Raw genomic sequence first — 57278 nt, 5'->3', positions numbered from 1 at the left:
GACATCGCGATCAAATCGCCGCGCTCCTATTTTCTGGTCTCCGAACACGCAAAGGCCTCGCACCCGGTCCTGGAAGCGTTCGCGGGATGGCTGAGGTCGACTCTCTCCGAGAATCGCATTCAGCCTTATTGAGGGGCAGCGTGGCGTCAGCCCGCCATAGATGAATGAAATTTGCCGATCAGGCGAAAACTATTCGGTTGCGGTGAGCTTCCGCCCTGCCTACGATTTGGCTCAACGGTAAGGATAGAGGCAGGATGCAGCAACCCGGCCGGGCCGCAGAGATCAAGGCAATCGGGATCGGCAAGAGCTTCGGCTCGTTCCGTGCGCTGGACAATCTGACGCTCGACATAGGCCGCGGCGAATTCCTGACGCTGCTTGGGCCCTCCGGCTCCGGCAAGACCACCTTCCTGATGATCCTGGCCGGCTTCGTGCAGCCGAGCGAGGGCAGGCTTTTCAGCGACGGCGCCGATATCACCGACCGCCCGGCCGAGCAGCGTGCCGCCGGCATGGTGTTCCAGGGCTATGCGCTCTTTCCGCATATGAGCGTCGAGGCCAACATCGCCTTCCCGCTCAAGGTCCGCAAGAAATCGGCCGCCGAGATCAAGAAGCGTGTCGGCGATATGATCGAGCGCGTCGGTCTGGTCGGCCACGAGAAGAAATTGCCCTCGCAGCTTTCCGGTGGCCAGCAGCAGCGCGTCGCGCTGGCCCGGGCGCTGGTGTTCGAGCCGGGCGTGCTCCTGCTCGACGAGCCGTTTTCGGCGCTGGACAAGAGCCTGCGCGGCCAGATGCAGGCAGAGATGAAGCGCCTGCACCAGGAGACCGGCACCACCTTCGTCTTCGTTACCCACGACCAGAGCGAGGCGCTGGCGCTGTCTTCGCGCGTCGCCATCTTCAATCATGGCAAACTGCTGCAGGTCGGCGCGCCGGACGAGGTCTACGACCGGCCGGACAATCGCTTCGTCGCCGAGTTCCTCGGTGAGATCAACATGCTGCCGCTGAAGGGGGTTAGGCCTGTCGACAACGGCTCGACCGGCCTCTGTGAGGACCGCGCGGTAAGTATCCACTGCAAGGCTGAGAAGGTGCGTGGCGACGCCATCCTGGCGATCCGGCCCGAACACATGTCGATAGCGCGCGAGGCCGCCGCCGGAGAGAACGGCATTGCCGCGACGGCAATCGCCTCGACCTATCTGGGGGCGGCGACCAAACTCGACCTCACCACGCGTCAAGGTGCCAAAGTCACCGTCTCGGTGCCCAACGAGGTCGCGGCGGCGGCGCTCAGCAAAGGCAATTCCGTGTGGCTGACATGGCCGGCGGAAAAGGGTTTCCTCCTTCCGGACGGAGGACAATGAGCGCCGGCGCGGCCTGATCAGCCGCACCGGCTTCCGGAATCAAAATCAACGAAAACAAAGGGGAACTGACATGAACGACACCAAGAAACAGGCCATCGAAACGCTGTCCGAAAGGACGAGACGCGGCGAGATCTCGCGTCGGCAGTTCGCGCAACTCGCTGCCCTCGTGCTCGCCGGCACGCCGATGCTGCTGCGCTCGACCGGTGCCTTTGCCGCAGCGAAGGAACTTGTGCTGGTCAACTGGGGCGGCGATGCCATCACGGCCTACGACGCGGCCTATGGCCAGGCCTTCACCAAGGATACCGGCATTACGGTCAAGATGGACGGGTCGGGCCCGACCGAAGGCGCGATCGCCGCGCAGTCCAAGAGCGGCGCCCCGACTTGGGACCTGGTCGACGTCGACCCGTTCTCGGCCATTACGCTCGGCGCCCAAGGCATGCTCGAGCCGATCGACTACAACATCGTCGACAAGAAGAAGATGCGGCCGGGCTTCGGCTGGGACTATGCCGCCTCGACCTATTTCTTCTCCTATGTCATCGCCTACGATTCCGAGAAATACGGCAAGGATGCACCGACCGGCATGGCCGACTTCTTCGATGTGAAGAAATTTCCGGGCAAGCGTTCGCTCTACAAATGGGGCGTGTCGAGCTGGGAAGCGGCCCTTTTGGCCGACGGCATCGCGCCGGCTTCGCTCTACCCGCTCGACCTAAAACGTGCGCATGACAAGATATCAGCCTTCAAGGAAAACGTCGTCGCCTATTGGGGCGGCGGCGCCGAGAGCCAGAGCGTGCTGCTCAATGGCGAAGCCTCCATGGCGATCGTCTGGTCGACGCGCGCCTCGCTGATCGAGCAGGATTCCGGCGGCAAGATCAAGTTCATCTGGGACCAGGGCCTGATCTCGCCCGGCGCACTGGCCGTGCTCAAGAACAACCCCGGCGGCAAGGATGCGGCGATGAAGTTCATCGCCAGCGCCCAGGATCCGGAAAAGCAGCTCGTCATGTTCGACAAGCTCGGCCAGGGTCCGGCCAATCCGGCGGCCGACGCGCTGATCCCCGCCGACAAGAAGCGCATCAACCCCGTCGATCCCGAGAACATGAAGAAGCAGATCCCGCTCGACATGGACTGGTACGCCAAGAACTATGGGCCGGCGCTCGACGAATACACCAAGATCATCTCCGCCTGACCGGCGGCGATGCTGATCTAACATGAGAGGCGTTCTCTCCGACAGGATGGGCGCGGCGCTGTTGATGGCGCCGCTGCTCCTTTTTCTCGGCCTTGCCTATGCCTGGCCATTTCTCGGCGTGGTGAAATGGAGTTTCACCTTGCCGACGCCCGGGCTTGGCCAGTACGAGGCGTTGCTCACCGACGATCTGGTCCAGTCGGTGTTCATCCGCACGCTGCGCATCGCCGCGATCGTCACTATAGTGTCGGTCGCCGCCGCCTATGCTATTACGGTCGTCTGGGTTCGCGGCAGCCCGGCGCAGCGCCTCATCGCCGAATTCTGCATCCTGGTGCCGTTCTGGATCTCGGTGCTGACACGCGCCTTCGGCTGGGTGGCACTGCTGTCCAATCGCGGCCTGATCAACACCTGGCTGCAGTCGATCGGTTTTATCTCCGAACCGCTGACTTTGGTACGCAACGAATTCGGCGTCATTGTCGGCATGACGCATTTCCTCATTCCTTTCGCCGTCTTTCCGCTGGCTTCGGCCATGCGCAGCCTTGACGAGCGTGTTCTGCTCGCCGCGCGCGGCCTCGGCTCCAGCCGCATGCGCACCTTCTGGACGGTGTTCGTGCCGATGACGCGCTCCGGCATTATCGGCTCCGCGATGATCGTGTTCGTCTTCTCGCTCGGTTTCTTCGTCACGCCGGCGATTCTCGGTGGCGGGCGCAGCGTCATGATCGCCGAACTGATCTATCTCAGGATATTCCAGAGCCCGGACTGGGGGCTGGGGGCTGCGATCAGCGTCGTGCTGGTACTGTTCGTCGGCGCGCTGATGGCGCTCTTGTTCCGTTATGTCAGACCGAAGCAGCTGATCTGATGCCGACTTATCGCCCCGGTCCTGTCTCCCTGGTTATTGCCGCCCTGGTGGCGTTGTTCCTGCTGTTGCCGCTGTTGGCCGTCATCCCCGTGTCGCTGACGCCGAGCCGCATGCTGGCGATGCCGACGGGCGAATTGTCGTTGCGCCACTACCGATCGTTGATCGAGGATCCGCGCTGGCTCCAGTCGATCCTGCTTTCGATCCGCATCGGCATCGTCAGCAGCGCCATTTCAACTGTGCTGGCGCTCTGCTTCAGCCTCGGCGTCTGGATGTTCCAGCCGCGCTTCACCGCGACCCTCGTCGGCTTCGTGCTGTTGCCGATGGTGGTGCCGCCGGTGGTTTCGGCGGTCACGCTCTACTTCCTGCTCACCTCGATCTCGGGCGTCAGCTCCTTCTTCGGCTACGATACCTGGCTCGGCGTTGCCATGGCGCATTCGGTGATGACGGTGCCGTTCGCGACGGTGCTGATCCTGGTCTCGCTCAGCCAGCTAGACCGACGCATCGACCTTGCCGCGCGGGGGCTTGGCGCAAGTGTCTGGGAGCGCGCCACGCGCGTCATCATGCCCAACATCAAATTCGGCATCGTCACCGCGGCGCTGCTGTCCTTCGTGCTGTCCTGGGAAGAGATCGGCGTCACTTTGTTCATCACCTCGGTCAACGCCATCACGCTGCCGCGCCTGATGTGGATGGGACTACGCGACAACATCGACCCGGCGATCGCCGCACTGTCGGTGATTTTGATCATCATCACCGTGCTGGTTCTGGCGGTGAGGAGCGTCGTGGTCAGGCTGAACCGGGGGAGCAAGCCGGTTTAGACGAACCGCACAGAGACTTTGCCGAACCTGCCCAAATCGCCAATGACTTCGTCACCGGCGGCGACGCTGATCGGTGTCACGCAAGTTCCGGTGATCACCACCTGTCCCGGTTGGAGCGCTATGCCAAGCCGCGACAGCTCATTGACGATCCACGTGAGCGCGATACGTGGGTCGCCGAGGACAGCCGCGCCCGTTCCGTCGTGCCGCGACTTACCCGAAACGAGACCGGTCACCGGGTACTCCGCGAGGTTCACGTCGCACCAATCGTCTTCGGCAGGCTGGCCGATGACAAACAGATTGGCGCAGGCATTGTCCGCGATCAGCTGCGGCGCGCCGACAGCGCAGAAATCATCATATCGTGAGTCCGGTATTTCGATCGCCGGATGCAGGGTCGCCACGGCGTCCATCACTTCAGCGATTTCATAAGGTGCCGCGCGAGGTGGGATCCGGCGGCCGAAACGGAATGCGAATTCGACCTCGGCGACCCGCATCTTGTTCGTCGCCAGCGAGACGATCCCGCCGACCTCGACCGCTTTTTCGGCGAGCAGACGCCCGGCCATCGGGCCGTCGACGTTGATATGCCTTTGACCGGCCAGGCTGGTTGCCGCGATCTTCCAGCCCAAAAGCGGGGCCGCCGAATGCTCCATGACATGCGACTGGATGGCGTAACCTTCGGTGCGCGTTTTCGGCCGCAGTTCCTCGGGTATGGCGTCGAGATGGGTGCCATTGTCCCAATGGCCTACCAGCAGACGTGACGCGGCCCTGGCCTTTTCTGGATCGAGCATGATCAGCTCCGGAAATCGGGAACATGCCCCTCTGTCCGGCCAAGCCGGCAAGGAACATTCCGTCGTATGGACCAGCCTATATGGGGCAAGATCGCGTGACCAGACAATCGGAGGCAAGCTCATGGTCAATTTGCCAGGCCCTATCGCGCCGGCTGACGAGATTGTCGGCAAGTCGTATTTTCGAGATCATCGGCGTTCATGATTCCGATGACGAATCGCCATCGTCTTCGCGTGGCGAACCGCTATATCTGAGAAGGGATGCGGACATGGGCAGGCTTTGGAAAAGCATTGTCGGTGGCGCAACGGCTTGAGGAAATGGACGATGACCGCGCCCGGCGATTTGCAGCAGGCCCTGTTTCTAAGATTGAAAAGCGATGCGTCGCTGTCGGCGCTGCTGGGTGGCGCCGGACTGCTCGAGCGGGCAACCGACAACGTCGCCTTTCCCTATGTGACTTCAGGCCAGACTTCTGCCTTTGACTGGGACACCGGCGCCGAGAACAACGACGACCAGCTGATCACGCTGCATGTCTGGTCGAAGGCGCATGGCGAGGCCGAGACGCGGGCGATCATGGATGCCATCAAGGCGCGGCTTGCCGGAGCGGTGTTGGTTATAGGCCCGCGTGGCCAGACGCGGCTGTCGCTGGAATTCAGCGAGGCGCGTTACGATGAGGAACTCCTTGTCCACCATGGCCTGCTGCGATTCCGTGCGCTGACGCAGGAAAACGCCTGACGCACTTTCAATATCACCGAAACGGAGTCTAGACTGAGCTTTCGCGGGTTTCACTGGGGGGCGGTGAAATCCAAGATGTCTGTCTCGCGTTGCAGGGGTGTGGCGAGCATGGTTTCAGGGCCGTTCACTGTTCATTTCACGTTCAGCACCGATGCGTTACAACGCGGGTCATGAAAACGCTTCGCTCCCATTTCCGAACCGCGACCCTGGCGCTTAGTGCCGCCGGGCTGTTTGCGTCGCAGGCAATGGCGATACCGGTCATCGAGCCCAACCAGGCCAGCCCGATCGTCCTGGCTGCATCCGACTGCTATGCGATCGGTCAGCAGGTGGCTCAGCAGAATGGCGGAACGCTCGCCAAGGCTTCGGCATCGACGCGTGGCGGCCAGCCGGTCTGCGTCATCGTCGTGCTCGTGCCCGGCAAGGACGGACAACGTCCGCGCCGCTCCGAAATCGTCGTTCCGCAGAACTGACCGCTCTTCCCTCCGTTTCCCAGGCCGGCGGAATCGGCCTATATCTGAAATCTTCAATCAACAGGCATTGGTCCCCGTATGCGCGTACTCGTCGTCGAGGATGACAAGGATCTCAACCGGCAGATCTCGGATGCGCTGGTCGATGCCGGCTATGTCGTCGATCGTGCCTTCGACGGCGAGGAGGGCCATTTCCTCGGCGACACAGAGCCTTACGATGCCGTTGTGCTCGACATCGGCCTGCCGCAGATGGACGGCATCAGCGTGGTCGAGCGCTGGCGTCGCGGCGGCCGCAAGATGCCGGTGCTGATCCTGACCGCGCGTGACCGCTGGAGCGACAAGGTCTCCGGCATCGACGCCGGCGCCGACGACTACGTCACCAAGCCGTTCCACATCGAGGAGGTGCTGGCGCGCGTCAGGGCCCTGATCCGCCGCGCGGCCGGCCACGCCTCGTCGGAACTGACCTGCGGGCCGCTGCGTCTCGACACCAAGGCTTCGAAGGCCGATGTCAACGGCGTGCCGCTGAAATTGACCTCGCACGAATTCCGGCTGCTTGCCTATCTGATGCACCACATGGGCGAGGTCGTTTCGCGCACCGAACTGGTTGAGCATCTCTACGACCAGGACTTCGACCGCGATTCCAACACCATCGAGGTCTTTGTCGGACGATTGCGCAAGAAGATGGGCATCGACATGATCGAAACCGTACGCGGCATGGGCTACCGCATGCGTGAGCCGGAGGCGTAAGGCGGAACCGCTCCCCACCAACCCGACCGTGGGCAGACGGCTCTCGCTGCGCGCGTGGCCGCGATCGCTGACGTTCCGCGTCATCGCCTTCTCCACCGTGTGGGCGATCCTGACCCTGGTCGTCATCTTCACCCTGATCACAACGCTCTACCGGCAGGCCAGCGAGCGGGGCTTCGACAGTCTATTGTCGGCGCATCTGTTCAACCTGATCGGCTCCATCGGCATCTCCGACAGCGGCGCGTTGACCGGCTCCCCCGATCTTGGCGATCTCCGTTTCTCGGAACCGAATTCGGGCTGGTACTGGTCCGTCGAGCCCGCCTCGGAAGGCGTTCACGGCGATCTTCACTCGTCGTCCATGACCCGGACCATCCCGTCGCCGGACGTGGCGGATGTTCCCTTCAACGCCAATTTCCAGCGCAGCTATGCCGCGCAAGGCATCAATGGCGAGGAGCTGGTCGTGTTCGAGAGCGAATTCGTTCTCGACGCGAAGAACCGCGCCGCGCGCTTCCGCGTCATGGGCAACAAGACCGAGTTGGAGCAGGAAATAGCAACGTTCCAGCGCCGCCTGCTGACCTATCTCAGCCTGTTCGGAATCGGCATGATCGCCATCAACGCCATCGCCATCCTGCTCGGGCTGCAGCCGTTGCGCAGGGTCCGGAACGCACTCGCCATGGTGCGCGAGGGCACCGCACAGAGGCTCGACGGCCGCTTCCCGGCCGAGATCGAACCGTTAGCCAACGAAACCAACGCCTTGATAGAAAACAACAAACGCATCGTCGAGCGTTCTCGGACCCAGGTCGGCAACCTCGCCCATTCCTTGAAGACACCGCTTGCCGTTCTGCTCAACGAGGGCCGGGCGCTTGGCGGCGCCAAGGGACAGTTGATCGCCGAGCAGGCCGCCTCCATGCAAAAGCAGATCGACCATTACCTGCAGCGTGCCCGCGTCGCGGCGCAGCGCGACAGCGTCGTCTATCGCACGCCGGTGGCACCGCTGGTGCAGCGCATGGTGCGCGTTTTGCAGAAGCTGAACCCGCGGACCAGCCTGTCGCTGTCGCTGCCGGCCACCGAGATCGTCTTTGCCGGCGAACGCGAGGACCTCGAGGAACTGCTTGGCAATCTTCTCGAAAATGCGGTGAAATGGGCAGGGAGTGCTGTCGCGATCTCGGTCGTGCCCTTGGCCGGCAAGGATGAGAGCCTGTTTGAGATCAGCATCGAGGACGACGGACCGGGGATTCCCGAGGATAGGGCCCGTGAAGCGCTGAAGCGAGGGCGGCGCCTCGATGAGACCAAGCCTGGGACGGGCCTGGGCCTTGCCATTGTCGCCGATCTCGTCAACGAGTATGGAGGCGTCCTGGCACTCGAGCGGTCCGGCATGGGCGGACTGAAGGCGACGGTGCGATTGCGGAGCCTGCAGTAATGCTACCCAGGCCAATCGGCAGCAATGGAAGGCGCATCTTGTGGCGGCATATCGATTGACCCCAGAGCAGCCGCCAGTGGCCAAATTTCCGACAAATATCAACACTATGGCCACGCCTACTTCTCCGATGACGCGGCCCCCGGCGCATCCATGGCAGGCTCCAACTCAAGAAAACCGGTTGTTGGCATGAAGATTCGCGTCGCGCTTGTTTCCGCATTGCTGGCCGTGTCGGGCTGCACCACCTTGAGCGGCAAGGGTCCGACCGTGGCGGCGACACCGGCCTCGACGCCTCCGGCCGGCGGCAAGGTCGTTACCAAGTCGATCATCTCCGCCATGGGCGGCGGCCTCATTGGCGGGTCGATCGGCAACGGTCTGAGCGACACGGAGAAGCGCAGCGCGCTCGAGGCCGAATACAAGGCGCTCGAATACAACACCAGCGGCCAGAAGGTGACCTGGAAGGGCGATCAGGCCTCACGCTATGGCGAGGTCGTCCCTGCCCAGCCTTACCGCGTCGGTTCGCAGGATTGCCGCCAATACACACAGACGGTGTTCACGGGCGGCGCCAGCGTCACGGCGCACGGAACAGCCTGCCGCAATGCCGACGGCAGTTGGACGCCATTGACCTAGCCAGCCGGGTCTCGTTGCGATCCGGCCGGTGGATTTCGATCGCGACATTCGGCGCGTGCCGTCAAAGCGTCGCAGGATGCCTGTGTTGGCAGGGCAGGGCTCTGCCGTTATTGGAAGAACCATGCTGTTCTGGGTCATAGCCGCAATTCTCACGCTGGGCGCCAGCCTGGCGGTGCTTTTGCCGTTGGCTGGTGCCTCCAAGGGCGCATCATCGAGTGGCGATCACGATCTGGAAGTCTATCGCGATCAACTGTCCGAACTCGACCGCGATGCCGGGCGCGGTTTGATCGGGCCCGCTGAAGCGGCCGAGGCGCGCGCCGAGATCGCCCGCCGCATCCTTCGCCTGGGCAACGCGGATATGGCGGCCAAGGCGTCCGGCAGGTCATCGGGCACCGTACGGCTTGTCGCGACCGTTGCGGTGCTGGCGGTTCCGTTGGTCAGTTGGGGGCTCTACAGTCAGATCGGCTCGCCTGACCTGCCGTCGCAGCCGCTCAGTGAGCGGTTGGCCAAGAACCCCGCCGACAGTTCGGTCGATGAGCTGGTGGCGCGCGCCGAGGCCCATCTTGCCGCCAATCCTTCCGACGGCAGGGGCTGGGACGTGCTGGCGCCGGTCTATCTGCGTATGCAGCGCTTTGCCGACGCCGCGGCGGCCTACCGCAACGCCATTCGCCTGGACGGCGACAGCGCTGTCCGTCAGGCCGGTCTCGGCGAGGCGATCGCCGGTGCGGCGGGCGGCATTGTTTCGGCCGATGCCCAGGATGCCTTCGAGGCGGCCTTGAAGCTTGATCCGGCCAATGCGAAAGCCGGTTTCTATCTGGCCATGGCACTGGCGCAGGAGGGCCGTGGCAAGGAAGCGGCCGCGGCCTGGCAGGCTATGCTTGGTACGCTGCCGCCGGATTCGCCGTGGCGCGGCGCTGTCGAACAGGCGCTGGCCAAATCCGGCGGCCCGGAAGTCGCCTCCGGCACGACCGCGAAAGGCCCCGATGCCGCCGATGTCGACGCGGCGTCCTCCATGTCGCAGCAGGACAGGGAAGCCATGATCAATACCATGGTCGCCGGCCTCGACGACAAACTTCGTCAAAATCCGCGCGACCCGGAAGGATGGATGCGGCTGGTTCGTTCCTATGTCGTGCTGGGCAAGGCCGATCAGGCGCGCGATGCGCTGGGCCGCGCCATCGCGGTCTTTGGGGCCGATAGTGACGAAGCCAAGAAATTCACCGCCTTTGCCGCCTCGCTCGGCTTGACGGCGACGGAGTAGAATTGGGTATGACGCGCAAGCAGAAACGATTGTCGGTGATCGCGGGCGGATTGGTTTTTCTGGGCGCCGCCACCGGGCTGACCTTCTATGCGCTTGGCCAGAAGGCGTCCTATTTCTACATGCCGGCCGATCTGACCACCGCCAGCGTTCAGCCGGGCCAGCGCATCAGGCTCGGCGGTTTGGTCGAAAAAGGCACCATCCAGCGCGGCCAGGGCGCAACGGTTGCCTTTTCGGTCACCGACACCCACAAATCGGTCAAGGTGACTTATACCGGCATCTTGCCCGACCTTTTCCGCGAAGAGCAGGGTGTCATCACCGAGGGTACCTTCGGCCCTGACGGCGTCTTTGTCGCCGACAGCGTTCTGGCCAAGCACGACGAGCGCTACATGCCCAAGGAAGTAGCCGACGGCCTGAAGGCCAAGGGCGTCTGGCAGGAGAGCAAGAGTGAGTAACTCTGGCGGAAGAGAAGCGTGAGTCGCGCGAATGGTTGAAACCGGACATTTCGCCCTGGTTCTGGCGTTCGCGCTTTCACTGGTGCAGACGATCGTGCCGCTGTTTGGCGCGCGGCTGAACAACCAGCGCCTGATGGCGGTCGGCGGTCCGGTCGCGGTGACCGGTTTCGCGTTGACGGCGCTGTCCTTCGCGGCCCTTGCGAGCGCCTATGCAAGCTCTGATTTTTCCCTGGCGAACGTCTGGGAGAACTCGCATTCGCTGCAGCCGCTGATCTACAAGATCACTGGAACCTGGGGCAATCACGAAGGTTCGATGCTGCTCTGGGTGCTGATCCTGACCTTCTTCGGCGCGCTTGTCGCCGCTTTCGGCTCCAACTTGCCGGCGACGCTGCGCGCCAATGTGCTCGCCGTGCAGGGCGCTATTGGCGCTGCCTTCTTCCTGTTCATCCTGGTGACCTCCAATCCCTTCATCCGGCTCAATCCGGCGCCCATCGAAGGCCGCGATCTCAACCCGATCCTGCAGGATCTTGGCCTCGCCATTCACCCGCCGATGCTCTATCTCGGTTATGTCGGCTTCTCGATCTGCTTTTCCTTCTCGGTCGCCGCCCTCATCGAGGGTCGCATCGATGCCTCCTGGGCGCGCTGGGTGCGGCCATGGACGCTGGTCGCCTGGATGTTCCTGACCGGCGGCATCGCCATGGGATCGTACTGGGCCTATTACGAACTCGGCTGGGGCGGTTTCTGGTTCTGGGATCCGGTCGAGAACGCTTCCTTCATGCCGTGGCTGGCTGGCACCGCGCTGCTGCATTCGGCCATCGTCATGGAAAAGCGCTCGGCGTTGAAGATCTGGACGCTGTTGCTCGCCATCCTCACCTTCTCGCTGTCGCTGCTAGGCACCTTCCTGGTGCGTTCGGGCGTCCTGACTTCCGTCCATGCCTTTGCCACCGATCCGACGCGCGGCGTCTTTATCCTGTGCATCCTGACGCTGTTCATCGGTGGCTCGCTGGCGCTGTTTGCGCTGCGCGCCTCGAAGCTGACGGCAGGCGGTCTGTTTCACCCGGTTTCGCGCGAAGGCGCGCTCGTCCTCAACAATCTGTTCCTGACCACGGCGACCGCCACGGTGCTCGTCGGCACGCTCTATCCGCTGGCGGTCGAGGCTTTTTCGGCCGACAAGATTTCGGTCGGAGCGCCGTTCTTCAACCTTACCTTCGCGCCGCTGATGGTGCCGCTGCTCGTGATGGTTCCCTTTGGGCCGCTGCTGGCCTGGAAGCGCGGCGATGTCTTCGGCGTTGCGCAGCGGCTGATGGCCGCGTTCGCGGCCGCACTTCTTGCGACACTGGTTACGGTCCTGTTCATCGACGGCGCTTCGGTGCTTGCCGCGCTTGGCGTCGGCCTCGGCGTCTGGCTGATCCTTGGCGCGCTGACCGACCTCGCCACCAAGGCGGGGGTCGGCAATGTCGCCGCGCCGACAATGGTCAGGCGTCTGGTTGGTTTGCCACGCTCGGTCTTCGGGACTGCTTTCGCGCATCTTGGCCTCGGCCTGACCGTGCTCGGCATTGTTGGCACGCTCTGCTTCGGGACGGAGAAGATCCTGTCCATGCATGCTGGTGAAACCGTCGAAATCTCCGGCCGCACGGTGCGGTTCGTCGGGCTCTATCCTGCGCAGGGACCGAACTACAGCGAGGATCGCGGGCGTTTCGAGCTGATCGGCGTCAGCGGCAGCCCTGTCGGCGAAGTCAGCTCCGCCAAGCGCTTCTATCGGGTGCGGCAGATGACGACGACGGAGTCCGGCATCAAGACTCTTGGCCTTTCCCAGCTCTACATTTCGCTCGGCGACGAGGGCAAGGACGGCTCGGTCGTGGTGCGTCTGTGGTGGAAGCCGCTGGTAACGCTGATCTGGGGCGGCGGCTTGGTGATGATGGCGGGTGCGGCGATGTCGCTGATGGACAGGCGCCTGCGGGTCGGCGCGCCTTCGCGCCGTCGCAAGCAGGCGGTGGCGCCGGCGGGCATGCCATGAGGGCAAGGCTTTCGGTGACGTCGATAGTCCTGTTGCTGGCATTGTTCTTCGCCGGAACGGCAATGGCGGTGAAGCCCGACGAGATGCTGGCCGACCCGGCACTCGAGGCGCGGGCGCGGGCGCTGTCGGAAGGCCTGCGCTGCATGGTCTGCCAGAACCAGTCGATCGACGAATCCGACGCGGACCTTGCCAGGGACCTGCGTATCCTGGTGCGACAACGCCTTGTCGCGGGCGATACCGACCGGCAGGTGATGGATTATGTGGTTTCGCGTTACGGCGAGTTCGTGCTGCTGAAGCCACGCTTCGATCTGCGCAACGCGCTGCTGTGGGGCACGCCGGTTCTCCTGCTTCTGGCCGGGGGCGTGTTTATAGTGCTCAGTGCGCGGTCGCGCCGGCTTCCGGCAACGGCAGCGCTTTCGGTCGAAGAGCAGGCCGCACTGGACGCGATCCTCCGCCGCGACTGACGGCTGCCGTCGCCCGCCAACATTACCAAAGTTTCATGTGCCGGAAATGGCGTCGTAATGTGCGCTTCCCTAATTCTCGTTCCTTGAGGATGCCGATCAAGGCGCGTCCGCTTGAAAGAGGATAAGAGATCCATGAATATTGCCCCCGATTCATATTTTCGCACCCGCAAGCGTCTTCTGGCTGCTGCCGCGTCTATCGCGGTCGCCGGTGCGATCGGCGTTGGCGCGCTGACCAGCGGAACCAGCCCCGTTCTCGCTGACGCCGTGCGCGTCGAGGCCCCGCAGGTTCCGAGCTTCGCCGATGTCGTGGAGCGTGTGTCGCCGGCCGTGGTCAGCGTCAAGGTCAAGGCCAAGATCCAGCCGACCGCCGATGATGGCTCCGACGATCAGGACGGCCTCGACAATCTTCCCAACAATCCGCAGCTGCGTCGTTTCTTTAAGGAATTCCGCGGCTTTGGCGACCAGGGCGGCCAGAACGACGAAGGTCATCGTCGCTTCGGACATCGCGACCGCAACAACGGCGAGCCGCGCCCGGTAGCGCAGGGCTCCGGCTTCTTCATCTCCGAAGACGGTTACCTCGTCACCAACAACCACGTCGTCGAAGAGGGCACCGCCTTCACCGTTGTGACCAATGACGGCAAGGAACTCGACGCCAAGCTGGTCGGCACCGATCCGCGCACCGATCTCGCCGTGCTCAAGGTCGATGGTGGCGGCAAGTTCACCTATGTCGACTTCGCCGACGATTCCAAGGTTCGTGTCGGCGACTGGGTCGTGGCTGTCGGCAATCCGTTCGGTCTCGGCGGCACCGTCACCGCCGGCATCGTCTCGGCGCGCGGCCGCGATATCGGCGCCGGCCCCTATGACGATTTCCTCCAGATCGACGCCTCGGTCAACCGCGGCAATTCAGGCGGCCCGACCTTCAACCTCAACGGCCAGGTGGTCGGCATCAACACCGCCATCTTCTCGCCTTCCGGCGGCAGCGTCGGCATCGCCTTCGACATTCCGGCCTCGACCGCCAAGCAGGTCGTCGGGGACCTGATGAAGAGCGGTGCGGTGCAGCGCGGCTGGCTGGGCGTCGAAATCCAGCCGGTCACCTCCGACATCGCCGAATCGCTCGGCCTGAAGTCCAACAATGGCGCGTTGGTTTCGAGCGCCCAGGACGACGGCCCCGGCAAGAAGGCCGGCATATCAGCCGGCGACGTGATCACCCAGGTCGACGGCAAGGACGTTGCGTCGCCGAAGGAACTCGCCCGCCTGATCGGCGCCTATTCGCCCGGCAAGTCTGTTGATGTCACGGTCTGGCGCGACGGCAAGAGCCAGACGGTCAAGGTCGATCTCGGCAAACTGCCGGCGAGCGACAAGCAGGCCTCGAACGACCAGCAACGGCAGCCTGCCGCTCCGGCAAAGCCTGACACGCTGGCCGATCTCGGTCTCACCGTCACCAAGTCTGAAAACGGCAAGGGTCTGGTGGTGACAGACGTCGACCCCGACAGCGCCGCCGCCGATCGCGGCATCCAGCCGGGCGACGTCATCACCGCGGTCAACTCGGCGGAGGTCAATGGCACCGAAGACGTCACCAAGGCCATGGCCGATGCGGTCAAATCCGGACGCAAGGCGGTGCTGATGCAGATCACCCGTGACGACAACAACCGCTTCGTCGCGGTGCCGGTGGCCAAGGGCTGAGACGACTTTTCCAATGCGGCGGTTTCAACACCCCCGAGTCGCCGCATGGGGAAAGTAAGAAGGAGAGCCCGTTAGTCAGTCATCGCGCTCTCCTTCAGCGGCAGCGGGCTTCCCATCGCCCGCTGCCGCGCCCGTATGTGGCTGCCCACTCAGGCCCTCGTGCCCGATGCCGGTTGGTCCCGGGTTGCAGGTAACGACATGACCGGGAACTGGCATGTTCGGCCTAATGACGCCACGGAACAAAGATTTTATCGCGTACGCTCTCGATCGTCTTGATCGCGATGCGCTTTGGCAAAGGCTAAAATGCAGATGCCGGCTACTCAACCTTCAAGCGAAATCGCGTATAACGGCCCTATGAAGATTCTCGTCATAGAAGACGATCGCGAGGCTGCGGATTATCTGCAGAAAGCCTTCACCGAAGCCGGTCATACCGCGCATGTTGCGGGTGACGGCGAGACCGGCTTCGCGCTTGCCGATGCGGGTGACTACGATGTGATGGTCATCGATCGGATGATGCCGCGCCGCGACGGCCTGTCGGTTATTGCCGCCCTCCGCTCCAGGGGCAACACGACGCCGGTGCTCATCCTTTCGGCGCTGGGCGAAGTCGATGACCGGGTCACCGGCCTGCGCGCCGGCGGTGACGATTACCTGACCAAGCCCTATGCCTTTTCCGAACTTCTGGCTCGTGTCGAGGTGCTCAACCGACGCGCCAGCGCCAAGGAGGCCGAGACCGTCTACCGGGTTGGCGATCTTGAACTCGACAGGCTATCGCATTCTGTCCGCCGGGCGGGCCGTGAGATCACGCTCCAGCCACGCGAATTCCGCCTGCTCGAATATCTCATGCGCCATGCCGGCCAGGTTGTGACGCGCACGATGCTGCTCGAAAATGTCTGGGACTATCATTTCGATCCGCAGACCAATGTCATCGACGTCCACGTCTCTCGGCTGCGCGGCAAGATCGAAAAGGGCTTCGACAAGCCGATCCTGCATACCGTTCGCGGCGCCGGCTACATGCTGAAGGGCGGCTAGGCGGCGGCATGGCGCTTTCCGTGCCCGCCATCATGAAGACGACGGCCGCGCGGCTTTCGGCGCTCTATCTCTTGCTCTTCGCGCTCTGCGCGGTGCTGCTCGTCCTCTATATGACTTCGCTCTCGGCGCGCATGCTGACCGGGCAGACGCAGGAGACCATCAACGACGAGGTGCTCGGCCTTGCCCGCGCCTATCAGCGCGGTGGCCTTCCCGTATTGGTCCGCGTGGTCGAGGCCCGCTCGCGGCAGCCCGGCGCCAATCTCTATCTGATCGCCGATGCCAACGGCCAGATCCTGACCGGTAACGTGCAGAGCCTCGAGCCGGGCGTTCTCGAAAACGAAGGCTGGACCACCAGCCCTTTTTCCTATCAGCGCTTTGGCGAGGGAGAACTCGACCGTCTACGCAACTTGCCTGCCGACAAGGGGACCGCACAGCCCGACCAGAGCGACACGCAAGCGCAGGGCGAGAAGGGCCACAACGCCATTGCCCTGGTGCTGCGGCTGCCGAACCAGATGATCATGCTGGTCGGCCGCGATCTCGGGGAACCAGAGCGGTTCCGTGCCGTCATCCGCCGTTCGCTGATGCTGGCGCTCGGCATGATGGCCCTGGGTGGCATCCTGATCTGGTTCTTTGTCGGCCGCGCGGCGCTGAAGCGTATCGATGGCGTATCGGAGGCAAGCCGGCGCATCATGGGCGGGGATCTCTCCGGCCGGCTGCCGGTAACCGGCGCCGGCGACGAGTTCGATCGGCTTTCGGAAAACCTCAACGCCATGCTGGCCAGGATCGCCACGCTCAACGAAGGCCTCAAGCAGGTTTCCGACAACATCGCGCATGACCTCAAGACGCCGCTGACCCGGCTGCGCAACCGGGCCGAAGCGACGCTTTCCGGCAAGCAGAAGACATCGGACTATCGACAGGCGCTGGAAGGCACCATCGCCGAGTCCGACCAGCTGATAAAGACCTTCAACGCCATCCTGATGATCTCCCGCCTGGAGGCCGGATACTCTTCCGAGCACACCAGCCGCGTCGATCTGGCGGCGGCCGTCCGTGATGTCGTCGAACTCTATGAGCCGGTGGCCGAGGAGGCTGGCGTTTCGCTGGACGCCGAGGTGAACGGTGCTTTTGTCGTCGACGGCAACCGCGAGCTGATCGGCCAGGCGCTCTCCAACATCGTCGACAATGCGATCAAGTACTCGACCGATTCGACGTCCAAGCCGGCGGTCCGTGTAAAGCTCGAACGCACGCATGGCGAGATCAGGCTTTCCGTCACGGACAATGGCCAGGGCATTCCCGACGACGCCGATCGCGCCCGGGCGACGGAGCGCTTCGTGCGGCTGGAGAAGAGCCGTTCGCAGCCTGGTTCCGGCCTTGGCCTCAGTCTCGCCAAGGCGGTCATGACATTCCATTACGGCCGGCTTGACCTGCTGCCTGGCAATCCAGGACTATCCGTGGTCATGAGTTTCCCGGCACGCGAGGATCACTGATGGCGGCCGTTGCCAAGCGGAGCAAGACAGACTGGCTGCTCAGCCTGGAAACCCCGCTTGTCCCGCTCGACGCGGTTCGGGCACGACAGGAGCTGGCCGAAATCGCGGACGCAGCGCGCGAAGAGGGGCTGACACGGGTGGCCAAATTCCTGGCCGGCAAAGGGAAGGCGCAGGATCTCCTCGCCGCTGTCTTCGACCTTTCGCCATTCCTGCGCGACACGGCGCGCCGCCGGCCGCAAATCCTGGACGGGCTGTTCGACCTGCCGATAGAGGCCCGTCTGAAGGCGATCACCGCCGCGATCGACCAGGCGCCGCTGGCCGAAACGGTCTCGGAATCCGGCCTGATGATGGAGCTGCGCCGGCATAAGGCCGAGGCGCATTTCCTGATCGCGCTCGCCGATCTTTCGGGCGAGGCCGAAACCTCGCTGACCGTAAGGCGGTTGAGCGATCTCGCCGACGCCTGCACCCGCGCGGCAGTCGATTTCCTGCTGCGTGACGCGCATAGCCAGGGCAAGCTCAAGCTGCCCGACCTCGACAACCCGTCGCATCGATCGGGCTGGATCCTGCTCGGCATGGGCAAGCTCGGCGCGCATGAGCTGAACTTCTCCTCCGACATCGACCTCGTCGTGTTCTTCGATCCGGAGGCACCCGCCGTGGTAGACCCTCTCGACGCCACCGACCTGTTCTCACGCCTGACGCGCCGGCTGGTTCGCATCCTGCAGGACCGCACCGAGCACGGCTATGTCTTCCGCACCGATCTGAGGTTGCGTCCCGATCCCGGCTCCACCCCGCTGGCTATCCCGGTTGAAGCCGCGCTTCGCTACTACGAAGCGCGTGGCCAGAACTGGGAGCGTGCCGCGATGATCAAGGCCCGCCCGGTGGCCGGCGATCTCGCCGCGGGCGATGCCTTCCTCAAGGAGCTCCAGCCCTATATCTGGCGCAAATACATGGATTACGCGGCGATTGCCGACGTCCATTCGATCAAGCGCCAGATTCATGCCCATAAGGGTCATGGCGAGATCGCGGTGAAGGGGCACAACGTCAAGCTCGGGCGCGGCGGCATCCGCGAGATCGAGTTCTTCGTCCAGACCCAGCAGCTCATCGCCGGCGGCCGCTTTCCGGAGCTGCGCGGCCGCGAAACCGTGCCGATGCTCGGTCAGCTCGCGGCCCGAGGCTGGATCACATCGGACGCAAGAGACGCACTCGCCCTCCAGTACTGGTTCCTGCGCCGGGTCGAACACGCCATCCAGATGGTGGCCGACGAGCAGATGCACACGCTGCCGGAAGACGATGAAGGGCTGGAGCGCATCGCCCGCATGCTGGGCTTCGCCGACGCCGCCGCGTTCGCCGGGGCCTTCCGTGCCTCGCTGCAGCAGGTCGAGCGCCACTATGCGGCGCTGTTCGAAACCGCGCCCGAGCTTTCGGCCGGCATCGGCAACCTGGTCTTCACCGGTGACGTCGAGGACCCGGACACGCTGCAGACCCTGCACGGCCTCGGCTTTCAGCGGCCGAGCGATATCTGCCGTGTCATCCGCGGCTGGCATTTCGGCCGCTATCGCGTCACCCAGTCGGCGGAGGCGCGCGAGCGGCTGACGGAACTGACGCCGGCACTGCTCAAGGACTTTGGCCAGACGCGCCGGGCCGACGAGGCGCTGGTCCGTTTCGACGAGTTCCTCGCCGGCCTGCCGGCCGGCATCCAGCTGTTTTCGCTGCTGCAGTCGAATCCCGCACTGCTCAAGCTGATGGCGACGATCATGGGCGCGGCACCAAGGCTGGCGGCCATCATCACTCGCCGGCCGCATGTCTTCGACGGCTTGCTCGACCCGGCATTGCTGACCGAGCTGCCAGACCGCGCCTATCTCTCGGGGCGGCTTTCCGCCTTTCTCGAGGGCGACAGGGCCTATGAGGACGTGCTCGACCGCTTACGCATATTTGCTTCCGAACAGAAATTCCTCATCGGTGTGCGGCTGCTCGCGGGCTCGATCGACCCGGCCCGCGCCGGCCGCGCTTTCTCCGATCTGGCGGACCTGACCATTGCGGCGGCGTTGCAAGCGGTGATCGCCGAATTCGCGGTGCGCCACGGCACGATCGCCGGTGGCGTGGTTTCGCTGCTCGGCATGGGCAAGCTCGGCAGCCGCGAATTGACGGCCGGATCGGATGTCGATCTCATCCTGCTTTACGATCACGATGCGGACGCCGAGGACTCCGATGGTGAAAAGCCGTTGGCGCCGTCGCACTACTACACCCGCATGACGCAGCGGCTGATATCCGCGGTATCGGCGCCGACGGCGGAAGGTGTGCTTTATGAGCTCGACCTGCGTTTGCGGCCGTCCGGCAACAAGGGACCGGTCGCCACCCATATCGATGCCTTCAAGAAATACCAGCGCCAGGAAGCCTGGACCTGGGAACACATGGCGCTGTCGCGGGCGCGGCCGATTGCCGGCGACGCCGGCCTCTGCGCCGAGGTTGAAGCGGAGGTCGCCGCGCTGCTCGGTCAGCCACGCGACGCGGCGAAGGTGAAAACCGAAGCTTCCGACATGCGCACCATGATCGAGCAGGAAAAACCGCCCCGCGACCTGTGGGACATCAAGCTCATACCGGGCGGTCTGATCGATCTCGAATTCATCGCCCAGGTGGCTGTCATCACTGGGCAGGTCGAGGCCGGGCCACGCGCCACCGGTACGGCCGAGATCCTGTCTCGTCTGACGCCCCGTTTCGCCAATGCCGTGATCCGGCAGGACCTTGGCGAGGCTTACTCCCTTTATCTGGCACTGACCCAGATGACGCGGCTGTGCCTCACCGGACCATTCGAACGTGACGACGTTCCGCCGGGGCTTTCGGATCTGCTTCTGGCGGTCACCGACCTGCCGGATTTCGGTGTGCTGGAAGCACATCTCAAGGAGACGTCGCAAAAGGTCAGGAAGGATTTCGACCTTCTGCTTCGTGCCGGAGGGTCGTGACCAACGACCGTTCGGCCGCATCGGGGGTGACGATGCAACAGGAGAAAACCATGAGAAAGACAACCAAGCTCGCACTTGCATACATCGCCCTGGCCGGAGCCGTCGGCGGCGCGGCCTATGCCGAGAACCTCGACAGCGCCAACGTGCGTGAGCGCACCATGATGCGGCTCGACAAGGCGATGAAGGACAATGACGGCAAAATCACCTTCGACCAGTTCTCCGATGTCATGGACGCGCGGCTCAAGAAGCTTGTCGCTGACAATGGCGGCAAGCTGACTGTCGCTCAACTCGCCGACGCGCTGGAGAAGGCGCGCTTCGAACGCATGGCCAGGCGCATCATCGCCCGTTACGACAGCAAGGGCGACGGCACGCTGACATCGGATGACATCACCGGCCGCGAAAAGAAGCTTTTTGCGATGCTCGACAAGAACAATGACGGCAAGATCGAGAAGGGCGAACTGCCGAAGGACGGGCGCGATGACCGTCAATGGGATGGCGAAGGCAACGAAGGCGGCGTGCAGTAAGATTTGGTTGATACGGACACCGAGGTCGTCGACCGGAGCCTCCGCTCAGGCCGCGGCCTTGACCGCTGTTGGCGCCTTCTTCACGGGAATGCGCACCGATACGATCGTGCCGACACTTTCGGTCGAGCGGATCTTCAGTGCGCCGCCTTGCAACTCGGCCAGCGAGCGCGAAATGGCAAGGCCAAGGCCGGAGCCGGCATGGTTTTTGGAAAACTGGTTCTGCACCTGCTCGAAGGGGCGCCCCAGCTTGCCGAGGGCTTCCTTCGGGATGCCGCAGCCATTGTCCTCGATCGTCAGCACCAGCGCGCCTGACGTGTTGCGGGCCCTGACCGATATGTGGCCGCCCTGGCCGGTGAATTTCACCGCGTTGGACAGAAGATTGATGACGATCTGCTTGATCGCCCGGCGATCGGCAAACAAAGTCAAGGCGTCGGCAATGCGCGTTTCCACGGTGATCGCCTTCTGCGCCGCCTGCAGAGAGACGACACGCACCGTCTCGCTGATCAGCGGACCGAGGTCGATCTGTTCCTGGTCCAGCGAGAACTGGCCGGCTTCGATCTTGGACATGTCGAGAATGTCGTTGATGACGCCGAGCAGATATTTGCCGCTGCTGTTGATGTCGGTGGCGTACTCCTCGTAGCGCTCCGAGCCCAACGGACCGAACAGCCTCTGTTCCATCAGTTCGGAGAAGCCGATGATGGCGTTGAGCGGTGTGCGCAGTTCATGCGACATGTTGGCCAGGAATTCGGATTTGGCCCGGTTCGCCGCTTCGGCGCGCTCGGTTTCCTTCATGTATTTGCGGTTGAGGTCGACCAGTTCGCGCGCCCGTTCCTCTTCGGCCCGGCGGGCGAGGCTGAGATCATGGATCGTCGCCATCAGCCGGCGTTCGCTGTCGACGAGTTTCTCCTGGTGCAATTTGATCTGGGTGATATCGGACCCGACCGAGACGATGCCACCGTCCCTGGTCCTGAGCTCGTTGACCTGCAGCCAGCGGCCGTCGGACAGCTGCCGCTCGAACGTGGCGCCGCCCTGCGGACCGTTGGTGTTGGCGAGCCGGCGCTCCGAAGCAAAGGCCAGCATACGTTCTTCCAGCGAAGCGCGCGTCACACCCGGCATCACGTCGCGGTCCGAGAGCCCGTTGTCCTGCTGGTATTTGGAATTGCACATGATCAAGTTCTGAGCCGAATCCCACAGCACGAAGGATTCATTGATGTTCTCGATCGCGGTCCTGAGGCGAAGATCGGCCGCTTCGGAGCGCAGCGCCAGGTGGCGCTGCTCGGTGACGTCGACGGCGATGCCGATGAGCTGGATCTCCGGCGCTTCCGGGTCCATGACCTGGGCGCGGGCGCGCATCCACACCCACTGGCCATCGGCATGCCGCATCCGGAACACCTGGTCGATGTGGTCGATCTCGCGCGCGACGATCCTGTTGGCGAGTTCGAACAGGTCGCCATCCTCGGGATGGATGATCTCGTCGACCTCGCCGAAGGACAGCATCGTCTCGCAGGGCTCATAGCCGAGCATGTCGTACATCGAGCGTGACCAGTACATCTTGCCGCGCACCATGTCCCAGTCCCACAGGCCGCAGCGGCCGCGGACCAGCGCCATGTCGATACGCTGATGCGCTTCGACATAGATGCGGTCGGCTGCCTGCGCGCGCGCCGCCTGTCCGAAATAGGCATAGAGGATGATGATCAGCACGCCGGCCGTCAGCACAAACAGGGTGACGTTGAGCGAGACGGTCTTGCGCCACGTGTCGAAGACCGCCTCTTGGGGGACGAGCGCCGCCGCGGCTCCCTTCCTGTCCTTGCTCAGGCTGACCGCCGCGTACCAGTCCTGCCCGCCGATGTTGACCTCCATGACGCCAGCCCGGTCGCCGAACATGAACAGAGGTTGGCCGCCCTGGACGAGGCCGTCGAGCGAATGGCCTTGCCAGGGCACCGAACGCGGCGTCACCGCGGTGATCCTGAAGGCGCTGTCGGTGATGACCAGCACATGGCTGCGGCCCATGGCGCCCTGGCGGCTGGTGGTCTCCAGCAGGTCCTGGGTCGCGCCCGGCAGCGTGTCCGATGTGGTGGCGAGCGAACTGGCGAGCTGCGCGGCGGCTAGCGTCAGGATAGCCTTGGCATCGCGCTCCACGTCGTCGCGCTCGTTCATCAGCGAGATTACACGCAGCGCCGCGATGACGAGCAGGAAGATGACGATGAGGGCCGGTATCGACCGGCGCAGCAGCGGTTCGGCCGCCAGAAGCCGCTTGTAGGCGGGTTCGGCAATGAACCGCGTATTCCCGGCAAGGCCGTCGCCGCGCGTCTCGCGACGCGCAAAAACCATCCCACCGGGCGCGCCCCACGCGTCCGCCTTTGCCATAAATGGCACTCCCCGATTTCAGTATGCCGCATTTCTATGTGCTGGTGATCCGGCAACACCGCACTTCCGAATCGCCATTAAAGAATCAAAGGTGATTCGCCTTGTCCAGTGGTCGGGCGAAAAAAGATTAAAAATCGACTAAAATAATGGGCTTTTAGAACCCTGCCTTCTCCCGCAGGGAAGAAGGCGGGAGCGCCTAAGCCAACGTGCGCTCGACGATGTCGCGCAGATCCGCCGACAGGTTTTCGGCATTGGCGATCGAGACCAGCACTTCCCGAGCCTGGGCTTGCCTGCCCGGTTCGAGCGAGCGCCATGACCTGAGCGCCGTCGCCAGCCTTGCCGCCACTTGCGGATTGCGCTTTTCAACCTCGAGCACCGTTCGTGCGAAGAAGCGGTAGCCTTCGCCGTCGGCGCGGTGAAAGCCGGTCTGGTTGGCGCTGGAGAATGTGCCGATCAACGAGCGCACCCGGTTCGGATTGCCCATCGAGAAGCCGGCATGAGCGGTCAGGGCGCGAACCGTCTCCACCGCCTGCGGCCCAGGCACGCTGGCCTGGATCTGGAACCATTTGTCCATCACCAGCGGGTCGGACGCATATGTCTGTTCGAAAGCCGCCAGCGCCTTGCTTGCCTCCGGCGATCCTTGGTGGCGATGCGCAAGCATGGCCAATGCGGCCGCCCGGTCGGTCATGTTGCTCGCGGACTGGAAATGGCCGGCCGCCAACGCCGCTCCACCTGGCAGCAGCGAGAGATAATCCAGCAGAATGTTGCGCAAGGCACGCCGTCCGGCACTCGCCGCGTCGGGGCTGAAAGCGCTCTTGTCGGCAAGGCTGTCGTAGAGGCCGGAAAATGCCTCGCCATTGGCCATGCCGATCGCCAGCGCAAGCGCCTGTCGGGCCGCATGGATGGCGTCGGGATCGATGTTCTTGCCGATGTCGCGGGCGATGTCGGCGTCTCCAGGCAGCGCCAGGGCCAGGGCCCGATAGGCTGGCTCCAGCGTCTCGTCGCTGGCGATGCTGCCGGCAAGCTCGGTCAGCCGTGGGGCGAAGTCCGGCTGTTTGCCGCCAAGGATCTGGCGGAAGGCAGCGATCAGAGCATCGGTCAACAGCGTGTTGAAGGCCTGCCAGCGCGAGAAGGCGTCGCTGTCATGGCGGGCGAGGAAGTACTGGTCGGCCGCCTTCTGCTCGGCCGACAGCGTCACCGGCGCCGAAAAGCCACGGTTGAGCGACACCGCCGGGCGCTCGGCCACGCCCGAGAAACGCACCACATGGCGACGCTTGCGGACATGGATGACGCCGTCCTCGACGCTCGCGCCCTCGACGCCGCTATACGCGACAGGTTTGCCGCCGGCGCCGATCAGGCCGAAGGCGAGCGGGATATGCATCAGCCGCTTGCGGCTTTCGGAGGGCGTCGGCGGCACCGACTGCTCGATCTCGAGCGTGAATTCCTGTGCGGCCGGATTGTGCGTCGAACTCACCGTCAGGTTGGGTGTGCCCGCCTGATGATACCATAGCGCGAATTGCGACAGGTCGCGGCCGGACGCGTCCTCGAACACCTTTATGAAATCCTCGATGGTCGCGGCCTCGCCGTCGTGGCGTTCGAAATAGAGGTCCATGCCGGCGCGAAAGACCTCGGCCCCGAGAATGGTGCGGATCATGCGCACCACTTCGGAGCCTTTCTCGTATACCGTCGCCGTATAGAAATTGTTGATCTCGCGGTAGCGGCGCGGCCGCACGGGATGCGCCAGCGGGCCCTGGTCCTCGGGAAACTGGTGGGCCCGCAGCGTGCGCACCTCGGCGATGCGCTTGACAGCGCGCGAGCGCTGGTCGGCGGAGAACTCATGATCGCGGAAGACCGTCAGCCCTTCCTTCAGGCAAAGCTGGAACCAGTCGCGGCAAGTGATTCTGTTGCCTGTCCAATTGTGGAAATATTCATGCGCGATGATCGCCTCGATATTGGCGAAATCGGCGTCCGTCGCCGTCTCCTGGTCGGCCAGCACGTATTTGTCGTTGAAGATGTTGAGGCCCTTGTTCTCCATCGCGCCCATGTTGAAGTCCGACACGGCGACGATGTTGAAGACGTCGAGGTCGTACTCGCGGCCAAACGCCTCCTCGTCCCATTGCATCGACCGCTTCAGCGCGTCCATCGCGTAGCCGGCGAGCGCCTCCTTGCCGGGCTCGACATAGATGCCGAGCTCGACCTTACGGCCGGACTTGGTGACGAAATTGTCGGCCACCTGGCCGAGATTGCCGGCCACCAGCGCGAACAAATAGGATGGTTTGGGGAAGGGGTCGTGCCATGTGGCGTAGTGCCAGCCTTCGGCGAGATCGCCGCTCTCGACCGGATTGCCGTTCGACAGGAGCAGCGGCGCCTCGTCGCGTCGCGCCTCGATGCGCACCGTGTAGACGGACAGGATATCGGGGCGGTCGAGGAAATAGGTGATGCGGCGAAAACCCTCCGCCTCGCATTGCGTGCAGTACACGTTGTTCGAGCGGTAAAGGCCCATCAAGGCCTCGTTGCCGGCTGGGGCCAGTTCGGTTTCGATCAGCAGTTGGAAACGAGGTGCCGCCGGCGGTTTGAGCAGGGTCAGTTGGTCGGGGCTCGTCAGCAGATCCGCCGGTCTCACCACCTTGCCGTCGACCTCGACGCGTTTGAGCGTCAACCCATCGCCGTCGAGCACCAGCGGAGCCGACGTGGATATGTCCTCGCGGCGTTCGACGGTCAGTATCGCGGCGACGACCGTTGCCTGCGGCGAAAGACGGAATTCAAGGCTGGTTTCCGGAATGAGGTAGTCGCTGGGGCGATAGTCCTCGAGTTTGAAGACCTGGCCTGTATCGGTGCGCATTCCCTGGCTTTTCCTGTCTTTTCCGGGGACCGGACATGATCTGACCGGTCCAAAAATTCGAAGTCCGCGCTCTTTACACGAAACACTCCCTCGACAAAACTGCGGCAGGGCCTAATTCAGGTCATCCTTTCCTTGTCGCGAGGCAGTCATGACGGCCGTCACACCGAAATTCGGGATGGGCGCTTTCGTTTGGCGCCCCGATAATTTCCCGTTCTGCCATTTCGAGAACCGCAACGTGCCCTCGACCGCGGGCAGAGACGCATTGCCAAAGTGACATCAGGAGCGGGGGCGCAACCAGAGACGGCGCTCGGCCACGGTACGCTGAGAGGCATCGTGCTGAAGATCGTCTCCGTGGCGGTATTTGTCGGCATGCAAACCTGTATCAAGGCGGCGGGCGATGTGCCTGCCGGGCAGATCGTCTTCTTCCGTTCCTTCTTCGCCATCTTCCCGATCATTGTCTTCCTGACGTTGAAGGGACATCTGGCCACGGCATTCGTCACGAAACGCCCCTTCAACCACGTCGCGCGTGGCGTCGTCGGCGTCGGTGCCATGGGGCTCGGCTTTTTCGCGCTCACCAGGCTGCCTCTTCCCGAGGCGATCACCCTGAACTATGCACAGCCGCTGCTGGTCGTGGTGTTCTCCTCGGTCTTCCTTGGCGAGACGATCCGCGTCTATCGCTGGAGCGCTGTCGCGATCGGCCTCATTGGCGTGCTCGTCATTTCCTGGCCGGAGCTGACGCTGCTCAATTCGGATGAAGGTCTCGACGACCAGGAGGTCCTGGGCGTCATGGCCGCGCTGGCGGCCGCGGCAATCTCCGCTGTCGCCATGCTGTTGGTGCGCAATCTCGTGCAGACGGAGAAGACGGCGACCATCGTGCTATGGTTCTCGTCGACGGCGAGCGTGCTCTCGCTGTTGACGCTGCCCTTCGGCTGGCAGTCGCTGACGCCAATACAAGCCACGTTGCTCATCCTCGCCGGCTTTTGTGGCGGGCTCGGCCAGATTTTGATGACCGCGGCCTATCGTCATGCCGAAGCCTCGGTCGTGGCGCCTTTCGAATACACCTCGATGATCCTCGGCGTCGTCGTCGGCTATTTCGTTTTCGGCGACGTGACCTCGCCCGGCACGCTGGTCGGTGGCGTGATCGTGGTCGCCGCCGGCATCTTCATCATCTGGCGCGAACGGCAGCTGGGTCTGGAGCGGACGCGCACCCGCAAAGCTGCGCTGCCGCAAGGGTGATCAGGACCGTTCCTTCGCCAAGCGTACCAGCATCGCCCGTGTCTGCTCATCGGCCGGGAAAAAGGATTCGATCGCCAGTTCCGAAAGGGTGACATCCAGTGGCGTGCCAAACACGGTGATGGTGCTGATGAAGGAAAGCACCGTATCGCCATGGGCAAGCCGCAGCGGATGCACGATCGCATTCGGCTCGACCGGCGCCGGCCGGCTGCTCTGCAGGCCAGAGGGATAACCGCGAAGCTCTTGCTCCAATGCCACCAGCACCGGGTCACCGGCGGCATCGTTCTGATGTTTCAGCCGTTCGAGCAGGTGGGTGCGCCATTCCTGGAGGTTCACGATCCGCGGCGCGACACCACCTGGGTGCAGGCTGAGCCGCAGCACATTGACGGGTGGCTGGAGCAGAGAGGGCTCGGAAACATCGGCCAGGAATGGCCCGATCGCCGTGTTCGCCGCAACCAGGTTCCAGTGCCAGTCCACCGCCAATGCCGGAAACGGCTCATGCCCCTTGAGCACCATCTCGACCGCCGCCATTGCCGGTGCCAGCGTCGTGTCGGTGAGCGGCCGTTCGCTGAAGCTCGGCGCGAAGCCCGCGGCCAGCAGCAATTGATTGCGCTGCCGCAGCGGGATCGCAAGCTGCTCGGCCAGATGCAGCACCATGTCGCGCGAGGGCGCGGCACGCCCGCTTTCGACGAAGGAGAGATGCCGTTGCGAGATTTCGGCCTCCATGGCGAGGTCGAGCTGGCTCATGCGACGTCGCGTGCGCCATTCGCGGATCAGGCTACCGGCGGAGGTTTGGGGCGGTGTCATGCAGGACGACTAGGCTGACGCTGAATGTATTTCAATTACCTGCAAGGTCATCGTTAGCTCACTTCCCGCAGCTTCGCCTTCACTTCGAGAAAATCCCGCCATGCGAGCTTCTTGTGCGCGGGGGTGCGCAAGAGATAGGCCGGGTGCAGTGTCGGCATGGCTGGAATGGCAATGCCGGAACCCGTGGTGTGGACGCGCCAGTTGCCGCGCAGCCGCAGGATTCCTTCCGAGGTGTTGAGCAAGGTCTTGGCCGACGGGCCGCCGAGATTGATCAGCACCTTGGGATTGACCAGCTCGATCTGACGCTCGATGAACGGCCGGCAGATCTCGGTCTCGTGCGGCGTCGGCGTGCGGTTGCCGGGTGGGCGCCAGGGAATGACATTGGCGATGTAGACCGAGCTACGGTCGAGGCCGATCGCCGCCAGCATCCGGTCGAGCAGGCGGCCCGAGCGCCCGACGAACGGCAGTCCTTCAATGTCCTCGTCACGGCCTGGGGCTTCACCGACCAGCATGACAGCCGCTTGCGGGTTGCCGTCGGCGAATACCAGGTTCTTGGCCGTCGCCTTGAGATTGCAGCCCTCGAAAGCTGCCATGTGCTGGCGCAGCTCGTCCAGGGTCGTCGCCGTCATTGCCAGTTGGCGTGCCAGCGCCGCCTGCGCTTCGTCGGGCACGGCCGAGGTGGGCGGGCGCGGGGCCGGAGCATCCGGCAAGGCGCGCGCATCGAGGCGCGGTGGACCCGTGGCCGGCTCCGGTGCCTTGCTTTCGCGTGGCGCCGCCGCCGGCGTGCGCTCCGCCGGCTTCGGCACGGCCTCCGCGAACCGATTGACCGGCGCATCCTCCAACGCCTCGTCAACACCCGCGCTGGCATAGAAGGCGAGCAGATCGGCCAAATCGACCGGATTGTTGGGAGAGGCGGCAGTCATGGCCGCACCATCGTCCGGGCGGGATCAATTTGCAACCTCGGCGAAGTCGGTCGCGGCAGCCAATCCCGCTTGCCAAGGTGAGGTCGCGGTCTAGCCAGTGGGTATGCGTGGATCCTGAACCAAATAGAAGGTCCATCGCGGCGTGTAGTCGGTCATCAGGAATTCGAAGCTGGCGGTCTTCAGCGGGTCCACCTTGCCGTTTTTGAACAGCAGCCGGTCATAGGGCTCGAAATCGCGGTCGAAATCGGCGAAATTGCTCGACCAGATATTGTCGGGCGTCTTGTTGCGCTGGTCGAACGAAAGCCCGTCTCCGAACACGCTTGGCTGGTCCAGTATTTCCTGAAGCTCGAACTGGAACTCGATCCAGGCCTGGCCGCTGTTGTTGAGCACGTCAATGCGCATATACATGATGCCATTGGCGAACTCGCCTGCTCTGCCGAATGCCTGGATCGGCTTTGTGGTGCGGATGGTCAGCGTCACGGGTGTCGCCGAATTCAGCTCTTCGGTGATGACCAGCGGATCGTCCTTGGTTCCGATGCCGGAGGCTCCGGTGATGCGGAAACCGCCAAGCTCGTCGGAAAACGAGTATGCGCCTGTCGCCCAGACCTTCACTTCATCCGCGACGGCATGACACGGGCTCGACGCCAGAAGGGCCAAAATAAGCGCCCGGCAGGCCCGGCCGGGCGTTGATGGAAAGCGCGTCGAAGAGAAGCCGCCTGGCCCGGGAATGCGCATGGCGGGAAGTATGGCCGATAAGCAAGCCGTCGAACAATAAAAAACGCAAGCCTCGCGGGCCGCGCCGCGTGGAAATGGCCTCTCTGCCGCGCAAAGCGCGACTTTTTGGCCAAATCGGCATTGTCACGTATGCGCCGGTTTCCTGTCGCCAATTGATGCGCTATGCAGCGCAGGAGCCAGCAAGATACGCCAACGGCGGCAAGCCAGTGCGGAGGGGTTGATGAGCGATATCGAACGCGAAAGCATGGAATTCGACGTGGTCATCGTCGGTGCCGGACCGGCCGGCCTTGCCGCGGCCATCCGCCTCAAGCAGGTCAATCCCGAGCTCTCCGTCGTCGTGCTGGAAAAGGGCGGCGAAGTCGGCGCCCACATCCTGTCGGGGGCCGTCGTCGATCCGATCGGCATCGACCGGTTGCTGCCTGGCTGGCGCGAGGAGGATGGTCATCCCTTCAAGACGCCGGTCACTGCGGACCATTTCCTGGTGCTCGGCCCCGCCGGTTCGTTCCGCCTGCCCAACATCTTCATGCCGCCGCTGATGAACAACCACGGCAACTATATCGTCTCGCTCGGCAACGTCTGCCGCTGGCTGGCTGGCAAGGCCGAGGCGCTCGGCGTCGAGATCTACCCAGGCTTTGCCGCGGCCGGCCTGCTCTACAATGAAGAAGGTGCCGTCACCGGCGTCGTCACCGGAGACATGGGCGTCGAGAAGGACGGCACGCATGGTCCAGGCTTCGCGCCGGGCATGGCGTTGATGGGCAAATATGTGCTGATCGGCGAAGGCGCGCGCGGTTCGCTGGCCAAGCAGTTGATCGCTAGATATAAACTCTCCGATGGCCGCGAGCCCGGCAAATACGGCATCGGCCTCAAGGAACTCTGGCAGGTCAAACCGGAGAACCATCGGCCGGGTCTGGTGCAGCATTCCTTCGGCTGGCCGCTGGACATGAAGACTGGCGGCGGTTCGTTCCTCTATCATCTGGAGGATAATCAGGTGGCGGTCGGCTTCGTCCTCCACCTCAATTACAAGAATCCCTATCTGTCGCCTTTCGAGGAATTCCAGCGCTTCAAGACCCATCCGGCGATCGCGGGCACGTTCGACGGCGCCAAGCGCCTGGGCTACGGCGCGCGCGCCATAACCGAGGGCGGCTGGCAGTCGGTGCCGAAATTATCGTTCCCGGGCGGTGCGCTGATGGGGTGCGCGGCGGGCTTCGTCAACGTGCCGCGCATCAAGGGCTCCCACAATGCGGTGCTGTCGGGGATGCTGGCGGCCGAGCATGTCGCCGAGGCGATCGGCGCCGGCCGTACCAACGACGAGCTTTCCGCCTATGAGGATGCCTGGCGGGCGACCGACATCGGCAAGGACCTGAAGAAGGTGCGCAACGTCAAGCCGCTGTGGTCGCGCTTCGGCACCATCATCGGCGTCAGCCTCGGCGGCCTCGACATGTGGCTGAACACGCTGTTCGGCGTCTCGCCCTTCGGCACGCTGAAGCACGGCAAGGCCGACTATGCCACGCTCGAGCCGGCCGCCAAGCACAAGAAGATCGTCTATCCGAAGCCGGATGGCGTGCTGACCTTCGACCGCCTCTCCTCGGTGTTCCTATCCAACACCAATCACGAGGAAAACGAGCCGGTCCATCTGCTGGTCGGCGACATGGACCTGCAGAAACGCTCGGAACATGATGTCTTTGCCGGACCTTCCACACGCTATTGCCCGGCCGGCGTCTACGAATGGGTCGACAAGGATGGCAACGCCGCCGCCGATCCGCAGGCGAAGGATGTGCGCTTCGTCATCAACGCGCAGAACTGCGTCCACTGCAAGACCTGCGACATCAAGGACCCGAACCAGAACATCGACTGGGTGCCCCCGCAAGGCGGTGAAGGACCGGTCTACCAGGGCATGTGACCCCTGCGCCGCCGCGCCGTCCAGGGCGCGGCAGCAAAATTGCAGCGCAGTTCTGGCTGCGAGAGCATGCAGCGCAGCAGAACCGTTGAAACTATCACCGGCTTATGGTTCCCTTCTCCGGGACAAGGAGAAGGCCGATGCGCCGGACAGTTCTGACATGCCTCGCCGTCATCGGGACACTGTGCGCGCCTGAGGCCTTTGCCGGCACCAGGGCAATCGTCCAGACGCGGACCTACGACATCACGGGAAACTCGGGTACGGCCTTCATCGACGCGATGGACAGCAAGGGGCCCAAGCATGGCTTCATGACGCATGCCATCGCCACAACCGCCTATACGGTCGACTGGGATCTCGGCGGAGGTCAGGACAACGGCGTCTGCCGGCTGCGGCGGGTCAACGGCACGCTCAATCTGTTCTACACCTTCCCTCGCGTTGGCTCGCCCATGGCGCCGACGTTGAAGAGGCGTTGGAACAGGTTTTTCGCGGGTGTTCGCGCCCATGAGGAAACACATGGGCGCATCGCCAGGGAGATGATGCGCGTGACAGAAAGGTCGATAACTGGCCTGCGGGTCGCCAACGACCCGTCGTGCGACAAGGCGCGCCGCGAGGCTCGGCTTCGCATCAAGGCCGTTTATGCAGAATATGAGGCGAGGCAAAACGCCTTCGATCGGCGCGAGCATAGCGATGGCGGCCATGTCGAACATCTGATCGCTGCCCTGATCGGGAAACCTTGAACGAAGCAATCCGTTCGCCATCTCAACGCTTCGCCGCGGCGCGGGTGCTCCACTCGTTGACGTGTCAGCCGTGCGGCTCAGCAGGCAAATCGTGCGCCGCGAGCGCGGTGGCGTGCCCATCCTCAGGCTGTTTCTCATCGGACCGGACCGAGAATTCGACCAGCACCGGCAGGTGGTCGGAGCCGGCATCTTCCAGCCGCGTCGAAGACAGGATCGTCACGCCGCCTTTGCTGAACACCTGATCGATCGGCAGGCCGGCATAGCGGCGCAGGAAGTCCGGCAGCGTCCGATGGATCCAGGTCGGGCCGGCGGAAGGTATGAGTGTCAGCCCGCCGAGAGCCGCGACTCGCCGCACCGCGGCACTCCACGGCACGGCGTTGCAATCGCCTGCCATGATCGCGGTCTCGCCGAGCGCGGCCAGTGGCTGCGCCAGTTCGCCGATCTGCCAGTATTGCTCCTTCGGCCAGGGCCAGCTCAAATGAATCGCGGCGACATCGACATCGGTGCCGCCGAAGTCGACCGTTGCGATGGCCATCGCGCCGCGCGGCTCGCAGCGCGGCGCGGCGTCGGCGGCAAAGGGCCGGCGCGACAGCAGCGCCACGCCGAACATGCCGTTTGGGTAGGGGCAGAGGATTCGGTAGGGATAGGCGCTGGCGATGTAGCCAAGCTCGGTCGTCCACATCTGCGACACCTCGTCGAGCGTGATCACGTCCGGATTGGCGCGGCCGATCAGTGAGAGCACTTTCTTCGGTGTCGGGTTGTTGAAGCGCAGATTCATCTGCAGCAGGCTGTAGACGATCTGGCCGGTCGGCTTGGCGACCGCCTGTTGTGGCCACCATTTGGGCAGCGCACCCGTCGTTGTGGCCAAGCATGAAATGGCAAAAAGCAGCCCAGCCGCGGCTTGCAGCCGAAACGAGCTGGCGAGCAGCGGCAGTGCCAGCAGTGCCATCAACACGCTGAGATGAATGCGGAAATGCGAGAAGGAATCGAACGCCGGGTGCAGTGCGCCGAAAAATCCGGCCAACAAAGCGGCCGACAATGCCGTCATCGCCAGGAATGCCAGCCCAGCCGTCATGTTCAAGCGCGCGCCTGTTGCCATTGAGGTCGTGTCTGCGAGGTTGTATCCGCTGAATGCCGCCTGTCGGTCCGTTGGATTTGCTTATCGGCCAAATTGCGGCCTGAGCAAGACGACGAATTGCCTCGCCGAGGCTTCGCGGTCGCCTACTGGAATGCCGTTTCCGAAAAGCTCCGGAGCTTGCGCGAATGCAGCCGCTCCATCGGCATCTCCGCCAGCTTCTCCATCGCCCTGATGCCGATAGTCAGGTGCTGCGCCACCTGCCGCTTGTAGAATTCGGTTGCCATGCCAGGCAGCTTCAACTCGCCATGCAGCGGCTTGTCGGAAACGCACAGCAGCGTGCCGTAGGGGACGCGGAAGCGGAAGCCATTGGCGGCGATGGTCGCCGATTCCATGTCGAGCGCAATGGCGCGCGACTGCGACAGGCGCTGCACCGGTCCGCGCTGGTCGCGCAGTTCCCAGTTGCGGTTGTCGATGGTGGCGACGGTGCCGGTACGCATGATGCGCTTCAAATCATAGCCCGACAGGCCGGTGACCTCGGCGACGGCTTCCTGCAGCGCGACCTGGATCTCGGCCAGCGGCGGGATCGGCACCCAGACTGGAAGATCGTCGTCCAGCACGTGGTCCTCGCGCACATAGGCATGCGCGAGCACATAGTCGCCGAGCGCCTGGGTGTTGCGCAGCCCGGCGCAGTGACCAAGCATCACCCAGGCATGTGGCCGAAGCACCGCGATATGATCGGTGATGGTCTTGGCGTTGGAAGGACCCACGCCGATATTGACCATGGTGATGCCGCCATGGTTCGGCTTCTTCAGATGGTAGGCAGGCATCTGCGGCAGGCGCTGTGGCGCTACGCCTTCGCTGGGCGCGCTCTGCCCGGCCCGGGTGATAACGTTGCCAGGTTCGACAAATTCCGTGTAGCCGTCACCGCCCTTTTCCATCAGGTCGCGGGCGCGGGCGACGAACTCGTCGATATAGAATTGATAGTTGGTGAACAGCACGAAGTTCTGGAAATGCTGCGGGCTGGTTGCGGTGTAGTGCGTCATGCGGTGCAGCGAATAGTCGATGCGCTGCGCCGTGAACGGCGCCAGCGGCCGGGGCTCGCCGAAGGCCACTTCGAACGTGCCATTGGCGATCTGATCGTCGGTGCCGTCGAGATCCGGCACGTCGAACAGGTCGCGGATCGGCCGCTTGATGCGTTCGGCAGCGGCGCCGTCGACATAGGTGCCTTCCAGGAAAGCGAAATGCAGCGGGATCGGCGTGGTCGATTCCGAGACGGTTACCGACACGCCGTGATTGCGCATGATCAGCCGAAGCTGCTCGATGAGGTAGGTCTCGAACAGGTCCGGCTGGGTAACCGTGGTGGCGAAATGCCCTGGTGTTGGCATGTGGCCATAGGCTTGGCGCGAGTCGACCTGGGTGAACGAACTCGTGGTGACGCCGATCTCGGGGTAGAAGGCCCGGTAGCGCTTGCTGCTGTCGCCGCCGGCGGCTAGGGCCGCGAAGGAATCGCGCAGAAACTTGGTATTGCGGTCGTAGAGCACCTGCAGCGCGGCAACGGCCTTTTCGGCGTTATCGAAGCTTTGCCGGCCAAAGGGCTCGGGCATGACGACAGATTCGATGGCTTGGGGATAGATTCGCTTTTCCATGGCTCAATATAGAGACTTGGACGGGCGGTTGGGAGGGGGCTCGCCGCCGAAGGCGCTCAAAGCGCGCTTTTTTCTTCAACCCCGCTGCAGGCTGACCAGCAGCACGAACCCGACGCCGGACTTTCTGAGCGCCGGCGCCTCGATCGTCGAGCCGCTATCGGCGCGCATCATCGGCACCGCCAGGACCGGAGCGGCCAGAAGTATCAGGATGAGCGCCGCCCGCGGCAGGAGCCGGAGGGTCTTGGAGAGGTTGGCGGCGATGCGGTTCATGATCTCTGTGCTTTTCTTTTCGAGGTCCGGGTTCTCTGCTTCAGTGACGAAAATCGGTCGGGCAGGCGAGATGGCACATTCTGGTGGCGCCGTCCCAGGAGCGCGGGGAACGGCCCGCTTCGGCGACAAGGATGGCGAAGAACATTCCAAACAGGCTCATCAGCAGGCAGACGATGGTGAAGCGGCGAGCAAGCATTGGGTCCGTGTCTCCTTCAACACGCATGAGAATGCCCTGACGCCTCTGAACCGGCTCTGATGCCGGCGTTCATCTGCCGTTCAAATTGATTGAAGGGATGTTGACTGGGTTGCGGCAACCAGAATGCCGACCGAGCGCTGCCTGCTCATCGACAGAACGAAAACGGGGCCCGCCAGGCCCCGTCTAGAGATCACAAGGAAATGGTCGCCTAGAGTTTGTGCCAGGTCTGGCTCTTGCAGATCAGTCCGCCGAGCACGCAACCGCTCATCTTGAGCGAGGCGCCCGACAAGGTTGCCTTGCCCGAATAGGTCTTGTCATTTGCCGGATCGGTGATGTTGCCGGTGTATTTGTTGTCGCCGGCCGCCTTGAGCGAGCCGATGGTCTTGCCGGCATATTTGCCTGATTTGAGCGTGATGGAGAACGAGCTGCTGCCTGAAATGGCAGCGGTGTCGCCGGCTTGCGTTTTCCAGTTGCCCTCGATCGGATCGGCCCACGCCGCGCCGCTCAGGATCAAAGTGGCCGCCAGGGCCAGGCTCACTTTTCGAGACATGTCTTCCTCCCTTTGGATAGCCGGCCGGATGCTCCGCCTCGCCGGTCTGCCGCTTACGCAAACGTAAGCTAATCCAGCTTCCGTCAAAACGAAAGCGGTGCCGCGACGGAAGGTTTTGGCATTTCGAAAGCGCCTGAATTCGCCCTGTCGGCCCGGAAATGAAAACGACCAGCGCCTCGTGTTTGCTTTCTAGGGTTAGCAGAGTGTTGACCGCGCGCTCGAAAATTTTCGGCAAATTTGGCGAAAACCAGCTGAATTGCTGGCTTCGTATCCTTAACGAATTTTCGCGTTTACCTCTTGTTTTAGCTTTGTTTTCCTCAAATTAAGCACGCCATTTAACGACGGATTCAAGCCTGCGCGGCATTCTCGAAAGCATCGAAAGAGCGGCCCGGACAAGACGAACGGAGGCAGCTCTCGGGAGCCAGACAGGGGACTAAAAATGGCACGTTTTGAAATGCTTGAAGCAGGCTTCGGCGCCATGGGGGCAACTGCCCAGGCCGACATTCTTTTCGAATTGGGCATGATGTATGCGACCGGCCGCGATTGCGAAACCGACGTCGTTGCCGCCCACAAATGGTTCAACATCGCCGCCATCAAGGGATCGGCCCGCGCCGCCGAGTTGCGCTCGGAACTCTCGGCGGCCATGTCGAAGGTCGAGATCGCCAAGGCGCTGCGCGAAGCCCGCGAATGGATGACCATGCACTGAGTTCCGCCAGACGGAGACGCTCCGGCCAAGACCGCAGAAAGACGGTCGGGCCAACAGGGAAAAGGCTGCGCAGACAGCCAGGCCACGGCCATCGACAACGAGAATGCGGCACGCCGACAGGTCCAAGCCGCGCAACGGACCATGATCCCGAAGACTCCGGTTTTCGGAAGGATCATGGCCAACATGAAGACAGGGAAGGTGGGTTGGGTTCACAGCGCGGGGGCGCCGGGGAAACAGCCTGACCGGCAAAAAAAGCCACGACCGGCCGGAACAAGGCTGGCGTGGCTTTTTGCGTGGATGAGGCCGCGCAGGCCTAATCGAGTGGCGCCAATGCGCCTAGACAGGTCCGATGAAGGATGAAATTGTCCCGCCTCTCTGGAAGAAGCGCGGCCGGGCGGCCGCGCGTGAGTGGAGGAGTTCTATTGTCATGAAAAAAATGAGTGTTTTGAGCGCGGCCATTTTCGGCCTGATGATGAGCGCGCCGGTCGCGTTCGCCGATGACATCACCATCTCAGTGGTCGGCCCGATGACCGGACAGCTCGCCACCATCGGCGATCAGTTCAAGCAGGGCGCACAGGCCGCCGCCGATGCCATCAACGCGGCTGGCGGCGTCAACGGTTCCCAGATCAAGCTCGACATCGAGGACGACCAGTGCGATCCCAAGCAGGCGGTGTCGGTCGCCAATCGCATCGTCGCCAACAGCGTCAAGTTCATCGACGGGCATGCCTGCTCGGGTTCCAGCATTCCGGCCTCGGCGGTCTATGCCGAAGCCGGCGCGCTGATGATGAGCCCGGCTTCCTCGAACCCGGTGCTGACCGATGCGGCCGCCAAGGCCGGCTGGTCGACGATCATGCGTCTCTATACGCGTGACGACGCACAGGGCGCCTTCATCGGCCCGTGGATCGCCAAGAAATACGCCGGCAAGAACGTCGTCATCCTGCACGACAAGAGCGCTTACGGCCAGGGCGTGGCTGATGCCGTCAAGGCGACCATGAATACCGGTGGCCTCAAGGAGGTCTATTATGACGCCATCAACCCCGGCGAGAAGGACTATTCGGCGCTTGTCACCAAGCTGAAGGATCTCAAGGCCGATGTCGTCTATTTCGGCGGTTATCATCCTGAAGCTGGCCTGATCCTGCGTCAGTCGGCGGAACAGAATTTCAAGTTCCAGCTGATCATGCCGGACTCGATCGCTTCGCCGGAATTCTGGCAGGTTGCCGGCCCGGCCGGCGAGGGCACGATGTTCGTGTTCCCGTCGGATCCGCAGGCAAAGCCGGAAGCCAAGGCAGCCGTCGAGAAGATCAAGGCCGGCGGCTTCGTGCCGGAAGGCTTCACGCTGTTCTCCTATGCCGTGGTCCAGGCATTCGCCGAAGGCATCAAGCGTGCCGGCAGCGACGATCCGGCCAAGGTTGCCGAGGCGCTGAAGAATGGCACGGCGATCAGCACCGTTGTCGGCGACGTCACCTTCGACGAGAAGGGCGACCTCAAGAATGCCAGCTACGACATCAACCAGTGGCATGACGGCAAGTACGCGCCGATCGCGCAGTAATCGCCCTGGCAGTCGGGTACTCCAAGGGAATGGCCGGGTTCGTCCTGGCCATTTCCGTTTGCGGTCCGCGGTGCGCTCCTTCTATCCGCCGGCGGCCGCGGTGGACGCGTTCTGGTCCTCGGCGAACCGCACCAGCACTGTCCCGTCGGTGACCTGTGCGCCTTCCCCGGCGACCTCGGCGATCACCCCGTCATGCGGGGCGGCGATGGTGTGCTCCATCTTCATCGCCTCGAGGATCAGCAGAGGTTGTCCTTTGATCACAGCGTCGCCTTTCGCCACGCGCACAAGCTTGACCAGGCCCGGCATCGGTGCGCGCAGGCTGCCGGTGGCGGCGGCCGCTTCATCGCTCCTGGCCAAGGGGTCCGGCACCGCGAAAGTATAGCCGACGGCGCCTTCGAACACGGTGATGTGGCCAGGCCAGCGGGCGAGGCGGGGAACGGCGCGAATATCATGCGAATTGGTGTTGTCATAAAGCGCATCGAGCGCCACCTGGAAGCGCCCGTCCGATCGCACTGAAATCCTTGCCTGAATGGCTTCGTCGCCGAACGTCAGCCGCATGCGCCGCGCCACGCCGTGGAAATGCGCATAGCCGGCGAGTGCCGACCATGGGTCGTTCGAGGGCGGCAATGCTCCGGCACCCGAGGCCGCCAGGGCGGCAGCCGCGATGATCTCGCCGGTCGGCGGCGCGACCGCCGTCAGCGCCTCCTGGTGTCTGCCGATCAGGCCGGTATCGATGTCTTCAGCCGCAAAATCCAGATCGGCGGCAAGAGCGGCAAGAAAAGCGGTGTTGACGGTGGAGCCGGCAATCTCGGTTTGCGCGAGCGCGGTGCGGAGCGCTTCCAGCGCCTGCCGTCTGTCTCCGGCATGGACGACCAGCTTCGCGATCATCGGGTCGTAGTAGGGCGAGATGGCATCGCCAGCCCGCACGCCGGTCTCGATGCGCATTGTTGCCCCGTCGGGCGCCGCGTCGGGAAACTTCAGGTGGTGCAGCGTGCCTGTCGCCGGCAGAAACCCCTTGGCCGCATCCTCGGCATAGATGCGCGCCTCGAAAGCATGGCCGCAAAGCGTGATCTCGCTCTGCGTCTTCGGCAGTTTTTCGCCGCCGGCGACCCGTAACTGCCACTCGACGAGATCGGTGCCGGTGACCATCTCGGTGACCGGATGCTCGACCTGCAGCCGGGTGTTCATTTCCATGAACCAGAAGCGATCGGCCTCGAGGCCTTGCGAGGCGTCGACGATGAATTCGATGGTGCCGGCGCCGGAATAGTTGATTGCTCTGGCGGCTTTTACCGCCGCCTCGCTCATTGCCTTGCGCAAAGCCGGCGTCATGCCGGGGGCGGGGGCCTCCTCGATTACCTTCTGGTGGCGGCGTTGCGCCGAACAGTCGCGCTCGTAGAGATGCACCGCATTGCCGAAATTATCGCCGAACACCTGCACTTCGATATGGCGCGGCTTGTCGACATATTTCTCGACCAGCACGCGGTCGTCGCCGAAAGCGGCCTTTGCTTCGCGCCGGGCGCTGGAGAGTGCCTCGGAAAAGTCATCGGGATGCTCGACGCGGCGCATGCCCTTGCCGCCGCCGCCAGCGCGCGCCTTGATCAGCACGGGATAGCCGATCTCGCGGGCCTTTGACGCAAGCAGCACGATTTCCTGCGCCTCGCCATGATAGCCCGGAACGACCGGAACGCCGGCTTTTTCCATCAGCCGCTTGGCGGCGTCCTTCAACCCCATGGCGCGGATCGAGGTCGCCGACGGGCCGATGAAAATGAGGCCGGCCGCCACCACCTGGTCGACGAAATCGGGGTTTTCCGACAGGAAGCCGTAACCGGGATGGATAGCCTGCGCACCCGTGGCCAGGGCCGCGGCGACAATCCTGTCACCGCGCAGATAGCTCTCGCCGACGGGCGAAGGACCGATATGGACCGCCTCGTCGGCCATCTCGACATGCAGGGATCTCGCGTCGGCATCCGAATAGACGGCGACAGTGTGCACGCCGAGCTTGCGAGCCGTGCGGATGACGCGGCAAGCGATCTCGCCCCGATTGGCGATCAGGATTTTCGTGAACATGGAGCCTCCCGGGTCAGTATCGGGCGGCGCCATTTTGGCGGGCACCGGCCTATTTCGAAGCGGCGATCTCGCAGGCGCCGCCGGTGGTTACCTTGTAGTGCGCGCGCGTGGCCAGACAGGATTTCATAGCCAGTTCTTCCGCTGCCCTTTGTGACGGCGCGTTCAGATGCCCGCCGCAGATTATGTATGATGACATGATCCGGGCATAGGGCGTGGTGGCGTAGGCCGAATGGCCGCCGGCCCCCACATAGGCCTTGTAGGTCTTGGTACATGGATCTTTCGAGTTTCGGGGCAAATAGGGCGGGAAACGCTTGTCTCCCTCGCTTCCCGCCAGCGATCCGGTCACGCCCGCGCCATGCGCGGCGGTTAGCAGCAATGCCGAAAGTATTAAAGTAGACACATTCCGTGAATATTTCCGTTTCATTCTCACCCCATCCCCATTGCAAAGTGCAGCAGGAGCGATAGCGAATATTCTCCGGCGCCGCCAGAGCTGCGGGATGAGCTCGCGATTTCGTGAGCGAACGAAAGGCCTGGCCTATAAAATTCAATCTCCACCCAATGTTGCAAGATGTTGACGGTATAGTTCCGCCATCGCTTCGTCGAAGCAGCAGAAAACAACGATTTCGGGAAGCGCGTTGTGCTTGATGAAGTCATTGACCTCATAGACGGCGATTTCGGTCGCCTCGTCTTTCGGGTAGCGGTAAACACCGGTCGAGATCGCGGGAAACGCCACCGAACGGCAATCATTGGCGGTCGCGAGTTCCAGCGACCTGCGATAGCAAGAGGCCAGCAGCTCGGCTTCGCCCTTACCGCCGCCCTGCCAGACGGGCCCGACAGTATGGATGACGTGTCGAGCCGGCAGCTTGTAACCCCTGGTTATCTTGGCATCGCCGACCTTGCAGCCATTGAGCATCCGGCACTCGAATTCGAGCTCGCGGCCTGCCGCGCGATGAATGGCGCCGTCGACGCCGCCGCCACCAAGAAGCGAAGTGTTGGCGGCATTGACGATGGCGTCTACGTTGAGCTTCGTGATGTCCCCGGTGTGGACTTGGATCCTGTCTTGGGCCTTGCTCATCTCACATCCTGAACACGCCGAAGCGTGTCTCCTCGATCTCGGCGTTGAGCGCGGCGGACAGGCTGAGCGCCAGCACCTCGCGCGTCTTCGCCGGATCGATGATGCCGTCGTCCCAGAGGCGGGCGGACGAGTAGAGCGGATGGCCCTCATGCTCGTATTTCATCAGGATCGGCTTCTTGAATTTCGCTTCCTCCTCGGCGCTCCACTCGCCGCCCTTTCGCTCGATGCCTTCGCGCTTGACCATGGCGAGCACGGTTGCCGCCTGTTCGCCGCCCATCACCGAGATGCGCGCGTTCGGCCACATCCACAGGAAGCGCGGTGAGTAGGCGCGGCCGCACATGCCGTAGTTGCCGGCGCCGAATGAACCGCCGATGATGACGGTCACCTTCGGCACCCTGGCGGTCGCCACCGCCATCACCAGCTTGGCGCCGTCCTTGGCGATGCCGCCTGCCTCGTATTTGCGGCCGACCATAAAGCCGGTGATATTCTGAAGGAAAACCAGCGGAATCTTGCGCTGACAGCACAACTCGATGAAGTGCGCGCCCTTCAGCGCGCTTTCGGAAAACAGCACGCCATTGTTGGCGATGACGCCGACCGGCATGCCATGGAGGTGGGCGAAACCGGTGATCAGCGTGGTGCCGTAGTTCTGCTTGAACTCATCGAATTCGGAGCCGTCGACGATGCGCGCGATCACCTCGCGCACGTCATAGGGCTGGCGCAGGTCGGTCGGGACGATGCCATAGAGCTCATCCGCGGGATGAAGCGGCGGAATCGATTTCTGTAAGTTCAGGCCTACCGTCTTGTTTCGATTGAGGTTCTTGACGATACGCCGGCAAACGGCCAGCGCGTGCTCATCGTCCAGCGCATAGTGATCGGCGACGCCGGAAAGCCTGGTGTGTACATCCGCGCCGCCCAATTCCTCGGCGCTGACGTCTTCGCCGGTGGCCGCCTTCACCAGCGGCGGTCCGCCGAGGAAGATGGTCGCCTGGTTGCGCACCATGATCGTCTCGTCCGACATCGCCGGCACATAGGCGCCGCCAGCGGTGCAGGAGCCCATGACGCAGGCGATCTGCGGAACGCCGGCAGCCGACATGTTGGCCTGGTTGTAGAAGATGCGGCCGAAATGCTCGCGGTCGGGAAAGACCTCGTCCTGGTTGGGCAGATTGGCGCCGCCGCTGTCGACCAGATAGACGCATGGCAAATTGTTCTGCAGCGCGATCTCCTGCGCGCGCAGATGCTTCTTCACCGTCAGCGGATAGTAGGTGCCGCCCTTCACCGTGGCGTCGTTGACAACGACCATCACCTCGGTGCCCTCGACGCGGCCGATGCCGGCGATCAGGCCAGCCGACGCAATCTCCTCGCCATACATGGACCATGCCGCAAACTGGCCGATCTCGAGGAAGGGCGAACCGGTGTCCAGCAATTGCGCCAGGCGTTCGCGCGGCAGCAGCTTGCCACGACCGACATGGCGATCGCGGGCCTCATCCGAGCCGCCGCGCTCGACTGTCGTGGCCTTTTCAGCGATGTCGGCAACCAGAGCCCGCATGCGCTCGGCATTGGCACGGAAGGTTTCGGAGGAGGGCGAGATCTGGGTTTGGAGGATAGCCATGCTACACCCCCTCCGCCATGATCTCGCGGCCGATCAGCCAGCGACGGATCTCGCTGGTGCCGGCGCCGATCTCGTAGAGCTTCGCGTCGCGCAAAAGCCGACCGGTCGGATAGTCGTTGATATAGCCGTTGCCGCCAAGCAGCTGGATCGCGTCGAGTGCCATTTGCGTCGCTTTCTCGGCGGCGAACAGCACGCATCCGGCTGCATCCTTGCGGCTGGTCTGGCCGCGGTCGCAGGCGGCGGCGACGGCGTACACGTAGGCACGCGCGGCGTTCATCGCCGTATACATGTCGGCAAGCTTGCCTTGCACCAGCTGGAATTCCCCGATCGGCTGGCCGAACTGCTTGCGCTCGTGAACATAGGGGATCGCTACGTCGAGGCAGGCCGCCATCAGGCCGATCGGGCCGCCGGCAAGCACGGTGCGCTCATAGTCGAGGCCGGACATCAGCACCTCGACGCCGCGTCCTTCCTCGTGCAGCACATTGCCGAACGGCACCTCGACGTCCGAAAAGACCAGTTCGCCGGTGTTGGACCCCCGCATGCCGAGCTTGTCGAGTTTCTGCGCCACCGAAAACCCCGGCATCGCCTTTTCGACGATGAAGGCGGTGATGCCGCGCGATTTCCGGTCCGGGTCGGTTTTGGCGTAGACGACCAGCGTTTCGGCATCCGGGCCGTTGGTGATCCACATCTTGGTGCCGTTGAGCACATAGCGATCATTGCGCTTTTCGGCGCGCAACTTGAGCGACACCACGTCGGAGCCGGCGCCGGGCTCGGACATGGCAAGCGCGCCGACGTGCTCGCCCGAACATAGCGGCGGCAGGTATTTTTCCTTCTGTGCCGGCGTTGCCCAGCGGTTGATCTGGTTGACGCAGAGATTGGAGTGGGCGCCGTAGGAAAGGCCGACCGATGCTGAGGCGCGCGAAATCTCCTCGACCGCGATCACGTGGGCGAGATAGCCCATGCCGCTGCCGCCGAAATCGGGATCGGCGGTTATGCCGAGCAGGCCAAGAGTGCCGAGTTCTCCCCATAGATGCGCCGGGAATTCGTTCTCCCGGTCGATGTCGGCGGCTATCGGCGCGATTCTGTCCTGGGCGAAGCGCCGCACCAGGTCGCGCAACGCCTCGACGTCCTCATCATGCCCGAAGCTGAGCGTGTTCGTGTACATGCCGTTCCTCCCCGGTACCAACGCCGATGTTCGCGCCGACCAGGCGCATTGTCATCGAAAGGTATGTCTGCGTGACCTCGGCGATCGACAATCGCTCGCCCGGCCGGAACCAGACGATGACGCCGGTCGTCATCTGGATCAGAGCCATGGCCGTCAGGCCGGTGTCCTCGATGCGGAAAATACCCGCCTCGGCGCCATCGCGCAGGATCGAACGCAGGTCCTTTTCGTAGGCCGTGCGCATGCGCAGGATCTGTGTCAGCCTGTCGGGCGACAGGCTGCGCAATTCCATGTTCGACACATGCGTGGCGTGGCGGCGCCCGATATGAAAGGCGATGTGGTTGCGCACATAGGCGGCAAGCTGCCGCACCGGATCCGCGTCGGCCGGCCTGGAACGCTCCCAGGCCTCGCGAAGCGCTTGCATATGGTCGCGCATCAGCGTGAACAGCAGGTCTTCCTTGGTCGGAAAATAGCGATAGAGCGCGGCCGCCTGCACGCCGACCTCGGCGGCCAGCTGGCGCATCGACATTGCTTCATAACCGTAACGCGCAATCAGGGTGGCCGCCGCTTCACGGACTGCCGCTTCGGTTCGCTCGCCGTGTGATCCTGTGGTGCGCGCCATCGTCGCCTCGTTGACAGCAGAATAATAAAACAAACGTTCAATTAATTCAAGCGGGCGGAAATCCGTCTATCCGATGATCCTGAAATCTCCAGGCGTGGCCCAGGTTTCCAGCTCTTCCACATCGATGCGAGAGACAGCCGCGCCAGGCGGGCCTTGCCGAAGCCGTTCAATCATGGCCGCAATCGGCGCGTCGGCGCCGGTAAGCCATGCCGTCACCGAGCGGTCTCTTTCGTTGCGCACCCAGCCCAACAGCCCGAGCCTTGTCGCTTCATCGCGCGTCCACGCCCTGTAGCCGACCCCTTGGACCGTGCCGTATATGTGCGCCTGCACTGCCCTTTTCCGTTCATTCATGGCTCGCTCCCGTTCCATAGAGTCTGGCGCAGCATCGAACGAAGGCAACGGTTGAAACGGTGACCCCGATGAAAATCGAGGGCCTCCGTTCCAAATTCTCTGCCGCCGGCCTGACCGAGATGTGTACCGGTCCCGCGCCACTCCGGCCGCGCGTTCTTTCGCTCACCGCGCGCGGCCAGGCCGCGCTTGCGGCACTTCATGCGGCCACGGATCGTGATCTGGCCCGCCTGACCGCGGGCTTGAATGACAGGGAAGCCGCGGAATTGTCGGATGTGCTGGCGCGTGCCGGACATCTGCTCGGCGCCGCGATGGCTCCCGAGCGCCGCGAAGTGCCCTAGTTTCCGCGCGCCGCTGCCAAGGCGCCAGGCAATTCCTCGGCGAAGATGTCCAGTTCGTGGGCGAGACCGACGCTGACGCGGATGCAGCGGTCGAGCCGTGGCGCCATCGGCTTGCGGATGAAGACGTCGCGCGACAACAGCCCCTGCAGCACTTTCAGGGCAAAAGCACCGTCATGGCCGCAGTCGATGGTGACGAAATTGGTCGCCGAGGCGAGCGGCTTCAACCCGTTCTGTTCGGCGATATCGGCAATGCGCCGACGTCCGGCTGCGACCCGGGCCACCACCGTCTCGAGATAGGCCTGGTCGGCGAGCGCCTCGACGCCGGCGATCTGCGCCATGCGGCTGACGCCATAGTGGTTGCGGATCTTCTCGAAGTCGCTGATCACTTGCGTCTCGGCGACGGCATAGCCGCAGCGTATTCCGGCAAGTCCATAGGCCTTCGAAAAGGTTCGCATGCGGATGACGTTCGGCCGCGAGATGTCGATCGGCGGCAGGGCCGAGGCTGGTCCCAATTCGCCATAGGCCTCGTCGAGCACCAGCATGGTGGTTTCCGGCAAGGCTTGCATGAAGCGGATGACCTCGTCGGCTTCCCACCAACTGCCCATCGGATTGTCCGGGTTGGACAGATAGACCAGCGGCGCCTTCTCCCTGACGACTGCCGCGAGCAGACCGTCCAGGCTTTCCCTGTCATTCTCGTAAGGGACGGTCACCAGCCGGCCGCCGACACCGGCAATGTGGAAGTTGAAGGTCGGATAGGCGCCGAGCGAGGTGACCACGGCATCGCCAGGCGCCACGTACATGCGCGCCACCAGGCTGAGCAGACCGTCAATGCCTTCGCCGACAACGATATTTTCGACCGCCACATGGTGATGCGCCGCAGCCGCGACCTTCAGATCGTAATTGTCGGGGTCGCAATACATCCACTGGTCGCGCGCGACGCTCTCCATGCGGGCGATCACGCGCGGCGAGGGGCCAAAACTGCTCTCATTGGCGCCGATGCGGGCACGGAAAGCGCGCCCGCGCTCACGCTCCTGCGCTTCGGGGCCGACAAACGGCACGGTCGACGGAAGCGCTGCGATGAGGGGTGAGAGGGCAGGGCGCTGAGGCATGGCGGAAGCTCGCTTGGAAGGGGCCTTCTTGCTAACGCGCCGGCTTATTAGGTGCAAGTTGCTCGCAGGCAGCAATTTGTCATGCTGGATTCGGCCGTGTCTTTTTGGTAGCCAGACACGATGAACAATCGTCTGCCGCCTGCCTGGTCCAAGCATCTGAAAACTCCGTCCGGACCGAAAAGCCCGCAGTCGAAAATCGCCGAACCCAAAGCGGGGCCGCTATCACATGCGCAGGCCGATGACGCACTGCTCAGGCGGGCGGTAGAACTTCATCGGGCAAATCGGTTGCCGGAGGCGGAGGCGCTGTGTCAGCGTGTATTGGCTCATGCCCCGCGACACCCCCTTGCCTTGTATCTGCTTGGAACCTTTGCGCTCGGGCTGGATGACGAGATGGCCATTCGCTGTTTTGAGCGAGCGGTAAAGGAGGCACCTCAAAATCCGCATTACCATCTGACCCTGGGTGAAACCTATTTGAAAGTCGGCGAGCATACGGATGCAATCAGGCATTTCGAGCGTGCTTGCGAATTGAAGGCCGACTGGGTCGAGGCGCTTTATGCGCTGGGCCGCGCCTACACCGGATTCGGCAAAGCCGACCTCGCGGTGCCCCTCTATGAGAAAGCGCTCAAGATCGATGGCGGCCGTTCCGCTATCCGAATAGGGTTGGCCAACGCGCTTGTAAGCCTCGGCCGGATGGATGAGGCGGCAAACTACATGAAAGAGGCGATCGCCCGTGGCCAGGATGTCGCCGCTGCTTACAACGGCCTGGTCGGTATACGAAAATTCAAGGAAGAGCCGACGGAGTTAAAATCCATTCTGGCTGAACTGAAGAATCCGGCGCTTGATAACAAAAGTATACAACAACTCCACTACGCGGCCGGGAAGGTGCTCAACGATATCAGGCGCTATGACGAGGCGATGGGCCATTTTCAGCAGGCAAAGCGCTCGACCTGCGGCTTTGACCTTGAGGCTTACCGCCGCGGCATCGATTTCTTGATCGAACTGTTCAGCCCCGAGATGTTGGCCGCCAAGACAGGACATGGAAGCTCTTCGGAAGTGCCTGTCTTCGTGCTTGGCATGCCACGTTCAGGCACCACTTTGACCGAGCAAATCTGTGCGAGCCACCCGGATGCTTATGGCGCTGGCGAGCTGACAAAACTCCGGCGCATCACAAACAGTCTCGCGCCCAAAACGCGCTCGCCCGAAGAATTGCGAAGCTCGATCCTGACCATGACGGTGAATCAGTCGAAGGCTTTGGCTGAAGACTATCTTGCCCATATCCGTCAACGGTCCCCCAACGCCCAGCGTATCGTCGACAAATTGCCGCATAATTTCGAACTTATCGGCCTTATAAGGCTTCTGTTTCCCAAGGCACGCATCATTCACTGCCGTCGAGATGCTATCGACAACTGCCTCTCGTGTTATTTCCTGGGTTTCAATGACGACAATAGTTATACCGCGGATCTCCATATGCTCGGACTGTATTATCGCGAATACGACCGGCTTATGCGGCACTGGGATAAGGTCTTTCCAGGCCAAATCCTTGAGACCCGCTATGAGGACATGGTCTCCGACCAGGAAGCGCAATCGCGCCGCTTGATCGACCATCTGGGGCTGCCCTGGGACGACGCCTGTCTGCGGTTCTTTGACAAGCCAGGTTCGGTGAACACGTTTAGCCGCTGGCAGGTTCGACAACCGATCTACACCTCGTCTATCAATCGCTGGAAGGGCTATGGAAGTTCAATCCTGCCGCTGATTGAGGCCCTTGGAGACTTGGCTGAGACTTAGTCTGGCACGCTTGCGCCGGAACGATGTCGAGATTTGGCCGTGGCTGCGCGAGACGTCCTGCCCCTCTGGCCTAAATCCGTTAAGCGGGTGGATGCACGCGAGTGCAGGACTGGATCAGATCTGCAGGCGTAGGGGAGAAAGATTTCGGTATCAAATAGTTCTGGGAAGTCTCCAGGTAACGGCCGGTGGTCTATCCCATGCTGGATTCTGTCGGCCGTTTTTGCTAGCGAGGCACGATGAACTCACGGCTGCCCCCAACCTGGTCCAAGCATCTCAAGGCACAGCCAGTGCAAAAGGCCAGACCCTTCGCCCAACCGGCTAAGCCTGGATCGTTGCTTGGGCCAACCGATGACATGCTGCTTAGACAAGCGCTGGAACTACAGAAAGCTGGACGGCTGCCGGAAGCCGAAGAACTCTGCCATCGTGTTCTGACGCGCTCGCCCAATCACGCGCTTGCCCTCTACATTCTTGGCACGCTGGGGCTCGGTTTCGACGACGAACTGGCGATCAAGTATTTCGCCCGCGCGGCAGCGAAGGAGCCGAAAAATCCATACTATCAGCTCAGTCTGGGGGAGGCCTTTCTAAAGGTCGCGGATTATCCGCTTGCGATTCATCATTTGCAGCGCGCCTGCGAGCTGAAGCCCGATCTCACGGATGCTCTTCGTCGACTTGGCGAAGCATATTTCATGTTCGAAAAGGCGGACGTGGCTGTGCCGCTCTATGAAAAAGCGCTCAAAATTGACCCCGACAACGCATTCGTCCGGACGGCCCTTGCGAATACTCTCGTTGCCCTCGGCCGCATGGACGAAGCTACGGTTTGCCTGAAGGAGAGCATCGACAGGCGCATGAGCGTGCCGTCGTCCTACAATACGCTTGTAGCGGTTCGAAAATTCTCCGCCGAGCCACCCGAACTCAAAGCCATTCTGGACGAGCTTCAAAAAACGGCGAATCCCGCCGATGAGCCCTACCAGCTTCATATGGCCGCCGGTAAGGTCTTGGATGATCTTGGTCGCCACGATGAGGCCATGGACCATTTTCTCAGAGCCGCAACGAACAAGGGGTTCGATTTTGACATTGAATCCTACGGTCGACAGGTCGATGCGTGGATCGAGCTGTTCAGTCCGGAGTTCTTCGCGGCGAGGGTGGGATATGGTGATCCATCTGAGACGCCTGTATTCGTGCTTGGAATGCCGCGTTCTGGCACGACGCTGACGGAACAGATCTGCTCGAGCCATCCCGATGTCCACGGCGCGGGCGAACACTCCAAGCTGGGGCGAGTCGCGGTTGCCAACGGTCTTAAACTGCAGCCGGGACGCCCATTGGGACGACCAGTCATGTCGATGACGCGAACGCAATCCAAGGCGCTCGCCGGTGAATATCTATCCAGCTTGCGTCTCAACGCGCCCGAAGCATTGCGAATCGTCGATAAGATGCCTCACAATTTCGAACTTGTGGGCCTCATCGCCCTTCTCTTCCCTAACGCACGGATTGTTCATTGCGTACGCGATCCCGTTGATAATTGTTTTTCTTGCTTCACCTCGAATCTTAACGACGCGCATAAGTATAATTCGGACCTTGCGGTGCTTGGGCTTTACTACCGCGAGTACGATCGCCTGATGCGCTATTGGAAGTCGATTTTTCCGGGACGCATTTTCGAGAATCGCTATGAAGACCTTGTTTCCGACCAGGAGGGGCAGTCCCGTCGGCTTGTGGAGCATCTGGGTTTGGAGTGGCACGACGCCTGCCTCCGTTTCTTCGAAAGGGCTGGCTCCGTCAGAACCCTCAGCCACTGGCAGGTTCGTCAGCCGATCTACAAATCATCGGTCAAGCGTTGGAAGCACTACGAAGGCAGGCTTCGGCCATTGATCGAAGCCTTGGGGGATTTGGCTGAAGGCTAGCCGTTCTCAGTTGTTCGAACTGACTTTCTGCGCACGACGGAGGCCCCTTACCTGCGATAGTTGCAAGCGGCCTAAAAAAACCCGGCGGTTGCCCGCCGGGTTTGATTTCGCCAAGGCGAATTGACTAGAAGTCGCGTTGGAAGCGGAGGAGACCGCCGACGTTGTCCTTCTTGGTCGCGTTGACCCACACGGACTGGTTGTCGATGGCGCCTTGGCCGACGCGCTGCCAGTCGACTTCCGCCGTGACGGTGAGGCCGGGAACGACGGTGTAGGCGACGTTCGCCGCGACACCGATGTCCTTCCAGTCATCATACGACGCCTGGAGGTTGAACGATGTCTTTTCGTTGAACTTGTAGGTGCCGCCGCCCCATGCTGCCCAGTTGCCGCCCCACTGCTTGTAGAAGCCGCGGCCGAGCGCATCGATGTTGTTGGTCGGGTCGTTGAGGTTGTTGTCCGAGCCATAGCCGACCATGGCAAACAGCGACAGTTCGTTGGATACGTTGACGTCCAGGCGAACCTTGCCGGCGACTTCTTCGTAGTTGCTGTCATAGGCGACGACGCCGGTGATGGCGCCCCAGCCCTGTGTCCACTTCACACCGCCGACGACATGCGGAACATAGCTGTCGATGGTGCCAACCTCACCGGAGCCTTCTTCCAGCGAGACCACGGCCGAGAAGCCGTTTCCAGCGTCGAAGTAGTATTGGATGACGTTGGTCTGGAAATTGCCGTAAGGGACGATCGTGTCGTTGATGACGTTACCGGCGTAGCCGATGAACGTATCAAAGGCCGATTCGTCAGCGCCGACACGCAGACCGCCGAGCTGGATCCAGGCAAATTCCAAGGCGCTGGTCTTGTTGCGCGCCTGCCAGCCGTCGCCGCCAGCGTTAGGGTTCGCTTCGGTGTTGCCTGCGAGACCAGGGGTGCCATAGTCGCCGTAGCTGTTGCCGAAGTTGATGCGGTACTCAGTGTAGGTCTTCAACGTACCGAGTTCGGTTTCCTGGCCAGTCCAGGTCTTCAGCGTGAAGCGGGTCTGCTTCCAGTAGGTCGAGTCGTCATCACCGTGCTGGTGGTCCGTGACGTGATTGACGCCATCGAACGAGCCACCGTCGCCCACACCGATATCCTCACGAATATAGCCGCCGACGCGCAGGCAGGTTTCGGTGCCGGGGATGTAGAAGTAGCCAGCGCCGTAGACGTCGCAAATCTTGACGTATTCAGCGGGCTCCGGCTCGGCGACGACGACGGCGTCGGCGGCGCGCGCACCGGAAACTGCGATCAGGGCCGCAGCGGAGCCGAGAAGAAGGCTCTTGATGTTCATTTTCTGACCTCCAGTCAAAAGTTAAAAAACGGGTCTGGGTATTCTTTGCTGAAGGACAGCGTTCCCTGCCCCATCCCCACTACCGAAAAAGATGCGCACCGCGCCGCTCCTTCGAACTCGACATTACCCATGAGCCGGCGGCGTTCAACAACGATCGTACCGGCGAAAGGGCTGTTCGGCTGCTATCCCCCAGCGTTGTTGCACAAATGACACGATTTGGCCTCACTCAGAAAGCTCTCGTTAACCATCGGGCCCGCCGCAGCCGGCTATTTCCGGCCGAATCCGGCATTCGGCCGATGGAATCGTGGCGAGGCCGCGAGTCACCTGCCAGGGATTTGCCGCATTACCGCCCCATCGCGGAAATCCGCGGCGACAGAGCGCCGTTATTTTCTATATTAATGATGCGGGCTTGTTGATTGTGCCGGCGCTTTTCTTTATCCAGCGGCTCAACGGAGAGGTGGCCGAGTGGTCGAAGGCGCTCCCCTGCTAAGGGAGTAGAGGTCAAAAGCTTCTCGTGGGTTCGAATCCCATCCTCTCCGCCATCCTGCTTCGCCCTTCGGGCTTCGCAGGACAAGCCCAGACATTCCCGCGAAGCAGGACGCCCTCCGAAGCCTCGGCGAAGGAGGGCCTATGGATAGCGAGCGATATGTCGGCATCACATCCGACCTGAAGCGCCGGATCGCCGAGCACAATACCGGAAAATCCACCCACACGTCTAAGTTTCTGCCCTGGCGGATCGTCACCTATGTAGCTTTCTCCGACCAAGCCAAGGCGGCTTCATTCAAGCGCTATCTGAAATCCGGCTCCGGGCACGCCTTCGCCAACAAACGTCTTTGGTGACTATTCGCACGACAGCGCGAAATCCACCTGGCCTCCGAAACAACTTAATTATCTCAATTAGTTGATGCCTGAACTGGCGTTGATAGGGCCGTCATTCGGTTCGATTCTGACTGGAGGTCAGAAAATGAACATCAAGAGCCTTCTTCTCGGCTCCGCTGCGGCCCTGATCGCAGTTTCCGGTGCGCGCGCCGCCGACGCCGTCGTCGTCGCCGAGCCGGAGCCCGCTGAATACGTCAAGATTTGCGACGTCTACGGCGCTGGCTACTTCTACATCCCCGGCACCGAGACCTGCCTGCGCATCGGCGGCTATGTCCGCTACGACATCGGCGTGGGTGATGCCGGCGCATTCGGTGGCGCCCAGAACGTTCCGGACCATATGGGCGATGGCGATCACGACACCTACTGGAAGAACGCCCGCTTCACGCTGAAGACCTGGACCGGCCAGGAAACCGAACTCGGCACGTTGAAGACCTATACCGAGACCCGCTTCAACTTCGGCAACAACTATGGCGACTATGACTTCCCGCAGACTGGCACGTTCGAGGCGCACAACAAGGGCGTTTCGCTGAATTTCGCCTGGATCCAGCTTGGTGGTCTCCGCGTTGGTAAGGATGAATCGGCCTTCGATACGTTCATCGGCTACGCCGGCAACGTCATTGAGGACACGATCGTCCCCTACGGCAATTTCGACACCAACGTCGTTCAGTACTACTTTGACGCCGGCAACGGCTTCTCGGCTGTGGTCTCGCTGGAAGAAGGCGCAGGTGCCGATACCATCGACAGCTACGTTCCGCATGTTGTCGGCGGTCTGAAGTGGACCCAGGGCTGGGGCGCTCTCACCGGCGTCGTTTCCTATGACAGCAACTACGAAGAAGTTGCCGGCAAGGTTCGTTTGGACGTCAACGTCTCCAACGAGCTGTCGCTCTGGATCATGGGCGGCTATGGCTCGGACGACAACCTCAACGACTTCGGTACCGGCCGCGGCTTCTACAAGCAGTGGGGCGGCAACTGGGCAGTGTGGGGCGGTGGCACCTACAAGTTCAACGAGAAGACCTCGTTCAACGCTCAGATCTCGTATGACGACTGGAAGAACCTCGGCATCGCTGCGAACATCGCCTATGACGTTGTTCCTGGCTTCACGGTCACGGCCGAAGTCGATTACCAGAACGTCGGCGGTGCTGACGACCTGTCGCAAGGCTGGGTCGGTGCGACCAAGAAGAGCAACGTCGCCGGTATCCTCCGCTTCCAACGCTCTTTCTAAGGGCTGGTTCCTTACAGATGAAATCCAGCCCGGGCGCACAAACGCCCGGGCTGTTTTTGTTTCGTGACTGGGTCAACGCAAACCAAGGAAAGAGGGGGAATCGGTAGCTGAACAGATCCGTAGGTTGGTCTCGTGGGATCCGCGGTGGGCGGGTGAGATCACAACTGCGTGATTTAATCTCTTGAAAGGACGCTCCCAAGCGGATAGGGCTGATCCCAATCCACTCGGGGGAGTGACGGATAATGACCAACGAAGCGATTCAAGAGGGATACCCCTCTGATCAGTTTTCGACGTTTTTCTTCTCAGAACTCGAAGATCAACTACACATATAACAAGATAAGAGAAGTAAAGTCATACCGGGTCGGAGAGCTTTTTTCAGCTTATCGAGACATATTGTGGGATGATGGGCGACATAAATATAATGTCAGCTCCTTCATCGGCGAGATAGACGAGATCCTCCTTGGGGAGCGTTTCAGCGCCTTTGACCAGAGTACCCTGGACAACCTTATCGGCACCTTGCGCCAGCGCGGCAACAGCAACGCGACCATCAATCGAAAGATGGCTGCTCTCAGCAAACTGCTGCGCAAGGCTTACAAGATGGGAGATATCTACAGCCTGCCCGAGTTTCGCCGCCAGAAGGAGCGGGCGGGACGAATTCGTTTCCTCGAGAGGGAGGAAGAGGCAAGGCTGTTTGCCGCTATCAAGAGCCGCAGCGAGGATGCTTACCGGCTTTCCGTCTTCCTGGTCGACACCGGATGCCGCCTCGGAGAGGCGCTCGGGCTGATCTGGAACGATATCCAGGAACATCGCGTCTCCTTCTGGATCACCAAGTCCGGTCGCAGCCGCACCATTCCGATGACCGAGCGGGTCAAGGAGGTCATCAAGCTGCCTCCGGCCGAAGGGCGCCGGCCTAAGGGGCCGTTCACCAAGCTCAGCCAGGCACAATTTCGCGCCATCTGGAACGATGCCAAGGCGGAAGTCGGCCTCGGTGCCGACGACCAGGTCGTGCCGCACATCCTGCGCCACACCTGCGCTTCGCGTCTTGTCCAGGGCGGCATCGACATCCGCCGCGTTCAGATGTGGCTTGGCCATCAGACCTTGTCGATGACCATGCGCTACGCGCATCTGGCCACCAATGATCTCGATGGCTGCGTTGTCGTGCTGGAGAAGCCTCGCGGCGAGCAACCGGCCGGCAGCGCGGAAAGCTCTCTGTTTTCGTCGCCGGTGACGACGCCGTCGGCGAAGCGGAAGCAGGCGGATGAGGGCGCTTCGGCGAAGGCGCCGCCAAAAGCGACCCGCAAAAGCTCCAAGGCCAAGTAGTTCCGACAGCTTGCCTTTGCTGCCGTAACAGCCCCGGGATCTGATCTGGTCTTGGGGCTTATTTGCCGCTTATTGCCTCTCGGCGCGATCGAGAAAAACAGCAACGGCGCTGGGCAGGCTGCCGGTCTCGAGGAAAGGCGCGTGGCCTTGGCCCTCGACCGTGATCGCCTCGAGGTTTGGGTGGCGCTTCTTCATTTCTTCAAGCGTCTCGACGGACAAAAGTCTCGAGTTGGCGCCGCGTATGACCAGCATAGGCATGGCGGCCAGCGCCTCGAATTGCGCCCACAAATCCGGCAGTTTCTTGCTTAGGTCGAGGGCGGCGAGCGTTTCAACCAGCCTCGGGTCGAAATCCGGCATCAGCCCCTGATCCGTCTCGCGATAGAGCGCTGACGCCATCCGCTCCCAATCCGCCGAAGCGAGGGCGGGAAAGTCGCCGCCATGCGTGTCGCGCTGGGCATCGACAGTCTTGGCACGGCTCTTCGGTTTTGGCGTGGGATCAAGATAGGTGAGGATATGGGCAAGGCCGGCGGCTTCGATCACTGGCCCGATGTCGTTGAGCACGACGGCTTTCAGTGCCGCCGGCTGCATCGCGCCAAGCACATGGATGATCAGCCCGCCGCGCGAGGTGCCAATGAAGGCCGCCTGATCGATGCCGAGCGCCGTCAGCCCGGCAAGGATGTCCCCCGCCTCGACGCCGACATTATAGTGATTGACATCGGGATCGTAGGCCGACTGTCCGCGTCCGCGATAGTCGAAGGCGATGACCTTGCGCGCCAAGGCGGATCGCGTTGAGAGATAGAGCGCCAGCTCGTGAAAATCCCGCGCATTACGTGTCAGGCCAGGCAGGCAGACGACCGGCCAATGTGCGGAATTCGCTTCGCCGTAGACCCGCGCGTGAAGTCTCAGCCCATCTGGCGCGGCATAGAAGAAGTCGGAGAAACCTGGGTTGCTCGACATGGGACGGGCTCCTTGGCCGCGGATCGTCCACGTCTGCTATGGACGGAGCGCGGGAGGGTCAAATGGGAAGGCTCCTCCTTCTCCTCACGAAGAAAGAGCAAAAGCTTCAGCCGCGCCCGTTCACGAGATCGCCGATGATGTCGTACTTGCCGGAGATACGCATCTTGTAGACCTCGTAGTTCTCCATCACGCGCTGCACGTAACTTCTTGTTTCCGTGTAGGGAATCCGTTCGATCCAGTCCACCACCGCATCGATGTCCCTGCCGCGCGGGTCACCATATTTCGCCACCCACTGGCCGGCCCGGGCCGGGCCGGCATTGTAGCCCGCGAAGGTCAATACGTACGAGCCGTTGAAGCGATCCAGCTGTTCGCCGAGGAAGGCCGAACCAAGCGTTGCATTATAGGCGGCGTCGGTTGTCAGCCTGGTCTGCGAAAACTGCAATCCAGCCTTCTTCGCCAATTGCCTGGCGGTTGCCGGCATCAGCTGCAGCAGCCCGCGCGCGCCGGCACTGGATATGGCCCCGATATTGAATTCGCTTTCCTGGCGGGCGATCGCGTAGGCCAGGGCCTTGCCGGAACCGGAAATATTGGCCGAATCGGGGATGACGCCGAGCGGATGCGACAGCGCTCCGACGTCGATGCCCCGCGCTCCGGCGATCTTGCCGATTTTCAGCGCCATGAAATGGTTGTCCTGCTTTTCCGCCAGGACGGCGAGCAGCGCCAGTTCACCCGGACTGGTCAACTGGCCGGCAAGGTCGCGGTAGAGCGTTTCGGCATAGCGGTCGTAGCCCGCCTCCTGCAGTCGCTTGATGGCGGAGACGGCCTCGCGGCCGGCAAAGCTCTGCCGGTCGGCGGCACTTGGCTGGGGATAGACGATGTTGAGCGCCTGCCGGCCGACACGTTCGGCGGCGAGCTGGCCGTAAAACGTGGTGCCGTAGGTCGCCGCACGTCCAAAATAATCCTTGGCATTGCCGGGGCCTCCGACTTCCGCCGCGCGGCCGAGCCAGTAATAGGCGCGCGACAGGGTCATCGGTCCCTGGGCAAGGTCGGCGATACGCGCGAAATGCGTCGCCGCGAGCTTGGGATCGTTCAGGCCACGCAGCGCGTACCAGCCGGCATGGAACTCGGCTTCCGCCGCATTGGCCGCGCTTTCGGCGGCATGCGTGGCGACTATCTTGTATGC

51 protein-coding genes, 1 tRNA gene and 1 pseudogene (1 of these 53 running past the window's edge) are annotated in these 57278 nt (G+C 62.6%); 31 read left to right on the top strand and 22 right to left on the bottom strand.

Going from position 1 to position 57278, the window contains the following annotated elements; translation table 11 throughout:
• From FJW04_RS28555 to FJW04_RS28535, 5 genes are all read left to right on the top strand, one after another.
• On the top strand, nucleotides 1-132 hold the 3' end of the coding sequence (locus FJW04_RS28555; RefSeq protein ID WP_140718146.1) for a LysR substrate-binding domain-containing protein. 765 nt of this gene lie to the left of the window's left edge; 132 of the gene's 897 nt are visible here — the last part of the coding sequence; its start codon lies off the left edge, out of view; its stop codon occupies nucleotides 130-132.
• 122 nt (nucleotides 133-254) lie between these two features.
• Nucleotides 255-1349 carry an ABC transporter ATP-binding protein gene (locus FJW04_RS28550; protein WP_140718144.1) on the top strand — a complete coding sequence of 365 codons (1095 nt, stop codon included), beginning with the start codon at nucleotides 255-257 and terminating at the stop codon, nucleotides 1347-1349.
• A 70-nt stretch (nucleotides 1350-1419) separates the two neighbouring features.
• Nucleotides 1420-2532 carry an ABC transporter substrate-binding protein gene (locus FJW04_RS28545; RefSeq protein ID WP_015318633.1) on the top strand — a complete coding sequence of 371 codons (1113 nt, stop codon included), beginning with the start codon at nucleotides 1420-1422 and terminating at the stop codon, nucleotides 2530-2532.
• Nucleotides 2533-2554: 22 nt separating this feature from the next.
• Entirely contained in the window at nucleotides 2555-3388 is an 834-nt protein-coding gene (locus FJW04_RS28540) for an ABC transporter permease (RefSeq protein ID WP_015318632.1), read from the top strand.
• Nucleotides 3388-4203, top strand: a complete 816-nt coding sequence (locus tag FJW04_RS28535; protein WP_140718141.1) for an ABC transporter permease — start codon at nucleotides 3388-3390, stop codon at nucleotides 4201-4203. The genes FJW04_RS28540 and FJW04_RS28535 overlap by 1 nt, the downstream gene beginning before the upstream one ends.
• On the opposite strand, the gene FJW04_RS28530 is transcribed toward FJW04_RS28535, so the two are convergent.
• On the bottom strand, nucleotides 4200-4988 hold the full coding sequence (locus FJW04_RS28530; RefSeq protein ID WP_140618553.1) for a fumarylacetoacetate hydrolase family protein: 789 nt from the start codon (nucleotides 4986-4988) through the stop codon (nucleotides 4200-4202). The two genes, FJW04_RS28535 and FJW04_RS28530, sit on opposite strands and share 4 nt — an antisense overlap.
• A gap of 322 nt (nucleotides 4989-5310) precedes the next feature.
• Between FJW04_RS28530 and FJW04_RS28525 the strand changes: the two genes are divergently transcribed.
• From FJW04_RS28525 to FJW04_RS28460, 14 genes are all read left to right on the top strand, one after another.
• A complete protein-coding gene (locus tag FJW04_RS28525; protein ID WP_015318629.1) occupies nucleotides 5311-5718 on the top strand; it encodes a DUF3168 domain-containing protein in 408 nt (135 codons plus the stop codon).
• A 170-nt stretch (nucleotides 5719-5888) separates the two neighbouring features.
• Nucleotides 5889-6188 (top strand): hypothetical protein, encoded by a 300-nt coding sequence (locus tag FJW04_RS28520; RefSeq protein WP_140718139.1) that lies wholly within the window; start codon nucleotides 5889-5891, stop codon nucleotides 6186-6188.
• A gap of 78 nt (nucleotides 6189-6266) precedes the next feature.
• Nucleotides 6267-6932, top strand: a complete 666-nt coding sequence (locus FJW04_RS28515; RefSeq protein ID WP_015318627.1) for a response regulator transcription factor — start codon at nucleotides 6267-6269, stop codon at nucleotides 6930-6932.
• Between the two features lie 28 nt (nucleotides 6933-6960).
• Entirely contained in the window at nucleotides 6961-8349 is a 1389-nt protein-coding gene (locus FJW04_RS28510) for an ATP-binding protein (RefSeq protein WP_246674052.1), read from the top strand.
• 186 nt (nucleotides 8350-8535) lie between these two features.
• Nucleotides 8536-8976 carry a hypothetical protein gene (locus FJW04_RS28505; protein ID WP_041163489.1) on the top strand — a complete coding sequence of 147 codons (441 nt, stop codon included), beginning with the start codon at nucleotides 8536-8538 and terminating at the stop codon, nucleotides 8974-8976.
• Nucleotides 8977-9097: 121 nt separating this feature from the next.
• Nucleotides 9098-10234 (top strand): c-type cytochrome biogenesis protein CcmI, encoded by a 1137-nt coding sequence (gene ccmI, locus FJW04_RS28500; protein WP_140618550.1) that lies wholly within the window; start codon nucleotides 9098-9100, stop codon nucleotides 10232-10234.
• 8 nt (nucleotides 10235-10242) lie between these two features.
• Nucleotides 10243-10686: a cytochrome c maturation protein CcmE gene (gene ccmE, locus FJW04_RS28495; RefSeq protein WP_015318623.1), complete on the top strand. Its 444-nt coding sequence runs from the start codon at nucleotides 10243-10245 to the stop codon at nucleotides 10684-10686.
• 31 nt (nucleotides 10687-10717) lie between these two features.
• Nucleotides 10718-12703, top strand: a complete 1986-nt coding sequence (locus tag FJW04_RS28490; RefSeq protein ID WP_140718135.1) for a heme lyase CcmF/NrfE family subunit — start codon at nucleotides 10718-10720, stop codon at nucleotides 12701-12703.
• Entirely contained in the window at nucleotides 12700-13167 is a 468-nt protein-coding gene (locus tag FJW04_RS28485; RefSeq protein ID WP_015318621.1) for a cytochrome c-type biogenesis protein, read from the top strand. Before FJW04_RS28490 ends, FJW04_RS28485 begins: the two co-directional genes overlap by 4 nt.
• A gap of 132 nt (nucleotides 13168-13299) precedes the next feature.
• On the top strand, nucleotides 13300-14850 hold the full coding sequence (locus FJW04_RS28480) for a Do family serine endopeptidase (RefSeq protein ID WP_140718133.1): 1551 nt from the start codon (nucleotides 13300-13302) through the stop codon (nucleotides 14848-14850).
• Between the two features lie 354 nt (nucleotides 14851-15204).
• A complete protein-coding gene (locus tag FJW04_RS28475; protein ID WP_041163488.1) occupies nucleotides 15205-15879 on the top strand; it encodes a response regulator transcription factor in 675 nt (224 codons plus the stop codon).
• An 8-nt stretch (nucleotides 15880-15887) separates the two neighbouring features.
• Entirely contained in the window at nucleotides 15888-17363 is a 1476-nt protein-coding gene (locus FJW04_RS28470; RefSeq protein ID WP_140718131.1) for an ATP-binding protein, read from the top strand.
• Nucleotides 17363-20323 carry a bifunctional [glutamine synthetase] adenylyltransferase/[glutamine synthetase]-adenylyl-L-tyrosine phosphorylase gene (locus FJW04_RS28465; RefSeq protein WP_140718129.1) on the top strand — a complete coding sequence of 987 codons (2961 nt, stop codon included), beginning with the start codon at nucleotides 17363-17365 and terminating at the stop codon, nucleotides 20321-20323. The genes FJW04_RS28470 and FJW04_RS28465 overlap by 1 nt, the downstream gene beginning before the upstream one ends.
• 50 nt (nucleotides 20324-20373) lie before the next feature.
• A complete protein-coding gene (locus FJW04_RS28460) occupies nucleotides 20374-20847 on the top strand; it encodes a hypothetical protein (RefSeq protein ID WP_140718127.1) in 474 nt (157 codons plus the stop codon).
• Between the two features lie 45 nt (nucleotides 20848-20892).
• Here FJW04_RS28460 and FJW04_RS28455 read toward each other — a convergent pair whose 3' ends face one another.
• Together FJW04_RS28455 and pepN are read right to left on the bottom strand one after the other, a co-directional pair.
• On the bottom strand, nucleotides 20893-23214 hold the full coding sequence (locus FJW04_RS28455; protein WP_140718125.1) for a PAS domain-containing sensor histidine kinase: 2322 nt from the start codon (nucleotides 23212-23214) through the stop codon (nucleotides 20893-20895).
• Nucleotides 23215-23410: 196 nt separating this feature from the next.
• Complete coding sequence (pepN, locus tag FJW04_RS28450; protein WP_140718123.1) at nucleotides 23411-26056, bottom strand: aminopeptidase N; 2646 nt, start codon at nucleotides 26054-26056, stop codon at nucleotides 23411-23413.
• A gap of 270 nt (nucleotides 26057-26326) precedes the next feature.
• Here pepN and FJW04_RS28445 point away from each other — a divergent pair, with 270 nt between their 5' ends.
• On the top strand, nucleotides 26327-27292 hold the full coding sequence (locus FJW04_RS28445) for a DMT family transporter (RefSeq protein ID WP_140718121.1): 966 nt from the start codon (nucleotides 26327-26329) through the stop codon (nucleotides 27290-27292).
• Here FJW04_RS28445 and FJW04_RS28440 read toward each other — a convergent pair whose 3' ends face one another.
• From FJW04_RS28440 to FJW04_RS28430, 3 genes are all read right to left on the bottom strand, one after another.
• The gene (locus FJW04_RS28440; protein WP_140718119.1) at nucleotides 27293-28096 is read right to left on the bottom strand and encodes a helix-turn-helix transcriptional regulator; all 804 of its coding nucleotides are present in this window, start codon (nucleotides 28094-28096) and stop codon (nucleotides 27293-27295) included. It abuts the gene before it with no gap.
• A gap of 53 nt (nucleotides 28097-28149) precedes the next feature.
• The gene (locus FJW04_RS28435; protein WP_015318611.1) at nucleotides 28150-29019 is read right to left on the bottom strand and encodes a uracil-DNA glycosylase; all 870 of its coding nucleotides are present in this window, start codon (nucleotides 29017-29019) and stop codon (nucleotides 28150-28152) included.
• A gap of 90 nt (nucleotides 29020-29109) precedes the next feature.
• Entirely contained in the window at nucleotides 29110-29754 is a 645-nt protein-coding gene (locus FJW04_RS28430; protein WP_015318610.1) for a hypothetical protein, read from the bottom strand.
• A 220-nt stretch (nucleotides 29755-29974) separates the two neighbouring features.
• Between FJW04_RS28430 and FJW04_RS28425 the strand changes: the two genes are divergently transcribed.
• Nucleotides 29975-31654 carry an electron transfer flavoprotein-ubiquinone oxidoreductase gene (locus tag FJW04_RS28425; protein WP_140718117.1) on the top strand — a complete coding sequence of 560 codons (1680 nt, stop codon included), beginning with the start codon at nucleotides 29975-29977 and terminating at the stop codon, nucleotides 31652-31654.
• Between the two features lie 137 nt (nucleotides 31655-31791).
• The gene (locus FJW04_RS28420; protein ID WP_140718115.1) at nucleotides 31792-32388 is read left to right on the top strand and encodes a DUF922 domain-containing protein; all 597 of its coding nucleotides are present in this window, start codon (nucleotides 31792-31794) and stop codon (nucleotides 32386-32388) included.
• Nucleotides 32389-32452: 64 nt separating this feature from the next.
• On the opposite strand, the gene FJW04_RS28415 is transcribed toward FJW04_RS28420, so the two are convergent.
• From FJW04_RS28415 to FJW04_RS28400, 5 genes are all read right to left on the bottom strand, one after another.
• On the bottom strand, nucleotides 32453-33463 hold the full coding sequence (locus FJW04_RS28415; protein WP_181173079.1) for an endonuclease/exonuclease/phosphatase family protein: 1011 nt from the start codon (nucleotides 33461-33463) through the stop codon (nucleotides 32453-32455).
• Nucleotides 33464-33609: 146 nt separating this feature from the next.
• The gene (locus tag FJW04_RS28410; protein WP_246674050.1) at nucleotides 33610-35070 is read right to left on the bottom strand and encodes an AMP nucleosidase; all 1461 of its coding nucleotides are present in this window, start codon (nucleotides 35068-35070) and stop codon (nucleotides 33610-33612) included.
• Nucleotides 35071-35187: 117 nt separating this feature from the next.
• Complete coding sequence (locus FJW04_RS28405) at nucleotides 35188-35382, bottom strand: hypothetical protein (RefSeq protein WP_015318605.1); 195 nt, start codon at nucleotides 35380-35382, stop codon at nucleotides 35188-35190.
• Nucleotides 35383-35422: 40 nt separating this feature from the next.
• Complete coding sequence (locus tag FJW04_RS30125) at nucleotides 35423-35578, bottom strand: hypothetical protein (RefSeq protein WP_181166393.1); 156 nt, start codon at nucleotides 35576-35578, stop codon at nucleotides 35423-35425.
• Between the two features lie 208 nt (nucleotides 35579-35786).
• The gene (locus FJW04_RS28400; protein WP_140618524.1) at nucleotides 35787-36128 is read right to left on the bottom strand and encodes a DUF2147 domain-containing protein; all 342 of its coding nucleotides are present in this window, start codon (nucleotides 36126-36128) and stop codon (nucleotides 35787-35789) included.
• A gap of 439 nt (nucleotides 36129-36567) precedes the next feature.
• On the opposite strand from FJW04_RS28400, the gene FJW04_RS28395 reads away from it, so the two are divergent.
• Nucleotides 36568-36834, top strand: coding sequence for a sel1 repeat family protein (locus FJW04_RS28395; protein WP_010915070.1), 267 nt, complete (start codon nucleotides 36568-36570; stop codon nucleotides 36832-36834).
• Between the two features lie 427 nt (nucleotides 36835-37261).
• Nucleotides 37262-38383, top strand: a complete 1122-nt coding sequence (locus FJW04_RS28390; RefSeq protein ID WP_140718108.1) for a branched-chain amino acid ABC transporter substrate-binding protein — start codon at nucleotides 37262-37264, stop codon at nucleotides 38381-38383.
• Between the two features lie 81 nt (nucleotides 38384-38464).
• Here FJW04_RS28390 and FJW04_RS28385 read toward each other — a convergent pair whose 3' ends face one another.
• From FJW04_RS28385 to FJW04_RS28355, 7 genes are all read right to left on the bottom strand, one after another.
• Complete coding sequence (locus tag FJW04_RS28385; RefSeq protein WP_140718105.1) at nucleotides 38465-40450, bottom strand: acetyl/propionyl/methylcrotonyl-CoA carboxylase subunit alpha; 1986 nt, start codon at nucleotides 40448-40450, stop codon at nucleotides 38465-38467.
• A 49-nt stretch (nucleotides 40451-40499) separates the two neighbouring features.
• Nucleotides 40500-40874, bottom strand: coding sequence for a hypothetical protein (locus FJW04_RS28380; RefSeq protein ID WP_181173077.1), 375 nt, complete (start codon nucleotides 40872-40874; stop codon nucleotides 40500-40502).
• A 120-nt stretch (nucleotides 40875-40994) separates the two neighbouring features.
• Nucleotides 40995-41525, bottom strand: a complete 531-nt coding sequence (locus FJW04_RS28375) for an O-acetyl-ADP-ribose deacetylase (RefSeq protein ID WP_140718103.1) — start codon at nucleotides 41523-41525, stop codon at nucleotides 40995-40997.
• 1 nt (nucleotide 41526) lies between these two features.
• The gene (locus FJW04_RS28370) at nucleotides 41527-43134 is read right to left on the bottom strand and encodes a carboxyl transferase domain-containing protein (RefSeq protein WP_140718101.1); all 1608 of its coding nucleotides are present in this window, start codon (nucleotides 43132-43134) and stop codon (nucleotides 41527-41529) included.
• A gap of 1 nt (nucleotide 43135) precedes the next feature.
• Entirely contained in the window at nucleotides 43136-44299 is a 1164-nt protein-coding gene (locus FJW04_RS28365; protein WP_140718099.1) for an isovaleryl-CoA dehydrogenase, read from the bottom strand.
• Entirely contained in the window at nucleotides 44268-44918 is a 651-nt protein-coding gene (locus FJW04_RS28360) for a TetR/AcrR family transcriptional regulator (RefSeq protein WP_140718097.1), read from the bottom strand. The genes FJW04_RS28365 and FJW04_RS28360 overlap by 32 nt, the downstream gene beginning before the upstream one ends.
• A 66-nt stretch (nucleotides 44919-44984) precedes the next feature.
• Complete coding sequence (locus tag FJW04_RS28355) at nucleotides 44985-45269, bottom strand: acylphosphatase (RefSeq protein WP_140718095.1); 285 nt, start codon at nucleotides 45267-45269, stop codon at nucleotides 44985-44987.
• A 68-nt stretch (nucleotides 45270-45337) separates the two neighbouring features.
• Here FJW04_RS28355 and FJW04_RS28350 point away from each other — a divergent pair, with 68 nt between their 5' ends.
• A complete protein-coding gene (locus FJW04_RS28350) occupies nucleotides 45338-45607 on the top strand; it encodes a hypothetical protein (protein ID WP_140718093.1) in 270 nt (89 codons plus the stop codon).
• Here FJW04_RS28350 and FJW04_RS28345 read toward each other — a convergent pair.
• Nucleotides 45604-46716: a pyridoxal phosphate-dependent aminotransferase gene (locus FJW04_RS28345; protein ID WP_140718091.1), complete on the bottom strand. Its 1113-nt coding sequence runs from the start codon at nucleotides 46714-46716 to the stop codon at nucleotides 45604-45606. The two genes, FJW04_RS28350 and FJW04_RS28345, sit on opposite strands and share 4 nt — an antisense overlap.
• Before the next feature lie 120 nt (nucleotides 46717-46836).
• Here FJW04_RS28345 and FJW04_RS28340 point away from each other — a divergent pair, with 120 nt between their 5' ends.
• Together FJW04_RS28340 and FJW04_RS28335 are read left to right on the top strand one after the other, a co-directional pair.
• Complete coding sequence (locus tag FJW04_RS28340) at nucleotides 46837-48501, top strand: tetratricopeptide repeat-containing sulfotransferase family protein (RefSeq protein ID WP_140718089.1); 1665 nt, start codon at nucleotides 46837-46839, stop codon at nucleotides 48499-48501.
• 236 nt (nucleotides 48502-48737) lie between these two features.
• Nucleotides 48738-50399 carry a sulfotransferase gene (locus FJW04_RS28335; protein WP_140718087.1) on the top strand — a complete coding sequence of 554 codons (1662 nt, stop codon included), beginning with the start codon at nucleotides 48738-48740 and terminating at the stop codon, nucleotides 50397-50399.
• 124 nt (nucleotides 50400-50523) lie between these two features.
• On the opposite strand, the gene FJW04_RS28330 is transcribed toward FJW04_RS28335, so the two are convergent.
• Nucleotides 50524-51717: a porin gene (locus FJW04_RS28330; protein WP_015318591.1), complete on the bottom strand. Its 1194-nt coding sequence runs from the start codon at nucleotides 51715-51717 to the stop codon at nucleotides 50524-50526.
• Nucleotides 51718-52168: 451 nt separating this feature from the next.
• Between FJW04_RS28330 and FJW04_RS28325 the strand changes: the two genes are divergently transcribed.
• From FJW04_RS28325 to FJW04_RS28310, 4 genes and pseudogenes are all read left to right on the top strand, one after another.
• A tRNA-Ser gene (locus FJW04_RS28325) sits at nucleotides 52169-52259 on the top strand.
• Between the two features lie 88 nt (nucleotides 52260-52347).
• Nucleotides 52348-52557 (top strand): GIY-YIG nuclease family protein, encoded by a 210-nt coding sequence (locus tag FJW04_RS28320; protein WP_140718085.1) that lies wholly within the window; start codon nucleotides 52348-52350, stop codon nucleotides 52555-52557.
• Between the two features lie 124 nt (nucleotides 52558-52681).
• Entirely contained in the window at nucleotides 52682-53818 is a 1137-nt protein-coding gene (locus FJW04_RS28315; RefSeq protein ID WP_015318589.1) for a porin, read from the top strand.
• A 242-nt stretch (nucleotides 53819-54060) separates the two neighbouring features.
• A pseudogene (locus FJW04_RS28310) lies at nucleotides 54061-55138 on the top strand (site-specific integrase).
• A 69-nt stretch (nucleotides 55139-55207) separates the two neighbouring features.
• Here FJW04_RS28310 and FJW04_RS28305 read toward each other — a convergent pair.
• Complete coding sequence (locus FJW04_RS28305; protein WP_140718083.1) at nucleotides 55208-56095, bottom strand: alpha/beta hydrolase; 888 nt, start codon at nucleotides 56093-56095, stop codon at nucleotides 55208-55210.
• A 106-nt stretch (nucleotides 56096-56201) separates the two neighbouring features.
• Nucleotides 56202-57278 (bottom strand): lytic transglycosylase domain-containing protein (locus tag FJW04_RS28300; RefSeq protein WP_140718081.1); only part of this gene is annotated, 1077 nt, incomplete at its 5' end.

The organism is Mesorhizobium sp. B2-7-3 (genome assembly GCF_006440715.1).
Lineage (GTDB): Bacteria > Pseudomonadota > Alphaproteobacteria > Rhizobiales > Rhizobiaceae > Mesorhizobium > Mesorhizobium australicum.
The sequence above is the reverse complement of the archived record's forward strand: the minus strand, read 5'-3'. Positions and strand labels throughout refer to the sequence as shown.

Coding starts and splice junctions, on each gene's coding strand:
- FJW04_RS28320 (WP_140718085.1), top strand. CDS start 52,348: ATGGATAGCGAGCGATATGTCGGCATCACATCCGACCTGAAGCGCCGG.
- ccmE (WP_015318623.1), top strand. CDS start 10,243: ATGACGCGCAAGCAGAAACGATTGTCGGTGATCGCGGGCGGATTGGTT.
- FJW04_RS28360 (WP_140718097.1), bottom strand. CDS start 44,918: ATGGCGCGCACCACAGGATCACACGGCGAGCGAACCGAAGCGGCAGTC.
- FJW04_RS28350 (WP_140718093.1), top strand. CDS start 45,338: ATGAAAATCGAGGGCCTCCGTTCCAAATTCTCTGCCGCCGGCCTGACC.
- FJW04_RS28490 (WP_140718135.1), top strand. CDS start 10,718: ATGGTTGAAACCGGACATTTCGCCCTGGTTCTGGCGTTCGCGCTTTCA.
- FJW04_RS28505 (WP_041163489.1), top strand. CDS start 8,536: ATGAAGATTCGCGTCGCGCTTGTTTCCGCATTGCTGGCCGTGTCGGGC.
- FJW04_RS28530 (WP_140618553.1), bottom strand. CDS start 4,988: ATGCTCGATCCAGAAAAGGCCAGGGCCGCGTCACGTCTGCTGGTAGGC.
- FJW04_RS28425 (WP_140718117.1), top strand. CDS start 29,975: ATGAGCGATATCGAACGCGAAAGCATGGAATTCGACGTGGTCATCGTC.
- FJW04_RS28375 (WP_140718103.1), bottom strand. CDS start 41,525: ATGAGCAAGGCCCAAGACAGGATCCAAGTCCACACCGGGGACATCACG.
- FJW04_RS28395 (WP_010915070.1), top strand. CDS start 36,568: ATGGCACGTTTTGAAATGCTTGAAGCAGGCTTCGGCGCCATGGGGGCA.
- FJW04_RS28400 (WP_140618524.1), bottom strand. CDS start 36,128: ATGTCTCGAAAAGTGAGCCTGGCCCTGGCGGCCACTTTGATCCTGAGC.
- FJW04_RS28410 (WP_246674050.1), bottom strand. CDS start 35,070: ATGCCCGAGCCCTTTGGCCGGCAAAGCTTCGATAACGCCGAAAAGGCC.
- FJW04_RS28305 (WP_140718083.1), bottom strand. CDS start 56,095: ATGTCGAGCAACCCAGGTTTCTCCGACTTCTTCTATGCCGCGCCAGAT.
- FJW04_RS28515 (WP_015318627.1), top strand. CDS start 6,267: ATGCGCGTACTCGTCGTCGAGGATGACAAGGATCTCAACCGGCAGATC.
- FJW04_RS28480 (WP_140718133.1), top strand. CDS start 13,300: ATGAATATTGCCCCCGATTCATATTTTCGCACCCGCAAGCGTCTTCTG.
- FJW04_RS28440 (WP_140718119.1), bottom strand. CDS start 28,096: ATGACACCGCCCCAAACCTCCGCCGGTAGCCTGATCCGCGAATGGCGC.
- FJW04_RS28460 (WP_140718127.1), top strand. CDS start 20,374: ATGAGAAAGACAACCAAGCTCGCACTTGCATACATCGCCCTGGCCGGA.
- FJW04_RS28335 (WP_140718087.1), top strand. CDS start 48,738: ATGAACTCACGGCTGCCCCCAACCTGGTCCAAGCATCTCAAGGCACAG.
- FJW04_RS28380 (WP_181173077.1), bottom strand. CDS start 40,874: ATGAAACGGAAATATTCACGGAATGTGTCTACTTTAATACTTTCGGCA.
- FJW04_RS28355 (WP_140718095.1), bottom strand. CDS start 45,269: ATGAATGAACGGAAAAGGGCAGTGCAGGCGCACATATACGGCACGGTC.
- FJW04_RS28345 (WP_140718091.1), bottom strand. CDS start 46,716: ATGCCTCAGCGCCCTGCCCTCTCACCCCTCATCGCAGCGCTTCCGTCG.
- FJW04_RS28420 (WP_140718115.1), top strand. CDS start 31,792: ATGCGCCGGACAGTTCTGACATGCCTCGCCGTCATCGGGACACTGTGC.
- ccmI (WP_140618550.1), top strand. CDS start 9,098: ATGCTGTTCTGGGTCATAGCCGCAATTCTCACGCTGGGCGCCAGCCTG.
- FJW04_RS28315 (WP_015318589.1), top strand. CDS start 52,682: ATGAACATCAAGAGCCTTCTTCTCGGCTCCGCTGCGGCCCTGATCGCA.
- FJW04_RS28430 (WP_015318610.1), bottom strand. CDS start 29,754: ATGCGCATTCCCGGGCCAGGCGGCTTCTCTTCGACGCGCTTTCCATCA.
- FJW04_RS28340 (WP_140718089.1), top strand. CDS start 46,837: ATGAACAATCGTCTGCCGCCTGCCTGGTCCAAGCATCTGAAAACTCCG.
- FJW04_RS28475 (WP_041163488.1), top strand. CDS start 15,205: ATGAAGATTCTCGTCATAGAAGACGATCGCGAGGCTGCGGATTATCTG.
- FJW04_RS28465 (WP_140718129.1), top strand. CDS start 17,363: ATGGCGGCCGTTGCCAAGCGGAGCAAGACAGACTGGCTGCTCAGCCTG.
- FJW04_RS28520 (WP_140718139.1), top strand. CDS start 5,889: ATGAAAACGCTTCGCTCCCATTTCCGAACCGCGACCCTGGCGCTTAGT.
- FJW04_RS28545 (WP_015318633.1), top strand. CDS start 1,420: ATGAACGACACCAAGAAACAGGCCATCGAAACGCTGTCCGAAAGGACG.
- FJW04_RS28385 (WP_140718105.1), bottom strand. CDS start 40,450: ATGTTCACGAAAATCCTGATCGCCAATCGGGGCGAGATCGCTTGCCGC.
- FJW04_RS28365 (WP_140718099.1), bottom strand. CDS start 44,299: ATGTACACGAACACGCTCAGCTTCGGGCATGATGAGGACGTCGAGGCG.
- FJW04_RS28405 (WP_015318605.1), bottom strand. CDS start 35,382: ATGAACCGCATCGCCGCCAACCTCTCCAAGACCCTCCGGCTCCTGCCG.
- FJW04_RS28535 (WP_140718141.1), top strand. CDS start 3,388: ATGCCGACTTATCGCCCCGGTCCTGTCTCCCTGGTTATTGCCGCCCTG.
- FJW04_RS28470 (WP_140718131.1), top strand. CDS start 15,888: ATGGCGCTTTCCGTGCCCGCCATCATGAAGACGACGGCCGCGCGGCTT.
- pepN (WP_140718123.1), bottom strand. CDS start 26,056: ATGCGCACCGATACAGGCCAGGTCTTCAAACTCGAGGACTATCGCCCC.
- FJW04_RS28540 (WP_015318632.1), top strand. CDS start 2,555: ATGAGAGGCGTTCTCTCCGACAGGATGGGCGCGGCGCTGTTGATGGCG.
- FJW04_RS30125 (WP_181166393.1), bottom strand. CDS start 35,578: ATGCTTGCTCGCCGCTTCACCATCGTCTGCCTGCTGATGAGCCTGTTT.
- FJW04_RS28455 (WP_140718125.1), bottom strand. CDS start 23,214: ATGGCAAAGGCGGACGCGTGGGGCGCGCCCGGTGGGATGGTTTTTGCG.
- FJW04_RS28330 (WP_015318591.1), bottom strand. CDS start 51,717: ATGAACATCAAGAGCCTTCTTCTCGGCTCCGCTGCGGCCCTGATCGCA.
- FJW04_RS28485 (WP_015318621.1), top strand. CDS start 12,700: ATGAGGGCAAGGCTTTCGGTGACGTCGATAGTCCTGTTGCTGGCATTG.
- FJW04_RS28435 (WP_015318611.1), bottom strand. CDS start 29,019: ATGACTGCCGCCTCTCCCAACAATCCGGTCGATTTGGCCGATCTGCTC.
- FJW04_RS28370 (WP_140718101.1), bottom strand. CDS start 43,134: ATGGCTATCCTCCAAACCCAGATCTCGCCCTCCTCCGAAACCTTCCGT.
- FJW04_RS28390 (WP_140718108.1), top strand. CDS start 37,262: ATGAAAAAAATGAGTGTTTTGAGCGCGGCCATTTTCGGCCTGATGATG.
- FJW04_RS28525 (WP_015318629.1), top strand. CDS start 5,311: ATGACCGCGCCCGGCGATTTGCAGCAGGCCCTGTTTCTAAGATTGAAA.
- FJW04_RS28550 (WP_140718144.1), top strand. CDS start 255: ATGCAGCAACCCGGCCGGGCCGCAGAGATCAAGGCAATCGGGATCGGC.
- FJW04_RS28415 (WP_181173079.1), bottom strand. CDS start 33,463: ATGACGGCTGGGCTGGCATTCCTGGCGATGACGGCATTGTCGGCCGCT.